This is a genomic window from Enterococcus ratti, from assembly GCF_001886195.1.
In the GTDB taxonomy this organism is placed as follows: Bacteria; Bacillota; Bacilli; order Lactobacillales; family Enterococcaceae; genus Enterococcus_B; species Enterococcus_B ratti.
In genome coordinates, this window is record NZ_JXLB01000009.1 from 57,672 (window position 1) to 115,342 (window position 57,671).

Annotated in this window: 46 protein-coding genes and 3 pseudogenes (2 of these 49 cut by a window edge); 44 read left to right on the forward strand and 5 right to left on the reverse strand. The window is 33.7% G+C overall.

The window, feature by feature from the left end:
* The 30 genes and pseudogenes from RV14_RS05755 to RV14_RS05895 all read left to right on the forward strand — a co-directional run.
* Positions 1-1,555 carry the 3' portion of an ABC-F family ATP-binding cassette domain-containing protein gene (locus RV14_RS05755; protein ID WP_071855342.1) on the forward strand. 329 nt of this gene lie to the left of the window's left edge, so 1,555 of the gene's 1,884 nt are visible here — the last part of the coding sequence; the start codon falls outside the window, past its left edge; it ends in the stop codon at positions 1,553-1,555.
* 9 nt (positions 1,556-1,564) lie between these two features.
* Complete coding sequence (locus tag RV14_RS05760; RefSeq protein WP_071855343.1) at positions 1,565-2,512, forward strand: thymidylate synthase; 948 nt, start codon at positions 1,565-1,567, stop codon at positions 2,510-2,512.
* 19 nt (positions 2,513-2,531) lie between these two features.
* Positions 2,532-3,029 carry a dihydrofolate reductase gene (locus RV14_RS05765; protein WP_071855344.1) on the forward strand — a complete coding sequence of 166 codons (498 nt, stop codon included), beginning with the start codon at positions 2,532-2,534 and terminating at the stop codon, positions 3,027-3,029.
* A 225-nt stretch (positions 3,030-3,254) separates the two neighbouring features.
* Complete coding sequence (locus RV14_RS05770; RefSeq protein WP_071855345.1) at positions 3,255-4,097, forward strand: DegV family protein; 843 nt, start codon at positions 3,255-3,257, stop codon at positions 4,095-4,097.
* Positions 4,098-4,239: 142 nt separating this feature from the next.
* Positions 4,240-5,124, forward strand: a complete 885-nt coding sequence (locus RV14_RS05775) for an SGNH/GDSL hydrolase family protein (RefSeq protein ID WP_071855346.1) — start codon at positions 4,240-4,242, stop codon at positions 5,122-5,124.
* Positions 5,125-5,126: 2 nt separating this feature from the next.
* Positions 5,127-5,858 (forward strand): YpmS family protein, encoded by a 732-nt coding sequence (locus RV14_RS05780; RefSeq protein WP_071855347.1) that lies wholly within the window; start codon positions 5,127-5,129, stop codon positions 5,856-5,858.
* 318 nt (positions 5,859-6,176) lie between these two features.
* Positions 6,177-6,398: a YozE family protein gene (locus tag RV14_RS05785; RefSeq protein WP_071855348.1), complete on the forward strand. Its 222-nt coding sequence runs from the start codon at positions 6,177-6,179 to the stop codon at positions 6,396-6,398.
* Positions 6,399-6,519: 121 nt separating this feature from the next.
* Entirely contained in the window at positions 6,520-7,071 is a 552-nt protein-coding gene (gene lepB / locus RV14_RS05790; protein WP_084650307.1) for a signal peptidase I, read from the forward strand.
* A 267-nt stretch (positions 7,072-7,338) separates the two neighbouring features.
* The gene (lplA, locus tag RV14_RS05795; protein ID WP_071855350.1) at positions 7,339-8,352 is read left to right on the forward strand and encodes a lipoate--protein ligase; all 1,014 of its coding nucleotides are present in this window, start codon (positions 7,339-7,341) and stop codon (positions 8,350-8,352) included.
* Between the two features lie 402 nt (positions 8,353-8,754).
* Positions 8,755-9,804 carry a DUF871 domain-containing protein gene (locus RV14_RS05800; RefSeq protein ID WP_071855351.1) on the forward strand — a complete coding sequence of 350 codons (1,050 nt, stop codon included), beginning with the start codon at positions 8,755-8,757 and terminating at the stop codon, positions 9,802-9,804.
* 20 nt (positions 9,805-9,824) lie between these two features.
* Positions 9,825-11,144 (forward strand): PTS sugar transporter subunit IIC, encoded by a 1,320-nt coding sequence (locus RV14_RS05805; RefSeq protein WP_071855352.1) that lies wholly within the window; start codon positions 9,825-9,827, stop codon positions 11,142-11,144.
* Between the two features lie 19 nt (positions 11,145-11,163).
* A complete protein-coding gene (locus RV14_RS05810; protein ID WP_071855353.1) occupies positions 11,164-12,105 on the forward strand; it encodes a GNAT family N-acetyltransferase in 942 nt (313 codons plus the stop codon).
* Positions 12,102-12,773, forward strand: a complete 672-nt coding sequence (locus RV14_RS05815) for a PIG-L deacetylase family protein (RefSeq protein ID WP_071855354.1) — start codon at positions 12,102-12,104, stop codon at positions 12,771-12,773. The genes RV14_RS05810 and RV14_RS05815 overlap by 4 nt, the downstream gene beginning before the upstream one ends.
* A 15-nt stretch (positions 12,774-12,788) precedes the next feature.
* Positions 12,789-13,682 (forward strand): N-acetylmuramic acid 6-phosphate etherase, encoded by an 894-nt coding sequence (gene murQ / locus RV14_RS05820; RefSeq protein WP_071855355.1) that lies wholly within the window; start codon positions 12,789-12,791, stop codon positions 13,680-13,682.
* A gap of 44 nt (positions 13,683-13,726) precedes the next feature.
* A complete protein-coding gene (locus RV14_RS05825; RefSeq protein ID WP_071855356.1) occupies positions 13,727-14,560 on the forward strand; it encodes a MurR/RpiR family transcriptional regulator in 834 nt (277 codons plus the stop codon).
* A 444-nt stretch (positions 14,561-15,004) separates the two neighbouring features.
* Positions 15,005-15,115: pseudogene (locus RV14_RS12670) on the forward strand (SPFH domain-containing protein); the annotation flags it as partial.
* A gap of 509 nt (positions 15,116-15,624) precedes the next feature.
* Entirely contained in the window at positions 15,625-17,043 is a 1,419-nt protein-coding gene (locus RV14_RS05830; RefSeq protein WP_071855357.1) for a helix-turn-helix domain-containing protein, read from the forward strand.
* Entirely contained in the window at positions 17,036-17,422 is a 387-nt protein-coding gene (locus RV14_RS05835; protein WP_071855358.1) for a hypothetical protein, read from the forward strand. Before RV14_RS05830 ends, RV14_RS05835 begins: the two co-directional genes overlap by 8 nt.
* A gap of 149 nt (positions 17,423-17,571) precedes the next feature.
* The gene (locus RV14_RS05840; RefSeq protein WP_071855359.1) at positions 17,572-17,880 is read left to right on the forward strand and encodes a hypothetical protein; all 309 of its coding nucleotides are present in this window, start codon (positions 17,572-17,574) and stop codon (positions 17,878-17,880) included.
* A gap of 47 nt (positions 17,881-17,927) precedes the next feature.
* Positions 17,928-20,645 (forward strand): SpaA isopeptide-forming pilin-related protein, encoded by a 2,718-nt coding sequence (locus RV14_RS05845; RefSeq protein WP_071855360.1) that lies wholly within the window; start codon positions 17,928-17,930, stop codon positions 20,643-20,645.
* A gap of 600 nt (positions 20,646-21,245) precedes the next feature.
* Positions 21,246-22,112, forward strand: coding sequence for a ribosome biogenesis GTPase YlqF (gene ylqF / locus RV14_RS05850; protein ID WP_071855361.1), 867 nt, complete (start codon positions 21,246-21,248; stop codon positions 22,110-22,112).
* Positions 22,105-22,872: a ribonuclease HII gene (locus RV14_RS05855; protein ID WP_071855362.1), complete on the forward strand. Its 768-nt coding sequence runs from the start codon at positions 22,105-22,107 to the stop codon at positions 22,870-22,872. The genes ylqF and RV14_RS05855 overlap by 8 nt, the downstream gene beginning before the upstream one ends.
* A 55-nt stretch (positions 22,873-22,927) precedes the next feature.
* Complete coding sequence (gene dprA / locus RV14_RS05860; RefSeq protein ID WP_071855363.1) at positions 22,928-23,785, forward strand: DNA-processing protein DprA; 858 nt, start codon at positions 22,928-22,930, stop codon at positions 23,783-23,785.
* 123 nt (positions 23,786-23,908) lie between these two features.
* A complete protein-coding gene (gene topA, locus RV14_RS05865; protein ID WP_071855364.1) occupies positions 23,909-25,987 on the forward strand; it encodes a type I DNA topoisomerase in 2,079 nt (692 codons plus the stop codon).
* 19 nt (positions 25,988-26,006) lie between these two features.
* Complete coding sequence (gene trmFO, locus RV14_RS05870; RefSeq protein WP_071855365.1) at positions 26,007-27,350, forward strand: methylenetetrahydrofolate--tRNA-(uracil(54)-C(5))-methyltransferase (FADH(2)-oxidizing) TrmFO; 1,344 nt, start codon at positions 26,007-26,009, stop codon at positions 27,348-27,350.
* 316 nt (positions 27,351-27,666) lie between these two features.
* Entirely contained in the window at positions 27,667-28,566 is a 900-nt protein-coding gene (gene xerC / locus RV14_RS05875; protein ID WP_071855366.1) for a tyrosine recombinase XerC, read from the forward strand.
* 38 nt (positions 28,567-28,604) lie between these two features.
* The gene (hslV, locus tag RV14_RS05880) at positions 28,605-29,153 is read left to right on the forward strand and encodes an ATP-dependent protease subunit HslV (RefSeq protein WP_071855367.1); all 549 of its coding nucleotides are present in this window, start codon (positions 28,605-28,607) and stop codon (positions 29,151-29,153) included.
* An 11-nt stretch (positions 29,154-29,164) separates the two neighbouring features.
* Positions 29,165-30,565 (forward strand): ATP-dependent protease ATPase subunit HslU, encoded by a 1,401-nt coding sequence (gene hslU / locus RV14_RS05885; RefSeq protein WP_071855368.1) that lies wholly within the window; start codon positions 29,165-29,167, stop codon positions 30,563-30,565.
* 15 nt (positions 30,566-30,580) lie between these two features.
* A complete protein-coding gene (gene codY / locus RV14_RS05890) occupies positions 30,581-31,372 on the forward strand; it encodes a GTP-sensing pleiotropic transcriptional regulator CodY (RefSeq protein ID WP_071855369.1) in 792 nt (263 codons plus the stop codon).
* 162 nt (positions 31,373-31,534) lie between these two features.
* Positions 31,535-32,410, forward strand: a pseudogene (locus tag RV14_RS05895) (aldose 1-epimerase family protein).
* A 139-nt stretch (positions 32,411-32,549) separates the two neighbouring features.
* On the opposite strand, the gene plsY reads toward RV14_RS05895, so the two are convergent.
* Positions 32,550-33,194: a glycerol-3-phosphate 1-O-acyltransferase PlsY gene (gene plsY / locus RV14_RS05900; protein ID WP_071855370.1), complete on the reverse strand. Its 645-nt coding sequence runs from the start codon at positions 33,192-33,194 to the stop codon at positions 32,550-32,552.
* 391 nt (positions 33,195-33,585) lie between these two features.
* Here plsY and parE point away from each other — a divergent pair, with 391 nt between their 5' ends.
* The 6 genes from parE (at position 33,586) to RV14_RS05930 (ending at position 43,618) form a co-directional block, all read left to right on the forward strand.
* A complete protein-coding gene (parE, locus tag RV14_RS05905) occupies positions 33,586-35,613 on the forward strand; it encodes a DNA topoisomerase IV subunit B (RefSeq protein ID WP_071855371.1) in 2,028 nt (675 codons plus the stop codon).
* Between the two features lie 11 nt (positions 35,614-35,624).
* Positions 35,625-38,075, forward strand: coding sequence for a DNA topoisomerase IV subunit A (gene parC, locus RV14_RS05910; RefSeq protein ID WP_071855372.1), 2,451 nt, complete (start codon positions 35,625-35,627; stop codon positions 38,073-38,075).
* A gap of 274 nt (positions 38,076-38,349) precedes the next feature.
* Positions 38,350-40,581, forward strand: coding sequence for a formate C-acetyltransferase (pflB, locus tag RV14_RS05915; RefSeq protein ID WP_071855373.1), 2,232 nt, complete (start codon positions 38,350-38,352; stop codon positions 40,579-40,581).
* Positions 40,582-40,818: 237 nt separating this feature from the next.
* Positions 40,819-41,580, forward strand: a complete 762-nt coding sequence (gene pflA / locus RV14_RS05920; RefSeq protein WP_071855374.1) for a pyruvate formate-lyase-activating protein — start codon at positions 40,819-40,821, stop codon at positions 41,578-41,580.
* Between the two features lie 86 nt (positions 41,581-41,666).
* Positions 41,667-42,593 carry a manganese-dependent inorganic pyrophosphatase gene (locus RV14_RS05925; protein ID WP_071855375.1) on the forward strand — a complete coding sequence of 309 codons (927 nt, stop codon included), beginning with the start codon at positions 41,667-41,669 and terminating at the stop codon, positions 42,591-42,593.
* A gap of 152 nt (positions 42,594-42,745) precedes the next feature.
* Positions 42,746-43,618 carry a DUF1803 domain-containing protein gene (locus RV14_RS05930; protein ID WP_071855376.1) on the forward strand — a complete coding sequence of 291 codons (873 nt, stop codon included), beginning with the start codon at positions 42,746-42,748 and terminating at the stop codon, positions 43,616-43,618.
* Between the two features lie 22 nt (positions 43,619-43,640).
* On the opposite strand, the gene RV14_RS05935 is transcribed toward RV14_RS05930, so the two are convergent.
* Together RV14_RS05935 and RV14_RS05940 are read right to left on the reverse strand one after the other, a co-directional pair.
* A complete protein-coding gene (locus RV14_RS05935; RefSeq protein WP_071855377.1) occupies positions 43,641-44,267 on the reverse strand; it encodes a hypothetical protein in 627 nt (208 codons plus the stop codon).
* Positions 44,268-44,405: 138 nt separating this feature from the next.
* Positions 44,406-44,948: a DUF2179 domain-containing protein gene (locus RV14_RS05940; protein ID WP_071855378.1), complete on the reverse strand. Its 543-nt coding sequence runs from the start codon at positions 44,946-44,948 to the stop codon at positions 44,406-44,408.
* 126 nt (positions 44,949-45,074) lie between these two features.
* Here RV14_RS05940 and RV14_RS12675 point away from each other — a divergent pair, with 126 nt between their 5' ends.
* Entirely contained in the window at positions 45,075-45,464 is a 390-nt protein-coding gene (locus RV14_RS12675; protein ID WP_071855379.1) for a hypothetical protein, read from the forward strand.
* Between the two features lie 338 nt (positions 45,465-45,802).
* Here the strand turns inward: RV14_RS12675 and RV14_RS05950 are convergent, their stop codons facing one another.
* A complete protein-coding gene (locus RV14_RS05950) occupies positions 45,803-47,344 on the reverse strand; it encodes a polysaccharide deacetylase family protein (protein WP_071855380.1) in 1,542 nt (513 codons plus the stop codon).
* 677 nt (positions 47,345-48,021) lie between these two features.
* On the opposite strand from RV14_RS05950, the gene RV14_RS05955 reads away from it, so the two are divergent.
* Together RV14_RS05955 and RV14_RS05960 are read left to right on the forward strand one after the other, a co-directional pair.
* On the forward strand, positions 48,022-48,735 hold the full coding sequence (locus RV14_RS05955) for a hypothetical protein (RefSeq protein ID WP_071855381.1): 714 nt from the start codon (positions 48,022-48,024) through the stop codon (positions 48,733-48,735).
* Positions 48,736-48,806: 71 nt separating this feature from the next.
* Positions 48,807-49,761, forward strand: a pseudogene (locus RV14_RS05960) (alcohol dehydrogenase catalytic domain-containing protein).
* A 39-nt stretch (positions 49,762-49,800) separates the two neighbouring features.
* On the opposite strand, the gene RV14_RS05965 reads toward RV14_RS05960, so the two are convergent.
* On the reverse strand, positions 49,801-50,466 hold the full coding sequence (locus RV14_RS05965; RefSeq protein WP_071855382.1) for a YitT family protein: 666 nt from the start codon (positions 50,464-50,466) through the stop codon (positions 49,801-49,803).
* A gap of 127 nt (positions 50,467-50,593) precedes the next feature.
* On the opposite strand from RV14_RS05965, the gene RV14_RS05970 reads away from it, so the two are divergent.
* The 5 genes from RV14_RS05970 to RV14_RS05990 form a co-directional block, all read left to right on the forward strand.
* Complete coding sequence (locus tag RV14_RS05970) at positions 50,594-50,881, forward strand: hypothetical protein (protein ID WP_071855383.1); 288 nt, start codon at positions 50,594-50,596, stop codon at positions 50,879-50,881.
* Between the two features lie 526 nt (positions 50,882-51,407).
* Positions 51,408-52,946, forward strand: a complete 1,539-nt coding sequence (locus RV14_RS05975; RefSeq protein WP_071855384.1) for an ABC transporter permease/substrate-binding protein — start codon at positions 51,408-51,410, stop codon at positions 52,944-52,946.
* Positions 52,943-53,917, forward strand: coding sequence for an ABC transporter ATP-binding protein (locus RV14_RS05980; RefSeq protein WP_071855385.1), 975 nt, complete (start codon positions 52,943-52,945; stop codon positions 53,915-53,917). The genes RV14_RS05975 and RV14_RS05980 overlap by 4 nt, the downstream gene beginning before the upstream one ends.
* A gap of 391 nt (positions 53,918-54,308) precedes the next feature.
* The gene (locus tag RV14_RS05985) at positions 54,309-55,796 is read left to right on the forward strand and encodes an AcpB/EbpR/MafR family transcriptional regulator (protein ID WP_071855386.1); all 1,488 of its coding nucleotides are present in this window, start codon (positions 54,309-54,311) and stop codon (positions 55,794-55,796) included.
* A gap of 394 nt (positions 55,797-56,190) precedes the next feature.
* Positions 56,191-57,671 carry the 5' portion of an AcpB/EbpR/MafR family transcriptional regulator gene (locus RV14_RS05990; protein ID WP_245785478.1) on the forward strand. It continues 7 nt past the right edge of the window, so the window shows 1,481 of its 1,488 coding nt (coding positions 1-1,481); its start codon is at positions 56,191-56,193; its stop codon lies off the right edge, out of view.

Genomic DNA, 57,671 nt, shown 5'->3' on the forward strand with positions numbered 1-57,671 from the left:
AGCTGAAAATAGCGAAGAAAAGAGCATCCAAGAGCGATATTTAAAAGCAGAAGAGCAAATGAATAAAGAGGATGCGTGGTCAACAGATACAAATGCAAAGATTGTTTTACAGAAATTAGGAATCAGTGAACTCAATCAATCCATCAGTACACTTTCAGGTGGACAAAAGAAACGGGTAAGTTTAGCAAAAGTTTTAATTGATGAACCTGATTTATTGCTATTAGATGAGCCGACAAATCATTTAGATTATGAAGCTATCGAATGGTTAGAAAACTATTTAAAACAGTACCGTGGTGCTTTATTGATGGTTACTCACGATCGTTATTTCCTAGATCGCGTGACGAATCGAATTTTTGAGCTTTCTTTTGGTAAACTTCATGAATACAAAGGAAACTATGAAGCATATCTTTTAGAAAAAGCTGAAAGAGAACGTGTAGAGATTGAACAAGAAGAAAAACGTAAACGGTTGTATAAACAAGAATTAGCTTGGATGAGAGCCGGTGTTCAAGCACGGGGTACGAAGCAGCAAGCTCGTATCAATCGATTTGAACAGCTCAAAGAAAATCTTTACCAAGTAAATCATGAAGAAGAGTTAGAATTAAATATTGCGACGAAACGTTTAGGAAAGAAAGTACTGGAAATTAAAAATGGACGTTATTTAATTGATGAACATTTATTGTTTGATCGGTTAAATTTGCTAATTCAATCAAGAGAACGTTTAGGAATAACTGGAAAAAATGGGGCTGGTAAATCAACTTTATTGAATATTCTAGCAGGACGACTTTCTTTAGATGAGGGCATTTTTACAGTTGGAGAAACGGTTCGTATTGCTTATTATACACAAGAAAATGAAGAAATGGATCCAGAAAAACGATTGATTGCTTATTTACAAGAAGCAGCAGAAGAAGCACAAACGACAGATGGTACATCCATCGGTATTGCGGAATTACTGGAAAGATTTCTATTTCCTCGGTTTATGCACGGCACATTGATTAAAAAGTTATCAGGCGGTGAAAAACGTCGGCTTTATTTATTGAAATTACTGGTTCAACAACCTAATGTTTTATTATTAGATGAACCAACAAATGATCTAGATATTGCGACGTTGACAATCTTAGAAGAATACTTTAAGAACTTTCCGGGAGCAGTAATTACGGTGTCTCATGATCGCTATTTTTTAGACAAAGTTGCAGAAAAATTACTTGTTTTTCAAGGAAATGCCAAACAAGAGTTATATTACGGTGACATGTCGAGTTATTTAATGAAGAAAAAAGAAGTGAAACAAAAAGAAGAGCATCCACCCTTTGAAAAAGAAAAGAGTATTCCTTCAATTAAAAAGAAACTCTCTTATATGGAGCAAAAAGAATGGGAAACAATTGAAGATGAAATTGCAGAATTAGAAGAAAAAATGATTGTGCTTCAAGAGAAAATGACACAGCAAGGCGATAATTTCATCCGTTTACAAGAACTACAAATGGAAGTTTCAGAGGTTGAAAAAAAATTGGAAGAGAAAATGATTCGTTGGGAATACTTAAGCGAATGGGCAGAAGATTAGGAGGAAAAAATGGAACAAGCATACCTTGATTTAGGCAGAAAATTACTAGAAGAAGGACAGGTAAAAGGCGACCGAACGGGTACAGGAACACGTAGTATTTTTGGCTATCAAATGCGTTTTAATCTCCAAAAAGGTTTCCCGCTATTAACTACAAAACGTGTTCCTTTTGGATTGATTAAAAGCGAATTGTTATGGTTTTTAAAAGGAGATACTAATATACGCTATCTATTACAAAATAACAACCACATATGGGACGAATGGGCATTTGAACGTTACATTAAAAGTGATGCGTATCAAGGTCCAGATATGACAGATTTTGGTCACAGAAGTTTAATCGACCCTGAATTTAATGTACGTTACAAAGAACAAAGTCGTTTATTTTGTGAAAAAATTTTGAAAGATGAAGTGTTTGCCGAAAAGCATGGTGACTTAGGACATATCTATGGGTATCAATGGCGCCATTGGGAAAAAAAAGATGGACGTTTTATTGACCAAATTAACGAAGTCATCACAGCAATTAAAAAAACACCAGATTCAAGACGTTTGATTGTTTCTGCATGGAACCCAGAAGATGTACCTAGTATGGCTTTGCCGCCGTGTCACACCATGTTCCAATTTTACGTTTACGATGGACGTTTGAGTTGCCAACTTTATCAACGTAGTGGCGATGTATTCCTTGGTGTACCTTTTAATATTGCAAGTTATGCTTTATTAACTCATTTAATTGCTCATGAAACAGGGTTGAAAGTTGGAGAATTTATTCATACGTTAGGTGATGCCCATTTATATTTAAACCATACAGAACAAATGAAGGAACAGCTTTCAAGAGAAGTACGTGCTTTTCCTCAATTGATTTTAAATACAGAAAAAAAATCTGTGTTTGATTTTGAAATGGATGATATAAAAGTAGAAGGTTATAATCCGCATCCTGCAATTAAAGCGCCTATTGCGGTATAGCCGTAGAAAGGATGAGTAGATGTTAGCGGCAATTTGGGCACAAGATGAAAACGGTTTGATCGGCAAAGAGGATAAACTTCCTTGGCGATTGCCGAGTGATTTGAAATTTTTTAAGCAAATGACCAAAGAAAATACTTTAGTAATGGGAAGAAAAACATTTGAGGGAATGGGAAGTCGTCCGCTACCTAATCGTCAGACGATCGTTATGACACGAGACAAAAACTACCAAGCAGATCACGTGACGGTGATGCACGATCTAGAAGAAGTACTAGAATATGAACAAAAGACTGACGGTATTTTATTTATTGCTGGTGGATCAGTGATTTACAAAGAATTCCTTCCCTTTTGTACGGTATTGTATCGGACTGTCATTCATCATTCTTTTAAAGGAGATACGTATTTTCCGGATATTGATTGGAATAAATGGTCATTAATCAATATCAGTCAAGGGAAAACGGATGAAAAAAATCCTTATGATCATCAATTTGAAACCTATCAACGAAAAGAAAGTGAATAAATTTTGTCTTGTGTGTTTTTTTGAGTTTGCGCAACATTTTAACGTATAGTTTTTTTTAGGAGCGCATCAATAATCAAAACAAATGATTTTCACAAGAACGGCGTTACTTCTAGAGGTATTTAATGAAAAAAATTTTGTTGTCTGTTATACTAAAAAAAGAAATTGTCTTTTTTTATTTACTCTAAGTAAACAAAAGGCATCTTGTTAAAGGAAGAGTGAGAAAGTATGACAAACGTAAAAATCGTAACAGATTCTTCTTGTACAATGGAAAAAACTGTGCGAGATAATCTAAATATCCAAGTGATGCCATTAGCAATAATGATTGATGGTGTTGTTTATCCTGATGATGATCAATTGGGTGGAGAAAAATTTATGGAGATGATGGCGCAAGCAAAAACGTTACCTAAAACAAGTCAACCGCCAATTGGTGAATTTATTTCGATGTATGATTCTCTTGGAGCAGATGGCAGTGAGGTCTTATCTATTCACATGACGAAAGGCTTGAGTGGAACTGTTGAAGCAGCTCGTCAAGCTAGCAACCTAACCAAAACAAAAGTGACGGTGATTGATAGTGACACAACTGATCAAGGATTATCCTTTCAAGTGATTCGTGCAGCAGAACTAGCAAAAGAAGGAAAAACTTTAGATGAAATTCTTGCAGAAATCAAAAAAATTAAAGAGAATACAAAATTGTATATAGGAATTTCCACTTTAGATAATTTAGTAAAAGGTGGGCGCATCAGTCGAACAACTGGCTTGCTTTCAAGTGTATTAAATATTCGCGCTGTCATGAACTTTACTCACGGGGAATTGATTCCAGTTACTAAAGGACGTGGAAAGAAAACATTTGATAAATGGTTTAATCAGTTAAAAAAGGAATTAAAAGAAAAAAACAATGTTCGCCAAATTGGTATTTCTCATGCAGATGCCCAAGAATTAGCGCAAGAATTTAAAGAAGGTTTGCAAGAAATATTTCCTGAAATGGCTATTCCCGTATTACACACTAACCCAGTGATCGCAACTCATACAGGAAAAAATGCATTTGCAATCATGTATTACATTGACTAATTTATTAGGATAAATCAGAGGCTGACTAGCCGTTGGTTTTATCCTTTTTTTATTCTATTCTTTTTTATTTTTTATAAACTATACATTTTTATTTAAATTTTTGATAATATATGTAACAATTGAACGCGGTGAGGTGAATCACATGAAATTAACAAGACGTTTGTTATGGCTTATTTTGTTCCCAATACTTATTGCTAGTGTTGTTTATGCTAGTTTAACACTATCTCTACCAAAAGCTAAGCCTCTATTGAAGCCCGTAGCAATTAGTCGCTTTGCAGATCAAAAGAAAAAAATTCATTATGTAGCTATTGGTGATTCGTTAACTGAAGGGATAGGAGATCAAACAAAACAAGGTGGTTTTGTTCCACTGGTCGCCGATGACTTGAAAGAACGCTATAATTTGACTGCTGTTGAGATTGAAAACTATGGAGTAAATGGAGAACGAAGCGACCAAATTTTAAAACGAATCAAGAAAAAAGAAGAAATTCAACGAAATATAAAAACAGCTGATTTAATTACCTTGACTGTCGGCGGGAATGATTTAATGAAAGTCATCCAAAATGATTTGTTAGGCATCCGTGTTGAATCTTTTAAAAAACCGTTAAAAAAATACCAAGAAAATTTAAAAAATTTGATTGAAGAGATCAGAACATTAAATGATCATGTTCCTTTGTATATTCTTGGTATCTATAACCCATTTTATTTGAATTTCCCAGAAATAACTGACATGCAGACCGTCGTAAATGATTGGAATGCTGGTACTGAAGCAGTAGTCAAACATTTTAGTCATTGCTATTTCATTCCAATCAATGAGTTGTTGTACCAAGGTTTAAATCAAGAGTCTGAATCATCAGAAGAGACAGAACAATCAAGTACTAAAGGAAGCTCTTCAAGTATAAAAAATAATGTCTTGTATGAAGGAGATCACTTTCATCCTAATAATTTAGGATACCAGTTAATGGCAAATGCAGTGCGAGATAAACTAATTGACACTCAGGAACAATGGTTGCCTAAGGAGGACAAATAAAAATGGAAAAAGTTTCAAAAAATAGTTCTATGGAAGGCAAAGAAAAATATTATTGGAAATGGGCTTTTTTGCTCCTTTTAGGTGTTGTTTTTGGATTGAGTCTTTTTTTAGGTACACGTATTTTTGCGAATCGCGAGCCGGATTTTGCAGAGATACCGCCCATTACTCAAAGGCAAGGAGAACCAGTATTAACCATCAATACGAACAAAAAAAAGGTCAATCAGATCATTAGCTTTTTCTTGTCGGAATATCAAAAAGATCAGGAGATTGAATATACGTTTTATCTCGAAAACGAAGCGATGCTAAATGGCACATTTGAAGTGTTGGGATTTCCTATTAATTTTTATCTTTATTTTGATCCTTATATGATGGAAAACGGGAATGTCCAATTAAAGGCAAAAAGTCTTTCCATTGGCACGTTAAGTTTACCGATTAAAGATGTGATGAATATGATTAAGCGTAACTATAAAATCCCTGAGTGGATTGATATAAATACAGAAGATTTAACAGTCATGCTTCGATTAGATCATTTTCGCATGCAAAACGGTATGTACATCAAAACAGACAAAATTGATTTAGTAAATGATGATATTCGCTTCAGTTTATATTTACCAAAAGATAGCGGTACCGACAAAGAGCATAAAACATCAAAAGATAAAAAGAAAAACCACATAGATTCAACGAACAAAATGAATGATCGTAGCATCAAAACAAAGGAACGACTATTTTTGTAGGTAGCTATTTTGATGCGTTGTTTTTTCAAGAAACGATCCGCTTATAGCTAGCAAGTATATCAAGTCATGCATGAGCAATAAAAGAGGTCATGTTCAAATAGTCAAGAGTATTTAGGGATAAAAAATAATTTCTTACTTAAACTTGAATTGAATTTTGTTAGCAGCTAAATGATAGGATATATATTTGAATAGCGCAAATAGAATCGCTTTGACATTATTTATACAACAAAAGAGTTGAAGATCGAAAAAGTAACCAATAAAAGGATGAATTTATAAGAGAAGAGCTGTTTTTATAAAAAAATACTGGGGGTAAAAATAATGAATCGAAGTTTTTATCATTATTTGATGACATTAAGAGGTGGCAAATCAAATGACCCAATTTCTGTTTTTGCTACAGAGGCGGGAAATGATATTCAGTTTCCAAAGCATAGTACAAGTTATGAGGAAATCTCCAATTATCTTGAACTGGCGGTAAATTATTTGCCATCAATGGATATTTTTGATCAAGTATGGGAAAGCTATATTGAAAATAACCATTAAATGAAGCAAATGTTTCATATTTATTCTTTCTAATCTAAAAAAGATCCATCTAGTCGCATTTTTTTATTTTTTTTTCTATAATAGATAATGAAAGATAAATTTAAGAGTGGAATGATGGATATTGATGAAAAAACAACGCTATTTAGACCGTTTTTGGCTTATATTTAAATATGTGCTCTGCTCAATATTTATTGCGTTTATTTTAAGAGGGTTTCTTTTTATTCCGGTTCCAGTAGAAGGAAACTCGATGGAGAATGTATTAAAACAAGGTGATATGGTGGTAATGGAAAAATTTTCTAAGATTAAACGGTTTGACGTTGTTGTTTTTCAATTAGCAGATGGAACGATTTATATCAAACGAATTATCGGTTTACCGGGAGAAACAGTAAGTTATGAAAAAGACCGGCTGAAAATTGATGGAAAAGTAGTAGAGGAGCCTTTTTTAACAAAAAATAGAAAATTAGATCATAAAAGTATCCCGTACACAACAGACTTTACTCTTGAAGAGTTGACGAATCAAATAAGATTACCTGAAGATAGCTATTTTGTTTTAGGAGACAACCGACGTGTTTCTAAAGATAGTCGTTCTTTTGGTATGATCACGGAAAAAGATATTTTAGGGAAAGCTCGCTTTGTCTACTATCCTTTTCAAGAAATAAAGTGGATCAAATAAAAAATGGCGAGGACGTTTTACTTCGTAAAAAATATGACAAAACTAAAGGACAATTTCAGTCAGTTTACTTAGTACATCTGAATGACTGATTTTTTAAGATTTGGAACAGTCTCAAGGAGCTATGTTTCAAGTCTTTTTTGTTATTTGCTTCATTTTGCCTATTCCATAAATCTAAAGAAATGTGTTGAAAAAAGGAATTGTAAGAATTTCCTTGATTTTTTTGGTTATTCAAGCGATGATAAGAAAAAAAGATAAGAAGGGTTATTTATGCGTTATCATATTATGAAAAGTCAAGACATTCGTAGAAATCTAGCGACTGAAGAATATTTAATGAAAAATTTTCCAATGGATGAGCCGCTTTTTTTGTTCTATATTCAAAAGCCTTGTGTGATTATCGGCAGAAATCAAAATGTGTATGAAGAAATAAATCTCAACTATTTAAGAAAAGAAAAAGTGACGCTTACGCGGCGAATATCAGGTGGTGGAGCAGTTTATGATGATTTAGGTAATCTTAGCTTTAGCTTTGTCACTACGAAGAACTCAGCAAAATTTGGTGAATATAAAACACTTACATTTCCCATTTTACAAGCACTAAAAAGAATGGGAGCGATAAATGCCAAGGCTGGTGGTAGAAATGATTTGTATATTAACGGAATGAAATTTTCTGGAAATGCGATGTATACAAGAAAACAACGATTATATTCACATGGTACCTTAATGTACGATGTCGATTTATCTGTTCTTGACAAAATATTAACGGTTTCAAAGGAAAAAATTGTGTCTAAAGCGACTAAATCTCTTCGTAAAAGTGTGACGAATATCAAACCATTTTTAAAACCATCTTTTCAATTTGACAAAACGGAAGAGTTTCGTGATGCGTTGCTACGAGAAATTTATCAAGTAGATAGTTTAACAAAAATAGAAGATAAAAGAGTATATTTAACAAGTAAAGAAGAAGAATGTATTGATCAATTAGTCAATAAACGATATGGAAATAATGAATGGATTTATGGAGAAACACCCCAATTTTCGATGTCACGCCGCTTGCGCCTTCCAAGAGTAGGAATTGTTGATATTCGTCTATTAACAGAAAAAGGAACAATCACAACTATTCGATTTTTTGGTGATTATTTTGGTCAAAAAGATATTAAAGAATTTGAACAAATATTAGTAAATCAAAAATTTATTTATGATGAAATAAAAAAAGTCTTACAAGAGGTAGATGTTTCTGAATATATTGATCATTTTAGCAATGAAGAGTTATTAGCGCTACTTTTTTAGTGAAAGATAAAAACGGCCGGTAATAAACAGGTAGATGAATCAAGTGACGTTTAAGATTGCCTTAGAGATTGGGAAAAAGTGTTTAAATACGCTATTTATCTGTGTTTAGAGTGTGAAGTAAAAGTATTCTTTACTTTTGTTCCACGCTTTTATTTTGTTGGTAAAAGTTAAAAAGTATTTGTTTCAATAAAGGTCAATAATTAATCATAAGAGTAAATTATTTTTTATTTAGCAGTTTGTTGTTGTGTTTTTTGTTGTATTCAGTCAGTATATAGTATTTTTTTCTATTGGTTTCTTTCGTTATTTATGGAACATTATTTCTTAATTAATTATATTTATATTTTTTATTGAAATAATATTTCTTTTGTTGTATGATAAAAACAAGGAAAGCGAGATGATGAAATGTTTGGATTTTCAGTTTTTTTAAATCAATCGTTTAATACGGATAAAAAAGAGTATATCAGGAAAATGGCTAATCGCGGATTTAAGGGCATCTTTACTTCTTTGCAAATTCCTGAAGAAAACAGTAAAACGTATAAAAAATATTTAACTTTTTTAGGGGAACAAGCACGCATTAATCATTTGGATTTAATGGTCGATGTTTCATTGAAATCATTAGAAAAAGCCGGTTTTTCGCTTGCTGATCTAAAAAGTATCAAATCACTCGGTGTAACTGGACTAAGAATAGACGAAGGGATTGAAAATCGCAAAATTGCGGAGTTATCGAAGTATATGCGGGTAGGACTTAATGCAAGTACTATCACACAACAAGATGTGAATGAACTAAAAAACTACCAAGCAAATTTTACGAAGTTGGAAGCGTGGCATAACTACTATCCGCGTCCAGAGACAGGAGTTTCACAGGAGTTTTTCCAAGAAAAAACAACTTGGTTGAAAAATCTAGGTTTGAAGACTGTGGCTTTTGTGCCCGGTGATCAAAATCTTAGACAGCCGTTATTTGAAGGACTGCCAACGTTAGAAAAACATCGGTATCAGTTACCATTAGCTAGCGCTTTAGAGCTTTTTTCAATGAGAATTGATAGCGTATACATTGGCGATGAAGGGCTAGAAACGAAGTCTTTACAGCAATTTAAAGTCTATGCAAAAAGCCACAGAATTTTATTATATGCAACAGTTTTACCACGTTATGAGCAATGGGTTTTACGTACACATGTGAACCGTAAAGATGTTGCCCGTGATGTTTTTCGTTCGGAACAAGCGCGTTTATGGAACTTGCCCACGATTGTACCTGAAAATTGTGTTGAACGAATTATTGGTTCAATTACCCTTGATAATGAACGTTATGGACGGTATATGGGAGAATTACAGATTACTAAAACAAATTTGCCAGCGAATAAAAAGGTCAATGTAGTGGGGAAAATTCGGGAAAAAGATTGTATTTTATTGAATTATTTAAATTCTGCTCAAAAAATTGAGATACAAAATAACTAAAAAAGAAATGAGGAATCAAAATGGAAAATTCTGGTGGCTTTTTGGTAAAACTTACCGATTTTATTGAAAACAGAGTCTCTCCACCATTAGTGCGCTTATCAAAAGTGAAGTATCTTGAGTCGCTACAAATGACTTTTATGACCTTAATGCCATATATGATTATTGGTGCGACAGCAACTTTATTCAATAATTTACCGGGACTTTTTATAACTGACGGCGGATTTGATTTACCAAATGTTGCAAATTTTTTGAATAAAATCATTACACCAATACAACCGATTTTGTTGCAATTAGTTTTTGTAACGATCAATATTTTAGCTTTGCTAGTTGCATTATTAAACGGATATAACTTAGGTAAAATTAATGCTCAAAAAGTATCGAGTGTCACACCGCTCGTCACAAGTATTTTATCAGGTGTTTCTTTACTATGCTTTATTGATTTTGCTAAATTAAGTAAAAATTTCGATTATCCTAGCTATATTCTCGGTTCGCCTAGTTTATTTGCTGGAATTATCATTAGCATCTTATCAGTCGAGCTTTATACATTTTTGATCAAGAAAAACTTTACAATTAAAATGCCAAACGGTGTACCTCCAATGATTTCGGCAGCTTTTACTAGTATTATCCCCGTGACCGTCGTTATCATTGTATTCTCAGTCTTTGGTCAAGGATTTGAAGGATTTGATTTCTTGACGATTTTTAATAAGTTATTTGCTTATTTAGTTGTGGGCGGCAGTAGTTGGATCACTCAATTTTTTGCTTTTTTACTTGATCGATTGCTATGGTTTGTTGGTTTGCATGGTTCCAATATCGTCAGCAGTGTGATGAATCCAATTTGGACCACTCAAGTCACTGATAACATTGCGGCTTTCAATGCTCATCAGCCAATTCCATATATGTTCACGGAACAATGGATGAACAATTATGTGCGAGTGAGCCTATTCCCAGTTGCTTTATTATGTACGATATCAAAAGTTAAACGTTTTAATGTCTTAGGAAAACTTTCCTTACCGGGAACTATATTTAATATTGCAGAGCCGATCATGTACGGATTACCTGTTGTCTTGAATCCAATTATGTTTGTACCTTGGGTTCTTGGATTTGCTGCTACGTTTCTTTTTAATGTGGTGTTATCACTTATTGGTTTGACGCCTCCTATGGTTGCTATGACTGTTTGGACCATGCCAGCACCGCTTGCGGCTTTTATCGGTTCAGGTTTTAAGTTTGGTGCATTGGCTATCAGTCTTTTAAACTTTGTTTTAATATTCTTTATTTTCTATCCATTTTTTAAAGTTCTTGAAAAACAAGAACTAGCTAATGAGCTAAAGACGAAAGAATAAACTTGGAAGGAGGAGCATCATGAATATTGTTTATCAAAATTTTTCAATAGAAAACTTAGAACAAATTATTTCTTTATGGAATCAAGAATTAATTTATGATCGAATCGCTAAAAGTCGTTTTTTAGATCAAATTTTGTATGATGAAAACTTTGCTAGTGAACTTTTTAAAGTAGCATTAGTTCAAAATAAAGTCGTTGGTTTTATTTATGCGATTAAACGTCGCGTTCCTTACTTAACACGTGGTTTGGAGCCAACTCGTGGCTGGATTTTACAAGTTGTAGTTGCGAAAAACTATCAAAGACAAGGAATTGCAACGGCGCTTGTGCATCAAATTGAAGCAACGTTTGTCACTCAAGGAGTAACTGAAGTGACACTTTGTGCTTTTAGTCCAAACTATTTTGCACCGGGAATTGACATACGTTATACGGCAGGGTTAGCCTTTTTTAAGAAATTAGGTTACATCGGCAAAGGAGAGGCGGTGAGCATGGGAGCAAATTTGACGAATCATGAAGTGGATATTGAAACAATTATTGCTGAAAAAGCAGCTCAAGGTATTCGTCTAATTCCTTATCAAGAAGTGTATTATGCTAAAGTTTTAGCATTTGCAGAAGCTGAATTTGGTGGAGGCTGGCATCGAAATGTTTTGCTAGCTATGCAAGCGCATGAAGCCCGTGATACAATTTTTTTAGCAATTGATAAAGCAGATGAAGTGATCGGTTTTTGCATGCGCAAAATTGATGGTAACGATATGCGTTTTGGACCAATGGGGGTCAGTTCAACGTTACGCTCAAAAGGTTTAGGCGGTGCGCTATTGGAAATGATGCTTGATGATTTAATCAAACGAGGAATTTTCTACACTTTTTTCTTGTGGACTCATGGTAAAACAATCAATTTTTATCATAAACACGGGTTTGAAATTTATCGCACCTATAAACTATTTAGAAAAGGAGTTAACAAATGAAAACTAGAGTAGTAAGTATTGGTGGTCATTCTTTAGATGCCGAATTAATGGGCGGCCCTTTGTTGATTCAATATGCAGAAAAAGGTGTGCATTGTACATTTATTCATGTAACTACGGGTCGTTTGGAAGACCCAAATGCAACTGAAACAGAAAAAATAGCGTATTTACAGCAATTACGAGCAGAAAATGAAGTAGTAGCTAAAGCGATGGATTGTGATTTCTATTCTTTCGGTTATAGTTCGAATACTTTACCAAGCCAAGCAGAATTCATTCAATTATTGAAGAAATATTTTCTTAAAGAAAAAGTCGATTTAGTAGTGACGCATGCACGCGGTACTTTGCATCCTCGCCACTACTACACTTATGAAACAGTGACACAAGCAGTTCGTCAATTGCGTTTAGAAGGTGTAGATATTGATTTACTTTATGGGGAAAACTGCGAAGATTTAGCGGGCTTTTGTCCAAATAAATATTTAGAGGTTTCTGATCAACAAGTGAATAAGTGGTTTGATGCGTTAAGTCATTATGCCATTTTTAATGGAAAAGTTAATTCGATGCCGTACCATTCGTATTATACAACAATGGGAAAAATACGTGCTGTGGAAGTCGACTCGCAGTATTTTGTTAAAGCATTTATGTGGGCACCGATGATTGATAATAAATTATAGACGGTGGTGTAAGCAATGGAAATGGAGAATCTGGATACCGAACAGCGCAATCAAAACAGTTTGAATATTGACCGTGTTTCCACTAAAGAGATGCTTAGAATTATTAATGAAGAAGATAAGAAGGTTGCAGAAGTTGTGGCCGATAAAATTGATTTAATCTCAAAGGCTGTTGACTTAGCTGTAAAAAGATATCGACAAGGTGGACGTTTGATCTATATCGGGGCCGGAACAAGCGGACGTTTAGGATTTCTTGATGCAGTCGAGCTGGTACCGACTTATGGTGTGTCGCCAGCTCGTACTATTGGATTGATTGCTGGTGGAAGTCAAGCACTCATCAAAGCCGTAGAAGGAGCTGAAGATAGCATAGAATTAGCAGTGAAAGATTTGCGATCGGTTGCATTAACGAAGCAAGATGTTGTGATCGGGTTAGCTGCTAGTGGTAGAACGCCTTATGTAGCTGGTGGTTTACGTTATGCTAACGATAAAGGTGCACTTACGATTGCGGTTTCTTGCAGTCAGAATAGTCAAATTAGTCAAATTGCCAAAATTGGAATTGATGTGCCGGTAGGAGCAGAAGTCGTAACCGGTTCGACTCGCATGAAAGCCGGTACGGCACAAAAAATGACTATCAATATGCTTTCAACTGGAATTATGATTCAATTAGGCTTCGTCTATCAAAATTTGATGATTAATGTGCAACCAACCAATCATAAACTTGTGGATCGTGGTATCCGAATTATTCGTGATGCAACGGGGGTTTCGCAACAAGCAGCAGCAAAAGCTATGCATCAATGTGGAAATGAAGTCAACACAGCAATTGTTATGTTGGCAAAAGGGGTATCAGTAGACACTGCACGCAATTTAATTGCAGCTAATGATGGCGCTTTAGCAAAAATCATAGACGAGTAAATTATCGGTATGATAGGATTGTTTATAGAGAAATGGGGGATAGTATGAATGTTTTAATGCAAATGCAGCAAAATCGCCAGCATTATACAACTGTAGAACAAAAAATCGTTGATTTTATTATCGACGATCCTCAAGCAATCTTAACGATGAGCGTCCATGAACTTGCTAGTAAGCTGAGCATTAGTTCGGCTACAGTTGTGCGCTTTTCAAAAATGATCGGGCTTAAAGGATTCACTGATTTAAAACAGCATATTTCGGCTGCGTTAACTAAAATAATTAGTCCGGAATCTTTGCAAGAAGTTGCTAAAAACGATTCAGTAGCCAAAATCAAGAAAAAAGTTTTAGTACGGATGAATCATATGGCAGATCAGGTTAATGCAGTATTAGAAGATGAACAGGTGGAACAGGCGACCAAGTTGATTGGGGACTCAAAACATGTACTGGTTTTTGGCCTCGGGGCATCTTCTCTTGTTGCACAAGATATTTTTCAGAAATTTAGCCGAATTGGGAAACAGTGCTTCGTGACTACCGATATTACTTTGATGGCTACTTCAATGACTGTATTTAAAGAAAAAGCTTGTTTTATTGCTATCTCTAATTCCGGAGAAACGACTGAAGTGGTTAAACTAAGCAATTTAGCAGATTCGCTTGCAATTCCTGTAATTGGGATTACAGGACAAATTCATTCATATGTAGCTTCAAAAGCGGCAATTGTTTTGACACCCACATCTGGTGAAACGATTCCTGTGCGAACGGCCGCTACAATGTCTTTAATGGCACAACTTTTTGTAGTAGATATCTTGTTTTATCATTATGTTTCGCAAAATTTTGAAGAAAGTATGTCGGGGATTAAACATACGAAAAATATCGATTTATAAGGAGAAAAGGTTGAATTTTTTGTTATTGTGGTTAGAATAAATCTCTGTTATAAAGTTTGCGTCACTGTTTTTTGATAACCCGATTACATTTAGAGTAGACCGTCACATTTTTTTAGATGTGTATATTTCTTATTCAAAAAAATCCGATTCTTTGCCTACTATATAACTATTTTCATAAAGAAAACACAGTAGTTGATTTGTTGCCAATCACTGTGTTTTAGATACATTTAATTAATGCTTGCTTTATGTTAAAGATCAGTAGGCAGTAAGAGTAGTGGCTTTTTAGTTGTCTTGTCGAAAATTACAGTTTTAATACGTTTAGCAGGGTGATTAGTGAGCTTCTTTGCTATTTTCCTTCGTTCGGTTCACAAAAAAGTAGCAATATTTCAATTAAATGAAACAAATAAAAAATAAGGTCTAGAAAATAAACGTTCATTCTCTAATTTAGCTTATTTAAGCATCGAGGTATTTAAGGAAGTAGTAACGAGCCAAACTAATGCGGTTATTCTGCCATCTAATATGACAGAATTAGGAAATATTCTTGTTGTAAAATAGCTATGGGAAAATAAAGTGAAGGAATAAAGATAGACAGGAGAATATATAAACAGTTAAATAATTAGCAGAAGATGCTAAATGGCATCTTCTTTTTTTAGTTCAATTGATTGAAAAAGTTCATTCATATCATTTTATCTTTTCATCACCGTTTTTTCCTTAATGAAGGAGCATTGTTTTTACTTTTGATGTGAGCTATAATCACTTTTGGTTGGAGAGACTTTAATTAGCGAAAAATTGCCAGAAAGTTTTTTTGGAAGAAGAGCTTGTAAATCAGTAAAAAAGTTAGAGATGAACAAGGAATTAAGTTTTCTTTTGCCATTAATATTTTTACTTCTAAACGTTGTGTTCCAAGCAAAAAGTAGTTTGCACGTTTTTATGTAGACGGTTACAAGAAGTGTCTAAAATGATTGAATTTGCTGTACCTTAGATGAGATGTTTTTTATTGGTAAGTAAATAATTATGTGTTCAAGTATTGTGTGAATGCAAAAAAGAGTAGTAGGAAGGTATTTATGAATTTAAATAGTTTTTTAGATCAAAATCAGTATCCAGTTTTCATATTAGAATGGCTAGAGTTAAAAAAATCCACTTATTGTACGATTGATTTGTTATGTGAATTTGTTGGAATTTCTAGATTTAGGTGTTTAAAGTATATTGAGGAGCTTAACGAGCTGCTTTATCCAGTGGATAAAGATGCAAAAATAAAAGTAGAGCCGTCTGGTGAAATCTATAGTCGTCATTTAAATTTTTTAACAGTTAAGAAAATACGTGCACACTACTTAGTCAAATCAGAAGTCTTTCAGTTATTAAACACCTCGCTAAACTTGGAATTATCTTTAAATGAATTTTCTGAAAAGCGTTTTTTAAGTAGAACACAAGCATATGACAAACGTAAAAAATTATCACGTTTACTTAGTGAGTATAAACTCAAGTACAAAAAAGGCAAAGTGATAGGAAATGAACTATTCATTAGAAATTTTGTTTATTCCTTGTATCTTAATTATTTTTACGGTCTTTACAATCCTTTTTCAAAAGAAATTACTCATGAAGCGACGAATCTCTTAAATTCAATGATGAGTTACTTAGAGTTGAGCCTGACGTTTACGCAAAAAAATAAATTAATGATCTTTATAAGTATCGTATTAACTCGAACAAAGCATAACCATTTTTGTTCTTTAAAAGAATTTGACTATCAGTTACAGGTTAAAAAGAAGGCGTTTGAAGTTTACCAGAATTTTTTTGTTGCAGATGATCGTTCAAAACAACTGGAATGGCAATATTTTTTAACATATTTAGTATCAGAAAGAATCATAGTAAATCCTTTTAAGGTTGAGCATTCTAACATGAAAGAAAAAACTACCTGTTTTTTAACAAATTTTATCGCTTTAGATGACCACAACTATCTTCATTATTTCACGGAACTTACTAAAGAATTGAAACGCTTAAATATCAAATATCGAATATTTCCTCTTACGACTGATTTTTTTACGATTTATAGACATACAGAGTTTTTAGAAGAAAACTATCCATCGCTTGTGAAGCCGGTTGAAGACTTAATTGATTTATGGACGGATGTTTCTGCGCCTTATTTAGATAAGAATCGGGTATTTGATGACGTATTTTTTTCTGTTTTAGAAATTATTCCTTTAGATAAAATTGATGATAAAGTCTATGTATGTGTTGACTTTACACAAGGAATTGCTTATTCCAATTTTATCATCAATCAAATTGAAGGATTTAAAAATCAAAATATTGTTGTACAGAGAAAGCTTGAATTTAATACCGACATTTTTATTTCTGATTATGCTTCTCCTAAGTTATCAATGGATCAGATTATTTGGAAAACGCCACCTAATGCGGATGATTGGGAAGATTTTGGAAATCATGTTATTGCAGTAAAACAAAGAAAAAGAGGGCAAGTACATGTATAAACTAGGATTAATAGCTGTTTTACTATCGTTTTTGAATTACCAAATAAATATAGCATTTTTTTCTAAAAATGAGAGCAGTAAAGAAGAAGCAGAGCAAAAACAGGAGATTGATGTATCAAATTCGGTTAAAAATGAGGTGGTGATTGGCGAGAAATCCATTGTTTTGCAAAAAACTAATCATCGAAAAGACCGTCAAGCTCGCCAAAATAAGCAAAGAGGAAATGATAAAGACTCTTTACAGCTAATCCAGCAGAAATTAATGAAATTAGAAAAAGAAGTGTTTGTAAAAAAAACAGGAGCATCCACGACCATCTTTGGACAACAATTAAAAAGTTTGTCTGGAACACTACTTTACGGTACGAGAAAAGAAAAATTTTAATTTTTTTAATTTTGCCATAAAAAAAAGAACTTTTTCCAATAATTTATCCAAAACATCCTATTAAAAAAGTGTATTTTTTAATAGAAAGACGTTGTTATTTCTATTACCACTTAGAAATATCAAACGAAATGATTGAAAGGGTGGATGAGATGAAAAAAAAGCTGCAAGTAGCCTTTTATATTCTGGCTACATTCATAATGGTAGTAAATCAATTAGGAATTACTTCTGTTGTGACTGCTAAAACGATTGATTCTTCTGATGATGGAGAGACGGTCGTCTATCATGATTATGCGGAGTATGAAAAGGCATTGAATGAATATAATAAGGAGTATGCGCAATATGAGAAAGATTTAAATGAATATAATCAAAAGAAACAACAACATGATGAGGTTCAAGAAGTAGCTGATCGCATAGAAAAAGAAAATGCACAAAAAAAGCGGATTATGAAGCAGCTTTAGCTCAATATCAAAAGGACTTAGACGAATATAATAAAAAAAAGAGTGAAGTGGATGAACATAGTCAAAAAGGACAATATATCGGACCAGAATATTGGCAGGCTATGACAAATATGGAAGTATATTTATTAAATTTTGGCGCGATCACTCAAATGATGGATACTGGATTATCTTTATCAGGAGATGACCTAGTTTCTACAATTAGGACAAAGGTAGTAGCCGATCCTTTTTTAGGAAATACTGAAAATCAAGCTAAAATTCAAGAATATATCGATCAATACAATAAGTTTAGTGATTTTATCACAAGTATTTATGGAAATTCTCCCGGAAAATTGACCTTTGATGCTGTAAAAGGTGGAGCGATGAATTCTAATAGTGGCTTTTTTAATGAATATAGAGGAGTAGATTTTTTTCATACTTTTTCTTCCAATACTGGGCAGACAAAAGATAATATTCCAAGTACTTTAGATCATCCGACAGAGCAAAATATCAAAGATGCCTTGTCGCAACTTTTTATGAAAACAAATGGGGCACCATTTGATAGTGCAACAATGAGTATGGATCTGAATACCTTTATGGTAGATCAAGGTATGGTTGATAAATGGAAACAAGCGTTGGATGAAGCAAAGAAACAATCTTTCAGTCTATTTGCACAATCACTAGATAAAATTAATGCTGCGTATGACGTATACAATCAATCAGAGTATACGACGGCAGATTATGAAAATTTAAAAAAAGGTATCAATGAAGCTGGAAGTATGCAATCCCAAGCGTTTGGATTAATTGGCGGAACGGGTGTAGAATTAGAAGACAAAGATAACACAGCACCTTTTTATAATGATTTAAAATCCATGTCTGCCAGTGATTTAGCTAATAAATATGGGTATTTATTATTGTTATGCAATATGGCCAGCAAAACGGTATATGGTTTTTTCCATTTACAAAATCCGCAAGCAAATGAAACAATTATAGCGGGGACGGCCTCTTCTTGGGCTAACAATCATCCTTCATTTAGTCCATCAAATGGAAATTATACGCCAACTCTTACAGAACCAGAAAAACCAACGCCGCCTATGTATGAAGTTGTGCCTGTAGTTCCAGAAGAACCAGTGAAGCCTGTTCCACCAGTGAAGCCTGTGTATGAGCCATTAAACGAGATAACGTTACTAAAAGTAGACAAAGAAGACGAGCAGCCGTTAGCCAATGCCGTCTTTCAGTTAGCCAATAAAGTCACTGGAGAAAAACTTGACACCTTTACAACTGCTTCAGATGGTCAGCTGACAATTAAAAATATTGCACCTGGCCATTATACATTAACGGAAATACAAGCACCTGATGGCTATATTTTAGATAGTACACCACTTGATTTTGTGATTACAGGTGCAGAAAATGAAACGGTACGTTTGGAAAAAAAGAACATTCCTATAACAGGGAGTGTTGAACTAACCAAATTAGACGGAAAAACAAATCAAGTGTTACAAGGTGCAGTATTTGAACTGAGAGATCAAAATGGGAAAACAATTAAAAATGAAGTAGCAACGGATGAAACCGGGCGAATTTTTTTGGACGACTTGGTACCGGGAACTTATCAATTTGTTGAAGTACAAGCGCCAACAGGTTATAAACTAGATCAGACGCCTTTAAATTTTTCAATTAAAAAAGGCCAAAAAGAAACAGTTCGGCTCACCATGACCAATCAATTACTACCGGGCGAAGTTATCCTTACTAAAAGGGATCAAACAACTGGTCAAACACTCCAAGATGCAGTGTTTGAATTAAAAAATAAAACTGGCAAAATAGTGAAAAAAGATTTGGTAACTGATGATTCTGGAAAGTTATCAATTGATAATTTAGCACCGGGAGATTATCAATTCATTGAAACACAAGCACCAACTGGATATAAATTAGATCCTACGCCTATCACGTTTACGATTGAAAAAAATCAAAAAGAAGCAGTACAAGTAAGGGCAACCAATGAAATGATTACCGGTGGCGTAATTTTAGAAAAAATCGATGATCAAACAGGGAAAAAATTGAATGGTGCGGAATTTGAACTCCAAACAAATTATGGAAAGCAACTAATGACGCACTTGGTTACAGATGATTCAGGGCGGTTAGCAATTGAAAATTTAAAATCAGGCACCTACCAATTGATTGAAACAAAAGCACCAGACGGCTATCAATTAGACAAAAAGCCTTTGCGCTTTTCAGTGCAAAAAAATCAAAAGGCAGCTCAAAAGTTAACGAAAATGAATAAACAAGCAAAACATGTTGTTCGTTTAGAAAAGAAAGACGGACAGACAAAACAATTTTTACAAGGTGCTGCATTCCAGTTATTGGATCAAGCTGGAAAGATAGTCAAAAAACACTTAGAGATGACTAAAAATGGCACGTTAGAAGTTGACGGATTAGCAAACGGTTCCTATAAATTAATCGAAATAAAGGCACCTTCTGGCTATCAATTAGAAGATAAACCTGTCTTGTTTACGTTAAATCGTGAGTCCTCTCTTTTAACAATTGACATCTACAATTATCAAAATGATAGGACGAATTTTCATGATGGAATTACTGCTTCTCGTACGGATTCTTCTGTAGATCATGTTAAGAAAAAAAGGCAACATCACGGAAATGGACCAGCCACTTATTTCCCTAAAACAGGCGAAAAACAGTCGAATGTTTTGACGGTTTGGGGGGTGATTTTCATTTGTTTGTCTTTCTTCTTATTATTCTTACGTCAGCTATTTTATAAAAAAGTGGATAGATATTAAAAAGATTTAAACGAAAGATGAGAAACTATTTAGGTTATTTTCCTGTTAGTTTTTAAATAAAAAATACGAGCTAACAGTCTATTCTAAATAAAGAATGTTATGAACTAATTAATTGGTTGGAATAAATCTGGCAGTAAGCTGGACTTATTCTAATCAATTTTTTGTGGATTTTTAATTAGTAATAACAGCTAGACTAATCTTTTTTTATTTTGGAGCAGATAAGCAGTGGCTATTTTCTATGACAGAAGTAAATTATTCTTTCTCTCATGTCAAATTCGGTGGATTGATGATATAATTTTTTAACGTGAGTAATTTTTACCTGTTTATAAGATACAGCACATTTTTTTGAAGAATTGTTTAAATCACGTTATATTTAGCACATGATCAATTAAACAATTAGTGAAAAAGAGAAAAATTTTTTGGAAAATATGATTTTTCTTTTAGAATCTGCAAAAAAGAATAATGACGTAGCGGTGTTTTCCCTTGAATTGTTTCGTGATAAAATGGCTCTTGGTTATAGATGCACAAGTAGTGAAAGGCTATCAATAATAATTATGCCCAAATACGACAATTAAAGATAGGATAGAAAGGAGTTTATATATGAGTGTTACTATACAATGGTTCCCCGGACACATGGCAAAAGCACGTCGCGAGGTTTCTGAGAAAATGAAGTATGTAGACATCATATTTGAATTAGTAGATGCTCGTTTACCGTTATCTTCTCGGAACCCAATGCTTGATCAAATCATCCAGCAAAAGCCACGTTTGATTTTATTAAATAAGGCAGATTTAGCAGACGATCAGCAGACGAAACAATGGCAAGCTTATTTTCGTAAACAAGGGTACGAGGCATTAGCAATTACTGCTCAAGAAAATAAAGGAATGAAAAAGTTGTTACCAGCTGCAAAAGAGGTACTAAAAGAAAAACGTGCCCGTGATGCAGCACGCGGTATTAAGCCTCGTGCGATAAGAGCGATGGTTTTAGGTATTCCTAATGTAGGAAAATCAACTTTGTTGAATCGTTTAGCTGGCAAAAAAATGGCTCAAACAGGAAATAAACCGGGAGTAACAAAAGGCCAACAATGGCTACGTTTAGGCAGTGAATTGGAATTGTTAGACACGCCGGGAATCTTGTGGCCTAAATTTGAAGATGAAGAGATTGGAAAAAAATTAGCACTAACAGGTGCCATTAAAGATCAACTTGTTCATTTGGATGATCTGGCTATTTATGGATTAGATTTTTTTGCCCGCTACTATCCCGGAAGAATTGCTGGACGCTATCATTTAATTCAAGAAGTAGAACAAAAACCCGTACCTGAATTGTTGCTGGCTATTACTGCTAAGCGAGGCTACAAAGAAGACTATGAACGTGGCAGTGAAGTGGTGGTCTTTGATATCCGTCAAGGAAAACTAGGGCAGTATACGTTAGATCGCTGCGAAGAAATGGGGCAGGAAAAAGATGAATGAATCGATCCAGTGCATCAAAGAACGTTTAAAAGCACTCAATTCGTTGGACGATCCATTGATTGATGTTTTAAGACGAGACGAGCGAAAGGGAGTGCAGCAAGCACTTCTTGCTTTTAAAAAACGTTTAAAAAAAGAAGCACTTATTCAAGAAAAATATTTGGCAATGTCACAGTTTGAACAGCTTGCTTATAAGCAAGGTTATGAATGGATTGCAGGAATTGATGAAGTAGGACGCGGACCCTTAGCCGGACCTGTGGTGGCAGCAGCAGTTATATTACCTAGAAACGAACAAATCCTTGGATTAAATGATTCAAAACAGTTATCAGAAAAAAAACGTGAATTACTTTATGATCAAATACAGCAAAAAGCAGTGGCTATTGGGATCGGTATTATTAATGAAGCAAAAATTGATGAAGTAAATATCTATGAAGCAAGCAAATTAGCGATGATTCAAGCAGTAGAAAAATTGGCAGTAACGCCTAGCTATTTATTAATTGATGCAATGACTCTTAACTTGTCGATCCCACAAACAAAACTTATCAAAGGAGATGCACGTTCCATCTCAATTGCAGCAGCAAGTATTATTGCAAAAGTCTATCGTGATAACTTAATGAAAAAATATGATCAATTGTATCCGGGATATGGATTTGGACATAATGCAGGTTATGGCACCAAAGAACATCTAAAAGGATTAGCGCAGCAAGGAATTACCCCCATTCATCGTAAAACTTTTGCTCCTGTAAAAAATTATTTGGTTTAAAATACCGCCTCTTGCGTATTTTGTTTGAAAGCAGTTCAGAGAGGCGGTTTCAATAATGAACAAGTTAGAAAGATTTTTACTTAAATTAGCTTATGCAAAAGGGATTAGCAGTCAAGGGAAATGGACTGTCGTACAAACTTTATTAAACATGCAAAGGGAAGAATTACTTTGCAGTGAAATCGTTGAAATTGCAAAAAATTATCGTTATCAAAAACTTTTTCAAGAAAGCTGGTGTCAACTCCATAAAAAGGGTTCTGAACTAGAAACAGCGCAGTCATTTCTTACTTGTGTTGATTCGCGCTACCCTCCGCAGCTTTTACATCTTGCTTATCCGCCAATCCTTTTATTTTATACAGGAGATCTTTCACTGCTTAAGAAAAAAATGATTAGTGTAGTAGGCGGAAGAAAAACTTCTGTTTTAGCGAAAAAAGTGGTTCATCATCTATTATTTCCTATCATAGAAGCTGGCTACGTCATTGTTAGTGGTTGTGCCAAAGGAATCGATACATACGCACATCAAGCAACGATCAATTATTCTGGCAAAACCATTGCAGTGATCGGTACAGGTATAAAACAAGTTTATCCTAAAGAAAATCAGCTTCTTCAAGAAGAAATTGGAAAAAAACATCTTTTGCTTAGTGAATATCCACCAGATCAAGGACCTCGGCGAACCCAATTTCCTATGCGAAATCGAATCATTGCCGCCTTATCACAAGGAACTTGTGTAATTGAAGCAAAGAAGAAAAGCGGTTCTTTGATAACGGCACAACAAGCTTTAGAAATTGGCAGAACTGTTTTTTCAGTGCCGGGAAATATTTTAACACAACATTCAATCGGTTCTCACCAACTAATTCAAGATGGGGCAGTTTGTGTAATTTCTGGTCAAGATTTATTAGCAGAATTGAAAGAATAACACACCACTTCTCACTTTCTTTCCTTGACAAACGTTTTCTGAATGGATATGATAAGCTACGATTTGTATAAGTCTGCTTAATAGATAGTAGAAACATGTCAATGGAAAGGAGCCCATTCAGTAATGGCATATAAATATCTAGTGATCGTTGAATCGCCTGCAAAGGCCAAAACCATTGAAAAATATCTTGGACGTAATTATAAAGTGATGGCTAGTGTCGGTCACATACGTGATTTACCTAAAAGTAAAATGGGAATTGATGTAGAAAACAATTATGAGCCCCATTATATTTCAATACGTGGAAAAGGCGATGTGATAAAAAGTTTAAAATCAGCAGCTAAAAAAGCGCAAAAAGTTTATCTTGCAAGTGACCCGGATAGAGAAGGGGAAGCAATTGCTTGGCATTTAGCTTATTTGCTAAGATTAGATTTAACAGAAAAAAATCGCGTCGTCTTTAATGAAATCACAAAAGAAGCGGTTAAAGCTGCATTTAAGGAACCGCGAAAGATCGATATTGATTTAGTGGATGCTCAGCAAGCACGACGAGCTTTAGATCGCTTGGTAGGTTACTCCATTAGTCCGATTTTATGGCGTAAAGTTAAAAAAGGCTTGAGTGCAGGAAGAGTCCAATCCGTTGCCTTAAAAATTATCATTAATCGTGAAAAAGAAATTCGTGAATTTATTCCAGAAGAATATTGGAGTATTGATGGAAACTTCAAGAAAGCACGGAAAAAATTTAAAGCAAATTTTTGGGGAATCGATGGCAAAAAGAAAAAATTACCGGATGCACAATCCGTGAAAGAAATTATTGAGCGAATCGACAGACAAGATTTTACAGTTCAAAAAGTTGAAAAGAAAGAGCGAAAAAGAAATCCAGCCAATCCATTTACAACAAGTAGTCTCCAACAAGAAGCAGCTAGAAAGCTAAACTTTAGAACCCGCAAAACAATGATGGTCGCACAACAATTGTATGAAGGAATTTATCTGGGGAAACAAGGAACGGTTGGCTTGATCACTTACATGCGTACAGATTCTACGCGTATTGCTGATACAGCAAAAGCAGAAGCTGCTGATTTCATTGACGAAACTTATGGGAAAGAGTTCTCTAGCCATGCTCGTCATAAAATTAAAAATGCACAGGGTGCTCAGGATGCTCACGAGGCGGTACGACCTACAAGCGTTTTACGAACCCCAGAAGCGATTAAACAATATTTAGATAAAGATCAATTAAAATTATATACTTTAATTTGGTCGAGGTTTGTAGCTAGTCAAATGACTCCAGCTATTTTAGACACCATGAAAGTCACTTTAGAACAAAACGGCGTTATTTTTATTGCTAACGGTTCGAAAGTAAAATTTAAAGGCTTTATGCAAGTATACGTAGAAGGCAGAGATGATGGTAAAGAGGACAAAGAAAATATCTTACCTGAGCTTATAGAAGGTGATGTTGTTCAATCTGTAAAGATCGAACCAAAACAACATTTTACTCAACCATCTGCGCGATTTAGTGAGGCGACTTTGATTCGCACATTGGAAGAAAATGGTGTAGGAAGACCATCTACTTATGCACCAACGCTTGATACGATTCAACGACGTTACTACGTTAAATTGACGCAAAAACGTTTTGAGCCGACTGAACTCGGTGAAATTGTCAATTCATTAATCTGTGAATTTTTCCCTCAAATTGTAGACATCCATTTTACTGCGGAAATGGAAGGAGATCTAGATAAAATCGAAGAAGGAAAAGAAGCATGGATACAAGTGGTAGATCGTTTTTACAAACCATTTGAAAAAGAATTATCCAATGCAGAAGAAAAAATCGAAAAAATTCAAATTAAAGATGAACCAGCAGGATTTGATTGCGACATTTGTGGACATCCAATGGTTATAAAATTAGGAAAGTATGGTAAATTTTACGCTTGCAGTAATTTTCCTGATTGTAGAAATACAAAACCGATTGTAAAAGAGATTGGGGTGACTTGTCCACTTTGTCATGAAGGGCAAGTTATTGAACGTAAATCTAAGAAAAATCGCCTGTTTTACGGTTGTTCGCGTTTTCCAGAATGTGAATTTACTTCATGGGATAAGCCAGTCGGCAGAAACTGTCCAAAATGTGGGCAATATTTAGTTGAGAAAAAAGTAAAAGGTGGAAAACAAGTCATTTGTATCAATGGAGATTATGAAGAAGATATCCAAAAATAAAGGGAGAAGAGGACTTTAATTGAAAACTGTTAATGTTATAGGTGCAGGGTTGGCTGGAAGCGAAGCTGCATGGCAAATCGCTCAATCCGGTGTTCCTGTTCATTTATATGAAATGCGCCCAGTAAAATCAACAGAGGCGCATCATACAAGCCATTTTGCCGAGTTAGTTTGTTCAAATTCTTTAAGAGGGAATAGTTTAGCCAACGCCGTCGGGTTGTTAAAAGAAGAAATGCGCCGTTTGCATTCGGTAGTAATCACTTCGGCAGATGAAACAGCTGTTCCGGCTGGCGGTGCTTTAGCGGTCGATCGTGATTCTTTTTCTAAGACGATTACTCGGAAAGTAAAAGAACATCCACTAGTGACAGTTGTACATGAAGAAATAACAGATATCCCGCAAGGAATCACTGTTATTGCAACAGGACCTTTAACTTCTCAGCAATTAGCCGAAAATATCAAAGAATTTAATGGTTCGGATGGTTTTTACTTTTACGATGCAGCAGCCCCCATTGTCGATAAAGCAACGATTAATATGGAAAAAGTTTACTTAAAATCACGCTACGATAAAGGAGAGGCCGCTTATTTAAATTGTCCAATGACAGAAGAAGAATTTAAAACATTTTATGAAGCACTGATTACTGCAGAGGTCGCAGAGCTTAAATCTTTTGAAAAAGAAAAATATTTTGAAGGATGTATGCCAATCGAAGTGATGGCTCGGCGTGGTTTTAAAACCATGTTGTTTGGGCCGATGAAACCAGTGGGCTTAGAAGATCCAAAAACGGGCAAGCGACCTTACGCGGTAATTCAGCTTCGACAAGATAATGCGGCCGCTTCGCTATATAATATCGTTGGTTTCCAAACCCATTTAAAATGGGGGGAACAAAAACGTGTTTTTCGCATGATTCCAGGTTTGAAAAATGCTGAGTTTGTTCGCTATGGCGTCATGCACCGCAATAGCTTTATGAATTCACCAGAATTGTTAAAACCTACGTATCAGTCAATCAAACGTGCCGACTTGTTTTTTGCAGGACAAATGACAGGTGTCGAAGGATACGTTGAAAGCGCAGCAAGTGGTCTATTAGCAGGAATTAATGCCGCTCGCCTAGCGAAAGAAATGGAACCCATTGAATTTCCAAGAGAAACAGCGATTGGTAGTATGGCGTATTATATTACACACGCAAAAGGCAAATATTTTCAACCAATGAATGCGAATTATGGTCTATTTCCTGAATTACCTGAACAACTTCGTGATAAAAAAATGCGCTATGAAGCCATTGCACAAAGAGCACTGGCAGCAAATGAACAAGTCAAAAAAGAATTAGCAAGCGAAGAATTAAACAATGAAAAAGAAGTTTTTCATCAATAAAGCAACGAGTGTTCTATTGATAAGATAAAGCGACTGTATGGACAGAAAACGCGCTTATTTAGGTGCAATAAGATGATCAAAATAACTAAAATGTAGCAACTTATCAATAATTGATTGATAGTTGTTGCATTTTTTTATTATTCGTGGTAATAATCGTCTAAAATAAATGATGGTGGATACCGACGAAAGATTTTATGAAAGTAATTGTTCTAATTGTGAACAAACTTAGAAATATTGGTTAAATTCTGACAATTTATTTGTTTTTTTTATATGGCTGTGCTAAATTTATCACTGGGACAAAAAGGAAGGTGCTAAAATGTCAGAATTAACATGGGAAGAAAAATTTTTACGGTATTTAATTGTGGAACGTGGTTATTCTGAAAAAACTCGAAAAGCCTATGAAGAAGACATCACTAATTTCAAAAAATTTTTGGTAAATTCTGGGGAGGATGATTTTTTTAAAATCACTCATTTAGATGTTCGTGTGTATTTAAGTGAACTCACACAGAAGAGATATAGCAGAAACTCAATCAGCCGTAAGATTGCCAGCCTGCGTTCATTTTATCAATACCTTTTAAAAGAAGAAGTGGTAAAAGAAAACCCGTTTTCCTATGTTCATCTTAAAAAGAAAAATTTAAAGCTGCCGCGTTTTTTTTATGAAAATGAAATGCAAGCTTTATTTGACAGCGTGTCAAGTGAAAAGCCGTTGAACTTAAGAGATCGCGCTTTATTAGAAGTCCTTTATGGTTCAGGTATTCGTTTGAGTGAGTGCAGTAATTTGAAACAATCAGAAATTGATTTTGATTCAGAAGTGATACTGATTCATGGAAAAGGAAACAAAGAACGTTATGTACCAATGGGATCATTTGCTCAAGACGCATTGTACGAATATTTTGAAAAAGGGAGAAAGGTGCTTATGGATAAGTACCATAAAAATCATGAGTTTGTTTTTATCAATCATCATGGCGAACCAATCACGCCAATGGGGATCGAATATGTATTGAATCAATTGATGAAAAAAAGTAGCTTAGATCAATCAATTCATCCGCACATGCTTCGTCACACTTTTGCTACGCATTTATTAAATAATGGAGCGGATATGCGGACTGTTCAAGAGTTGTTAGGGCATGCAAATTTGTCTACTACACAAATTTATGCTCATGTGACAAAAGAAAGCTTACAAAAAAATTATCGTTCTTTTCATCCAAGAGCATGATAAGAAAATGAACAAATGTTAACAAGGAGGAAATAATTATGATAGAATCACCATTTCATTCAACTACCATCTGTGCAGTTGAAAAAGACGGAAAATTTGCAATGGCAGGAGACGGACAAGTAACAATGGGAGAATCTGTTGTAATGAAAGGTAGTGCTAGAAAAGTTCGTCGCATCTATAATGATGAAGTAATCGTGGGCTTTGCTGGAAGTGTAGCCGATGCTTTTACGTTAGAAGAAAAATTTGAAGGCAAATTAAATGAATACAACGGTAATTTACAAAGAGCAGCAGTCGAATTAGCACAAGAATGGCGAACACAACAATCTATGCAAAAATTAGAAGCGATGTTAATTGTGATGAACAAAAAAGAAATGTTATTAGTTTCAGGAACAGGAGAAGTAATTGCACCAGATGATGGGATTTTAGCAATTGGTTCAGGTGGTAATTTTGCTTTAGCTGCTGCTCGAGCAATGAAAAATTATACGCAAAACGAGATGAGTGCCAAAGAGATTGCAGAAAATGCCTTAAATATTGCCGCAGATATTTGCATCTTTACAAATCATAATATTATTGTAGAAGAATTATAGAGGTGAAAAGAATGGTTGAATTAAAACAAACACCAAGACAAATTGTAAGTGAACTAGATCAATACATTGTTGGTCAGCAAGCAGCAAAACGATCAGTAGCTGTTGCATTGCGTAATCGCTATCGCCGATTGCAATTAGATGAAAAAATGCAACAAGATATTACACCTAAAAACATGTTGATGATCGGACCAACAGGCGTGGGTAAAACAGAAATTGCCCGCCGATTGGCGAAAATTGTTCATGCGCCATTCGTTAAAGTAGAAGCAACTAAATTTACTGAAGTCGGTTACGTAGGTCGAGATGTGGAATCAATGGTACGTGACTTAGTTGAAAATGCGATTCAAATTGTTGAAAAAGAGCAATATAGTCGAGTTTATGCAAACGCCAAGAAAAATGCAGAAAAACGGCTAGTCAAAGTTTTAGTACCAGGAATTAAAAAAGAACAAAAGCAAACAGGAAATCAATTCGAGCAAATGATGAATTTGTTCAATGCTGCACAAAAAAATACAAATGAACCTCAAGAAGAAGTAACAGAAGAAATTCGTGTGAATCGTAAAACGATCCTTGAACAATTGCAAAAAGGTCTGCTTGATCATCGACAAGTCACAATTGAAGTGGAAGAACAAAAGAAACCTGTATCGATGATGAATAATGGCTTAGAACAAATGGGCATTGATTTAAATGAAACATTAGGTGCATTAACACCAAAGAAAAAAATTGAGCGTACGGTAACTGTGAAGGAAGCATTAGAGCTATTGATTAAAGAAGAATCTGCCAAACTTGTAAAAGATGCAGATATTCATAGTGAAGCCATAAAATTAGCGGAATCAAGTGGAATCATTTTTATTGATGAAATGGATAAAATTACTTCTAAATCGCAACAATCCGGTGAAGTATCAAGAGAAGGCGTTCAAAGAGATATTTTGCCTATTGTGGAAGGTTCACAAGTAAATACCAGATATGGCGTTATTCAAACGGATCATATCTTGTTTATTGCTTCAGGAGCTTTTCATTTGTCTAAACCGAGTGATTTAATTCCAGAATTGCAAGGTCGTTTTCCGATTCGGGTTGAATTAGACGATCTTACTGCAGAAGATTTTATTAAAATATTAACAGAACCAAATAACGCATTGATTAAACAATACGTAGCTTTAATTGGAACAGAAAATGTTTCCGTGACGTTCACCAAAGAAGCAATTGAGAAAATTGCTCAAATTGCCTATGATGTAAATCGTGATACGGATAATATAGGTGCGAGACGATTGCATACAATACTTGAAAAACTATTGGAAGATTTATTATTTGAAGCATCTGACATGCAAATGGGTGAGATCACCATTACACAAGCGTATGTTGAGGAAAAATTAGGATCTATCGTGGAAAATGAGGATTTAAGTCGTTTTATTTTATAAAATCGGAGGAAGAAAATGACGGATTTATTGACAAAAACCCGCAATATAAATAAATTATTGCAGCAAAAAAATACGTTTGATATGCGTGCAGATTTACCTTACGATAAAATGGCTGTTACTCTAGGTGCAGTTTTAGATAGTAATGTTTATATCATCAGTAATGAAGGTGTATTACTAGGCTATGATGAACGACATGATGTCAATAACGAACGAATAAAAATGATGTTTGTTGAAAAACAATTTCCTGATGTTTATACAGATACAGTGGATCAATTAAATAAAACAGAAGCAAATATTCCTATTAGCAGCGAAATGACTGCTTTTCCTTTTGAAGCAAGAGAAAAGTATCCTTTTGGGTTAACCACAGTTGTACCTATTTTTGGTGCGGGAGAACGTTTAGGAACGATTATTTTATCAAGAATCGAACAGGTGTTTACAGATGACGATTTAGTATTAGCTGAATATGGAGCAACCGTTGTTGGCATGCAGATTCTTTATCAAAAATCTCGTAGTATTGAAGCGGATGTAAGAAGTGCTACTGCTGTACAAATGGCTATCAGTACGTTATCGTACAGCGAATTAAAGGCGGTTCAAGCGATCTTTCAAGCGCTAGAAGGAGATGAGGGACGATTAACAGCCTCAAATATCGCTGATAAAATAGGAATTACCCGCTCTGTGATCGTCAATGCGCTGCGCAAATTAGAATCGGCTGGAATTATTGAATCACGTTCTCTTGGAATGAAAGGAACTTATTTAAAAGTCCTGAATGCTAAATTTAAAGAAGAGCTGACAAAACACAGTTATTAATTAAGTGATTGTTTAGGAAAAATTTTTTTGCTTGTCGAGGTAGTTGAAAAAATACTCATTTTTCTTGTAAGCCAGTTTTTCTACGTGAAAAAAATTTAGATGATTTTTAGGACCTGAGTCATTTTTTCTCAGGTTTTAAGATTCAACGATGGAGGAATTATCATGACCGTAATCATTCAAAATGACCAATTGATTGCTGAAATTGCTGAACATGGTGCCGAATTAATCAGTTTAAAGTCAAAGGAAACGGCATTTGAATATATTTGGCAAGCAGATCCAACTTATTGGGGAAGACATGCGCCAGTACTTTTTCCTTTTGTTGGTCGCTTAAAGAATGATCAGTACACCTATCAAGGCAAAACTTATGATATGCGACAGCATGGTTTTGCAAGAGACATGGATTTTGAAGTGATCGAATAGAAAAAGGAACTAGCTGGCTTTGTACTTAAAAGTACGTCAGAAACCAAAAGAAACTATCCTTTTGATTTTGAATTAGTCGTTTCTTATGAACTAGGCGGCGACGGAATTACTGTCCGTTATCAAGTAATCAATACTGGAGAAGAAGAAATGTTCTTTTCCATCGGCGGACATCCAGCATTTAATGTTCCTCTGGAAGAAGGATTAAAGTTTGATGATTTCTATTTGGCATTTTCTCCAAGAAAATCAAGACTGCGTTTGCCTTTAAAAGGTCCTTATATTGATATGGAACAAAAAACGCTTGGCCAAACTAATACAAATCTAGCGTTGATGCGTCAACTGTTTAAGCAAGATGCATTAGTTTTTGAAACTAAAGGATTAAATGCTTTTGCGATTCGCAGTGAAAAATCAAATCGTAGTGTGACTTTGAGCTATAAAAACATGCCTTATGTAGGTATTTGGTCACCGTATCCAAAGGAAGCACCTTTTGTGTGTATTGAACCTTGGTGTGGTATAGCAGATACAATAGACAGTACAGGAAATTTAATGGAAAAAGTCGGAATCATCCAGTTAGGCGCCCATGAAATCTTTAAGACCAAATATTCAATTACTGTAAAATAAAAAAGAAAATGCGTTGTAATAAAATTCATACGACCGGCACTATTTCACGGTCAAAAGCAGTAAAAGGCATACCGTTTTGCTAGAACTCAAAAGAAACAAAAAACAGTTGACTGCTTTTTTACAGTCAGCTGTTTTTATCTCAACGCTGTTTTTTTCCCTTGCTGCTATTTAAACCAAAAGGTATTCGGCTTTCCGTATGGTTTTTGATTCGTTTAATATTGTCTTTGTGTCGATAAAAGATAAACGATGAAACCAAAAAGGCAATGAGCGTCAACAACCAATTTTGATCAGGCAAAATACTAGGAGCAATATAAGGAAGAATGATCGTAGATAATGTAATCAATGCAGCACTGACCATACTTGCTAGACTGACCATACTTGTACAAAATAAAGCAACAACAAAAATAATACAGGAATAAATAAAAAATAGTGGATTGAATCCCAATAGCATACCTGCACTTGTTGCGACAGCTTTTCCTCCTTTAAAGCCCGCAAAAATAGGAAAAGTGTGACCTAAAATTGCACATACACCAAACCAAAGAGGATTACTGGCTGGCACATGGAAAATGAGCGGTAGACAAGTTGCTAAGGTTCCTTTTAAGATATCCATAAATAAGACGATTGTGCCGGCTATTTTTCCCAATACTCTAAAGGTATTAGTCGTGCCAGTGTTGCCACTACCATGTTGACGGATATCTTTTTTGAAAAATAATTTACCGATCCAAACGCCTGACGGAATCGAGCCTAAAAGGTAGGCTGTTATAAATAATAAAATCAATTTCATTGTACTACCTCTTTCAAGTTCAAAACTAATTTTCATTTTAGCATGAATAAAGAATGGGAACAAATGGAAAAATCATTGACTTGATGAAAGCAAATAGACTAGCACGTTTATACAAAAACTAGTACGAGGAACGTATCTGTGTGTTTGGACAAAGTAAAAATAATTGCTGAACGTCTAAAGCTATAACTTAGAACAAATAAGCTAAATCATTGAATAAAAAATGAAACATAATAGAAGATATGTTAAGTAAAAAGATAAATAGAAAAGGCGTAGCTAAAAAAGTCTCGTGACTTTTTTAATTATTTCTTAACCTCTTTTTTTTCATGTGTATTTCTAGTATGATTATCGTGGTGCGGTTTTTACCGTAAGTATTATTGAAGGAGCGTTTGCCTTGGCAAAAAAAGTAAAGAACGAATATAATGATGCATCTATCCAGGTGCTTGAAGGATTAGAGGCAGTTAGAAAACGACCGGGAATGTATATTGGGTCAACTGATAGCCGGGGCTTACATCATTTAGTCTATGAAATTGTCGATAATGCGGTCGATGAAGCTTTATCCGGCTATGGAAATGAAATTAGTGTAACGATCCATGAAGACGACAGTATCACTGTGGCAGATAGTGGACGCGGAATGCCTGTCGGTATGCATGCTTCCGGTATTCCAACAGTTGAGGTTATTTTTACTGTATTACATGCCGGTGGAAAGTTCGGTCAAGGAGGGTACAAAACGTCTGGTGGCCTTCATGGAGTAGGCGCAAGCGTCGTGAATGCCTTATCAAAATGGTTGATTGTCACCATCGTGCGTGATGGCGTTGAATACCAGCAAAAATTTAGTAACGGGGGAAAACCAGACGGTACATTGAAAAAAGTCGGGAAAACTAAGAGAAAGAATGGAACAACCGTACATTTTTTACCTGATGCAACTATTTTTTCTACCACTAAATTTTCTTATGAAATTTTATCAGAACGCTTAAGAGAATCAGCTTTTCTTTTAAGAGGAGTAAAAATCACGCTCGCTGATTTGCGCACAGAAGAGCCAAGTAAGGAAGTTTTCCATTATGAAGAAGGAATTAAAGAATTCGTTTCCTATTTAAATGAAGAAAAAGATACCTTGACTCCTGTTGTTTATTTTTCTGGTGAAAAAGATGGAATTGAAGTTGAAGTTGCCTATCAATACAATGACGGATATTCAGAAAATCTGTTGTCGTTTGTAAACAATGTTCGAACAAAAGACGGCGGGACGCATGAAATCGGTATGAAGACTGCTATGACGAAGGCCTACAATGAGTATGCGAGGAAAGTAGGATTATTAAAAGACCGAGATAAAAATCTCGAAGGCAGTGACTTTAGAGAAGGACTAGCAGCCGTTCTTTCCATTCGAGTTCCTGAACATTTACTTCAATTTGAAGGGCAAACAAAGGAAAAACTCGGAACACCTGTGGCACGTACTGTAGTAGATAACGTCATTGGAGAACAAATGGGTTTTTACTTGCAAGAAAACAGCGAGATGAGTCAAATGCTTGTGCGAAAAGCGATAAAAGCTCGCGAAGCCCGAGAAGCAGCTCGAAAAGCTCGGGAAGAAAGTCGAAATGGCAAAAAACGAAAAAAAGGCGAGTCCTTGCTTTCAGGAAAATTGACGCCAGCCCAATCACGGAATCCGAGAAAAAATGAATTGTATTTAGTGGAAGGAGATTCTGCTGGTGGTTCTGCTAAACAAGGAAGAGATCGTAAATTTCAAGCCATCTTGCCCCTTAGAGGAAAAGTAATTAATACAGAAAAAGCAAAAATGCAAGACATCTTGAAAAATGAAGAAATCAATACGATGATATATACGATCGGTTCTGGAGTAGGACCGGAATTTTCCATTGAAGACTGTAATTATGACAAAATTATTATCATGACCGATGCAGATACGGATGGAGCGCATATCCAAGTCTTGCTACTTACTTTTTTTTATCGTTACATGAAGCCTTTAATTGAAGCTGGGAAAGTTTATATTGCGTTACCGCCTCTATACAAAGTTTCTAAAGGACAAGGAAAAAAGCAAATCATTGAGTACGCTTGGACGGATGATGAGCTAGCAGCTGCTGTCAAAAAAATCGGTAAAGGTTACATGCTTCAGCGATACAAAGGTCTTGGGGAAATGAATGCAGAACAATTGTGGGAAACGACTATGGATCCTGCATCTCGGACATTAATTCGCGTAAGAATCGATGATGCTGCTCAAGCAGAACGTCGAGTGACGACGTTAATGGGAGATAAAGTTGAACCAAGACGTAAGTGGATCGAAAATCACGTACAATTTACATTAGAAGAAGATGGCAGCATTCTCGATAAAAAAGAAGACGCCAAAAATAGTTCTTCCAATTCAAATGAATTATTTGACGAAGAAAAACAAGCGGAAATAGTAAGAAAATAGGAGGTCACCTGATGGAAGATCGTCAAGAAGTACAAGAGCTAACCCTAGAAGAAGTAATGGGTGACCGCTTCGGACGTTACTCAAAATATATTATTCAAGAAAGAGCTTTGCCAGACATCCGTGATGGCTTAAAACCCGTACAAAGACGAATTCTTTTTGCCATGAATAAAGACGGCAATACTTTTGATAAAGGGTTTCGTAAATCAGCAAAATCTGTAGGAAATATCATGGGAAATTATCATCCGCACGGTGATAGCAGTATCTATGAAGCCATGGTTCGAATGAGCCAAGACTGGAAATTAAGAGAAGTTCTGATAGAAATGCACGGCAACAATGGAAGTATGGATGGTGATCCTCCAGCTGCCATGCGTTACACCGAAGCACGCTTATCAAAATTAAGTGGCGAAATGCTGGCAGATATTGAAAAAAATACAGTGGATCTCGTTTGGAATTTTGATGATACAGAAAAAGAACCGACTGTTTTACCTGCAAGATATCCTAATCTTTTGGTAAATGGTTCAACAGGAATTTCAGCTGGCTACGCAACTGAAATTCCTACACATAACTTAGCCGAAGTGATTGACGGCACGATTTATTTCATTGATCATCCACAAGCAAGTTTAGAGAAACTAATGGCGTATATTCCGGGACCAGATTTTCCGACTGGCGGAATCTTGCAAGGAAAAAATGAGATTAAAAAAGCTTATGAAACCGGACGCGGAAAAGTAATCTTACGATCAAAAACAAAAATTGAAGCCATTAAAGGAAATAAACAGCAAATTGTAATTTCTGAAATTCCTTATGAAGTGAATAAAGCGACGCTAGTCAAAAAAATGGATGAAATTCGGTTGAACAAAAAAATAGATGGCATTGCCGAAGTTCGAGACGAAAGTGATCGTACGGGATTGCAAATTGTCATTGAGCTAAAAAAAGATGTAAATGCTCAAGGAATCTTAAACTATCTATTTAAAAATACGGAACTTCAGATTAATTACAATTTTAATATGGTCGCCATTGATCATATGACGCCGCATCAAGTTGGACTAAAAGAAATTTTAAGCAGTTATATTAATCATCGAAAGCAAGTGATTACAAAACGAAGTCAGTTTGACTTAGAAAAAGCTCAAAAGCGTCAGCACATCGTTGAAGGATTAATGAAGGCTTTGTCGATTTTAGATGAAGTCATCGCTACGATTCGAGAAAGCAAAGATAAAAAGAATGCTAAGCAAAACTTGGTAGAGGTTTTTCAATTTACAGAAGAACAAGCCGAAGCAATCGTTTCATTACAGTTGTATCGTTTGACAAATACCGACATTACGGAATTACGTCAAGAATCCGAACAGCTTATTGCTCAAATTACTGAATTGAATAAAATTCTATCAAACGAAAAAGAGCTGTTTACAGTGATGAAAAAAGAACTTCGAGAAGTTAAGAAAAAATATGCAAATGCTCGGTTAACAACGATCGAAGATGAAATCGAAGAAATTAAAATTGACACGAAAGTACTAGTCGCACAAGAAGATGTGATAGTCAGTGTAACGAGAGAAGGATATGTAAAACGTACGAGCCTACGTTCTTATAGCGCATCAAAATTGGAAGAAACCGGCATGCGAGAAGGAGATTATCTTTTATATTCTGATGAATTGAATACGTTGGATCATCTGTTGCTCATTACGAATAAAGCAAACGTTATTTATCGTCCAGTTCACGAATTACCTGACTTGAAATGGAAAGAAGCAGGTGAACATCTTTCACAAACCATTTTGAATCTTTCTGTTGATGAATCTATTTTAGCTGTTTTTCCTTACAAGCAAATTGAAGCTGAGAAAACACTAGTTTTTATCAGTAAAAATGGCTGGATTAAACAAACACGAATGACTGAATTTGAACCGTGGCGTACGTACAAGAGTCGCCCGCTTAGCGGAATGAAATTAAAAAGTGACGAAGATGAACTAGTAGCTGTTTACCTTGAAGAAAGTCAAACGGATTTAGATGTCTTTTTAGTCACTTATCAAGGAATGGGTTTACGCTATCCACTGAAAGAAGTTCCTGTAGTAGGAGCCAAAGCAGCAGGTGTTCGTTCCATTAATCTCAAAGAAGAAGATACGGTTGTAAATGGACTATTAGTGCTTGCTCCAGGCGATACGCCAATTGTAATTGTTACACAGCGTGGCGCCGTCAAACGAATGCTAGCACAAGAAATCAATCAAACTTCTCGTGCCAATCGTGGAGTAACAGTTTTACGAGAATTAAAGAAAAACCCGCATCGTATCATTTATATGTCGGAAGGAAATGCCAAAGAACGAACAATTATTAATCAAAAAGGTCAAGAGTTAATTATTAACCCCACCGACTATCCAATTGGTGATCGTACATCGAATGGCTCATTTGTGATAGACGAAAAAAAAGGAGGAGAAGTTATCCGTGTGATTGATTCTCCAAAAGTAATGAGTGAAGAGTAACTGTTATAATGTTTTTTTGTAAAAACCTTTTCTGTACTAACACAGAAAAGGTTTTATTTTTTATTTATTAAAAAAGTCTAAATGTGCTAAAGTAAAAATACGAAAGTGTTCACAATATATAAATATTGGTAAATCAATAGTTAGATAAAACTATAAAAAAAAATCCTATTTTTTGTTAAACAAAAAACAAGAAAACCCTTGCAAAGTTATGATACTGTGTTATACTAATCACGTAAAAACTGTTACATAAAACAGAAAATGGGAGGATCATATAATGGAACAATGGAAGGGCTTTAAAGGAAGCAAATGGAAAGAAGGTGTAGACACTAGAGATTTTATTCAAAATAACTACACTGAATATCGTGGAGACGATAGCTTTTTAGAAAAACCAACAGAAGCAACAGAAAAATTATGGGAAGAATTACAAAAACTAAATGATATCCAATTTGAGCGCAACGGTGTCTATGATATGGATACAGAAATTGTTTCAACTATTACTTCGCATGATGCGGGGTATTTAGATAAAGATTTAGAAAAAATTGTTGGTTTGCAAACGGATAAACCGTTGAAACAAGCGTTTATGCCTTTTGGCGGTATCAACATGGCAAATAATGCGTTAACAAGCAATGGCTATACACCTAACGATGAATTAACACATATCTTTACTGAATGGAGAAAAACGCATAATCAAGGAGTATTTGATGCGTATACTGCTGAAATGCGTGCAGCCCGTAAAAACAAGATTATTACTGGACTTCCAGATGCTTATGGTCGTGGTCGTATCATTGGCGATTATCGTCGCGTAGCATTATATGGAATTGATTACTTGATGGCACAAAAGAAAAAAGACCACGATATGACAGGTTACCATACGATGAGCGATGAAGTGATCCGTCTACGCGAAGAAATTACAGAACAATATCGTGCGTTAGCTCAGATGAAAGAAATGGCTGCAAAATATGGCTATGATATTTCTAAACCAGCTGCAAATGCAAAAGAAGCTGTTCAATGGTTGTATTTCGGTTACCTAGCAGCAATCAAATCACAAAACGGCGCAGCAATGTCTATTGGACGTATTTCTGCTTTCTTAGATATTTACATTCAACGTGATTTAGACAATGGTGTAATTACAGAAAAAGAAGCTCAAGAACTAATCGATCATTTAGTGATGAAGTTACGCATGGTAAAATTTGCTCGCACACCGGAATATAATCAATTATTCTCTGGATTTCCGATTTGGGCGACGCTTTCGATTGCTGGTATGGGGTTAGATGGTCGTTCGTTAGTAACAAAAAATGATTTCCGTCTACTGCATACATTGACAAACATGGGGCCTTCACCAGAACCCAACTTAACTGTTTTGTACTCTGAACATTTACCAGAAGGATTTAGAACTTATGCAAGTAAAATTGCGATTGAAAGTTCTTCGATCCAGTTTGAAAATGATAATTTGCTTCGCGAACAATGGGGTTCAGATGACTGCGCAATTGCTTGTTGTGTTTCTGGAACCGTTATTGGGAAAGACATGCAGTTCTTTGGTGCACGTGCCAACTTAGCAAAAGCATTATTGTATGCGATTAATGGTGGCGTAGATGAAGTAACTGGGGCACAAGTGGGACCGGAATACCGACCAATTACTTCTGATGTTTTAGATTTTGATGAGGTAAAACATAAATATATGAATGTGATGGATTGGTTAGCTGAATTATACGTCAATACGTTAAATATTATCCATTATATGCATGACAAATACTCGTATGAAGCGTCGCAACTTGCTTTGATGGATTCTAATTTGAAGCGTACGTTTGCTACAGGGATTGCAGGTATTTCACATGCGGCTGACAGTTTAGCAGCAATCAAATATGCACAAGTAAAACCAATTCGTAATGAAAAAGGAGTAACTGTAGATTTTGAAGTAACTGGCGACTTCCCTAAATATGGAAATGATGATGATCGAGCGGACGAACTAGCAGAATGGATATTAGAATATTTTATGACTCAAATCAAGCGTCATAAAACATATCGTAATTCAACACCTACCACTTCATTGTTGACTATTACATCAAACGTTGTTTATGGTAAAAACACTGGAAATACTCCTGATGGGCGCGAAGCTGGTAAACCTCTTGCTCCCGGAGCAAATCCAAGTTATAACGCTGAACAAAATGGCTTGCTAGCAAGTTTGAATTCGACTGCTAAAATTAATTATGCTTATGCTCGTGACGGTATTTCTAATACCCAAACAATTAATCCTTCAGGACTTGGAAAAGATGAAGATACTCGAATTAGCAATTTGCGCAATGTATTAGATGGTTACTTCTCTAAAGGAGCTTATCATTTAAATGTTAACGTATTTAGCAATGACTTGTTACGTGATGCTATGGAAAATCCAATGAAATACCCTAATTTAACGATTCGTGTTTCAGGATATGCAGTGAAATTCCGTGACTTGACGAGAGAACAGCAATTAGATGTATTGATGCGAACTTCTCACAATAGAATGTAATAAAAAATAGCAAAAAGATTAATCTGTATCAAGAGTGTGGATTACTGCGTACAAAAAATTAGATTCTGTGTTTAAGAAGGATAAATGTACAAATTTTCGTAAGCTCTTTTAATTAAATACTTTTTGCCCAGTTCGAGGGCAGGACAGTACGTGTCCTTGCTCTCGTTTTTTCATTAGTAGTAAATAAATTGGGTATATTTTGAAATAAACTGAAATCAAGGAAAAGAAGTGATTCTTATGGAAGAAAAAACAATTGGTTACGTTCATTCGATCGAAACATTCGGTTCTGTTGATGGTCCGGGTATTCGATTTGTTATTTTTATGCAAGGGTGTCGCATGCGTTGCGAATTTTGTCATAATCCTGATACATGGAATATAGGCGGTGGCAAAGAATATACGGCAGATGAACTGCTAGATCAAGCAGAACGTTATCGTTCTTATTGGGGATCAGAAGGTGGCATCACGGTGAGTGGTGGAGAACCTTTATTGCAAATTGATTTTTTAATTGAATTATTCAAAAAAGCTCAAGAACGTGGAATACACACTACTTTAGATACATGTGGTAAACCATTTACGCGTGATGAACCATTCTTTTCTCGCTTTCAAGAATTGATGAAATATACCGAATTGTTACTTTTTGATATTAAACACATTGACAATGAAGAACATAAGAAGTTGACACATTGGGGAAACGAAAATATTTTAGAAATGGCTCAGTATCTTTCTACAATTGATAAAGCAGTATGGATCAGGCATGTCTTAGTACCTAAACGCAGTGACTATGATGAGTATTTAATTCGCTTGGATAAATTTATTAAGACTTTGTCTAATGTAGCAAAAGTAGAAATTTTGCCTTATCATACAATGGGAAAATACAAATGGAAAACACTTGGATTAGACTACCCGTTAGAAGGAATTGAACCACCAACAAAAGAAAGAGTCGAAAATGCTAAACGGCTGCTTCATACAGAAAATTATAAGGGATATCTTAAGATGTAGTAAAAAACGGAAAAAGAAGATAAGTATTGCTTCTTTTCCGTTTTTTGCTATTATTAAATAGGAGAAATCACAAAGGAGCGAGATACATGTCAAAAATTTTAGTTTTTGGTCACCAAAATCCAGATACTGATGCTATTGGAGCGGCAATCGCCTTTTCCTATTTGCAAAATCAATTAGGAAAAGAAACAGAAGCTGTGGCTTTAGGTACTCCTAACGAGGAAACACAATATGCGCTAAATTTCTTTAAACTTGCTACACCTCGTGTAGTCCGTTCGATCAAAGAAGAAGGGGCACAAGTTATGCTGGTGGACCACAATGAATTTCAACAAAGTATATCGGATATCGCAGAAGCTGAAATTTTAGCAGTTGTCGATCATCATCGCATTGCGAATTTTGAAACAGCAAATCCACTTTACTATCGTGCAGAACCGGTTGGCTGCACGAGCACAATCATCTTGAAATTATATAAAGAAAAGCAAATAGAAATTCCTAAAGAAATAGCTGGGATCATGCTATCTGCTATTTTATCAGATACGTTGTTATTGAAATCTCCAACTTGTACATCAGAAGATGAAGCAGCAGCCAAAGAGCTTGCAGCGATTGCTTGTGTTGATTTGACAAGTTATGGATTAGAAATGTTAAAAGCGGGAACGAATCTTAGTGATAAAACAGCGGCTGTGTTACTTGACCTTGATGCAAAAAGTTTTCCAATGGGCAGTTCAAATGTACGAATTGCACAAGTCAATACAGTCGACCTTAATGAAGTGATGATGCGTCAAAAGGAATTAGAAGAAGCAATGACTAATGAAATGTCTAAAAATGGGTATGACTTGTTTATTCTGATCGTGACAAACATTTTAGATAGTGATTCTGAGCTTTTAGTAGCTGGTCGAGAATTGGAAAAAGTAGAAGAAGCTTTCAAAGTCCAATTAATGAACAACCGTGCATTATTAAAAGGGGTCGTTTCACGTAAAAAACAAGTAGTGCCACAATTAACAGCAGTCTTTAATTAAGCTTTTAAGAAAGAACAGGAATGTCAGCCAAGCGTAAAATAAATATTGGGCTGGATTCCTTCATGCAAAAGAGGTAAGGTAAAGTCAACTAGACGTTTATCCTACCTCTTTCATTTACAGTAAATAAAAATATTGAAATGAGAAGGAAAAAAATGAACTATTTTTATTCAAAAAATAAACAAAAGTCAATCGAAAAATTAGTTAAACACTCGTTTTTCTCATTATTCATTGCTTATATGCAGCAACACCAAAACGAGGACGTTATCTTAAGAGACTTAAAAAAAGCGTTTTCTAATCAAAAGATCGAGTCTTTTATAGAAGACCTTATTACAGAAAAATTATTAATTCGCAACAATCGACGGTATAGTTTAAATTTTTCGATATTTGATGAAGGTGAATTTCAAGAAGAAATTAAGAAAAATGTAGCGCTTATTTTGCAATGGTTACTTCCTATGAAACAAGAAGAAAGACAATACGTTATGGGAGAAGAAATTTGGCGTGCATGTTTTGAAGAAGAAGCAGATTATTTCTATGGAACAACTGTAGATTTTACTTCAATAAATAAACAAGTATCTGGTAATAAGACCTATCAATTTGTCTCTTTAAACAGTCAAACAACTTTGCCTTTTTCTCTTGCCAATTATTTTTACTTACAAAAAAAACAATTTCCACTGCCACCCAAATTTTTAAATTTAGCTCATCTAATTGGAGATGTTAATGAAATGTATTATTTCGATCAAGTAGAAGTAATAATTGAGCACATTCAAGCTAAAAAATATAAAAAACGACGTCCAAGCATCTTTTTTGATTCTTTAATCCTTACCAATACAATTAAAAGCATTGCTCCTGAAGAAGGCTATCAATTAGCAATCCCATTAATTGATGCACCAAAAAAAACAAAGGATTTTCCAAAAATAAAATTAAACCGAACAGCTGCAGAAAATGCATACATAAAAAGAAGTGTGTATGAGCAATTATTTAAAGAACTTTCACTGTCAGATGTTTCTTATATACGTAAAATATAAAATAAAAAACAGTTCAAGACATTTAAATAATTCTGTCTTGAACTGTTTTTTTTATCTTCCACATCATATATCCGAGATATAAAATAAACAGCAGTTCTAATACATTACTTGTTATTTGAATGTAGGCGGGATCAAAAGATGGCGCTAATGCAAGGATAAGAAAAGAAAAAACACTATAGCCAAAACAAAAAAATGGAACGACTGATGTAAAAAATGATAGGCGTAATTTTTTGAATAGCAAAGAAAAAATAAAATAGGTGAAAATAGATAAAATGACAACTAAGCCATTTAGAATAAAAAAGAATAGCGAGTTTTGATTAAATGAATAAAATAGAGCAGTGAATAAAGACAATGATTTTAGTATGATCAAAATAATGGTAGCTTCATTCATCATTGTAGGTAATTGATCCATCATCACGACTCTAAAAGATAATGAAAAAATAAAGCCGAAAAATAATGAAAGTGTTAATAAAAATTGACTTTCATCCCACTTATTTAGGCTTGAATGATCCCATAGCAACCAGCCGAAGGAATTACATGGTGTATTAGAGACTCGAAAATAAGAATAGCAAAAAAATAAAAAGAGTGTCAATAAAGCAAAAATAGTTCCGACGAGTAAAAATATCATGGTTTTTTGTTTTGTTTCCATAGGTTCTCCTGATCAAAATAATAGTAATAATGATATATGATAACAAATTAATGAGTAAAAGTCGATATTTTTTAATAAAAATAATAATAAATAGATATTTTTTAATATAAATTTCATTTTTTAGATTTGTATAAAAAATTATGTGGACTGACGTTTCCGTACTTTTTTTGTCCAAAAACCTCCAGAAATATATTTTGGTTCGTAAGAGATGATGAAAGCGTGTGGCTCTATTTTCTTGATTAAATGGTAAAGTTCTCTTTCATTTTTACGAGGAGAGAGTATTTCTAAAATCACTCGTTCTCCTTCTAATCCTTGAGCGGCACTTTGAGTCACACCGTAACCATGTTGTCTCAAAATATTGGGAAGATTTTGATCTACTGGACTATTTGCTGGCAAAATACTTGTGACCATAATATAACCAAGGGCTAATTTGTCTTCGATGACTATTCCTACGCTAATTCCTGTAGCATAACCTAATGCGTAAACAAATAAGTTTAAAGGATTATCTAAACGATCTAGCACTAGCGATAAACCAACGATATAAATGATGATTTCTACCATACTAACTAATGGCGCAATTAGGCGGTATCCTTTCATCGTTAACATAAATCTGAGGGTATTTAAGGTGATATAGGCAAAATTAATAAGAAAAATCGTACCTAACATTTGAATATTAATCATATAATATACTCCTTTTCTATTACTTCCATTTAATGATATCAGAAAAAATTAAAATATAAGTCTTCTTTTGTTTTAAAAAATGATAAAAAGATTATAATTAGATTATAAAGAAAGTTGGTGAGACATATGAAAACAACAAACTACACGATAGGAATTACTCATATTCTAAGTATTGTCATTTGCAGCTATTTAGATTTATATTCTATTCAACAGCCTATTGTAGCCAATTCTATTATCTTTTCAATTTCGTTGACAGATAGCTTAATTTTAAGTATTCTTCTATTTTCTATTATATTTATAGGGAATATTTTTGGAAGCATTGCAAGCTTTTTGAATTTCTCTATTTCCCCGTTACTCTCGCTAAGCTTAGGATTGGTGGGAATTTGTGGGCTCCTTTTATTTTCAAAAGCAATCAATGCGTTTTGGATTTTTTTTGGCGTAATCAGTTTATTTCAAATAATCATTAGCACATGGGAATTATTCCGTTCACTTATTTTGATGAAGATAAATGAATAGCTAATCAAAGAGTTTAATTAATTGTTATTAGAAGTAGTATTAAATGTATGAAGGGAAAATTTTCTATAGCTATTAATGGTTACAATTTACGATAAAGAACTTGTATATTGGTAAACAATTTTATGTATAAACTATGAACAATAAATCGTAGTAAAACAACGAGTAAAATAAACAGTTGCTTGGATTTTTTTGCTTAGTTTTTAAAATGGTTTGAAAAATAGGTGAATTTAATGAGGGTGTTAAAGAAATAGAAAAGTTTTGCCATTTAAAAAAGATACTGTTTATAAATTTTAGTTGATTTTTAAATGGCAAAAATTAAAAAGTTTTTGGACAGTCTTTTAATCTACGATTCTTTTGTCATTCATACCAAAATATTGATACAATGGTTTTTGTTTTCCTGACAAGAGCTGATTGATCGTCACAAATTCATATCCTTTATTTTTTAATATAGTGATCAATCTCGGTACAGCTATTACAGATTCCCGATGGATATCGTGAAGTAAAATGATTGCACCATTATAGATAGGTTGGTTGAGAATATTTTTAATTGTTGCATCAGAATTTCTTAGTTTCCAATCTTGTGAATCAATAGCCCATTGAACAATTGGCATGCCAATTGTTTCTGCACTACTTTTATCAATTGCACCATAAGGAGGACGGATATTCTGAGGTAATACTCCCGTTGCTTTGAAAATTGCTTTGTTTGTTTTATTTATCTCATTTTGTAAGCTGTCTTTAGGCAGCGTATTCAATTGTGGATGAGAATAGGAGTGACTTGCAATTTCATGTCCTTCTTCATGTACTTGTTTTGCAACGTGAGGATTTTGTTCGACCATCTGTCCTAACATAAAGAAGGTAGCTTTGACATTCTCTTTTTTTAATATATTTAATAAATCAAGTGTTGAGCTATTATTAGGGCCATCATCAAAGGTAAGAGCAACATATTTTTTATTTTTATTTAATGTAGGAAATGCATCTTTTATACTTTCAGAAGAAACAAGTTCTGTATTGATGAATGGAGCAATATCTTTGTATTTTAAAGTGACTTTCGTCGTTCCAGTTTTATTTTTTTTTAAGTTGATTGTTAGTTCAGTAGGAGTGTAAGTCATCTTATTGTCGTAAGAAATTCGATCCATAGTTAAAACAGCATCAATGATTTTTTCTGGTTCTTTTGTATTATTGAGTATTGTTTGTTGAATCACTTGTTGAATGCCTAAAAGACCTTCTTCATCTGGAATCAAATCTCTAGTTGTAATTTCTTTGCCAGTTTTTTTAGAAACATAAATAGATTTCTCTGAAATGCTATCTGATTTATGAAAATGTTCTTTATTACGATCCCAGACGAAACTAATTGCTTCAATTTGATAATTTTCAGCTTTCGAAGAAATTGTCGTTATTTTTATTTTTGCAATTGTAAGAACCTCTTTTTTGTTATGTTTACTATGTTGCTTTTGTGCTAGTTTTTTTAGTGTTTGGTTCACATTTTTAAAAGGAATATTATTTTCGTTACTTGGAGAGTAAATTAGACATTTATTTTTTCCGTCACTTACGGTGTCTATTTTTACAGAAATGCCATTTTGCTCTTGTTCCTTTTGTATTGAGGCAATCAGTTCCTTTGTAGCGACTTCATATTTTGCGTGGGCTTTTGCTTCTTGTTGTTTTAATGTGTAGATAATATAACCACCTGTAGCAATGATTATTAGAGTAAGTGCAATAAGTAATGAGAAGATGTACTTTCTATAAGCTAAATTTCTCTTTGTCATTTTTGCTTTTGTGCGTTCTTTTGATACTGTATCATTTAGTTGATCCGATTTTTTATAAGTATTAAGGGTTTGTTTATGACGTTGACTACGACGTACATAGGTTTTTTTATCAGGCATATAGTTTTTCCTCCAACTGTTATTACAAAGTAGATGAAATGTCTCTTATAAGGAGTTTTCTTAGAAGATTTAAAGAAAAATGTAAAAATTTTTTATCCAACTTTTTCTTTCAAGGAAATGATATCATCCAATCTCTATATTTCTTATTGATTGCGTTATTATTCGATTCGTAAAGCTTAATTTTTTTAAATATTTTATTTAAAAAAATCCGAGATTTGAAATGACTAAACTTACATTACTAAAGTTTCTGTTGAATGTTCAGATGAGATGATCTGTTGCTGTGATAGAAAGAAGATATTTTGGATTGGTATACTAAAAAAAGTGTCAGTGATTTTTAATATAATGATAAAAGAGCTAGAAATAAACGATAGTGAAAGAATTTTATAAGGTTATAATAAATAAAATATTTTTTCATTTCTATAGTAGGTTGAAGATAGAGTTTATTGTGTAGTAAGTTTTTAATCAACGTAGTCCTTTTCAATATAAAAAATTTTATCAAAAATATAAATTATTGGGAGGTGTCAGTTTTATCTATAATAATGAATTTGTAGTATTTATGTAAAACGGGACTTTTTTAATGAACAGCAAAGAAGTGAAAGTTGATAGTGGTTACTATGGTAAACGAGCAAAGTGTGCTATGATTGAGAAAAGTTTCATTGATGAGAAGGATGATTTAAATGAAAGAAATTAGACGAAAACATTTTCGTTTTCCGGCTTATGACGACAAAAGTGGGGTAAAGCTAAAAAAAAATCAAAGACGAATTTTATTTGAGGGGCATGATGATTTAATGAATGAAATGAACAAACAGCCCTTATTTGAGCAAATGCAGGAATTTCATTTTGGCGAGTGTTCTGTGAAAGAACAACGAAAGCGTCAAAATCTTCGAAATACAAAAAAAACATCTGTTCAAAAAGAAATTTTAGTGCAACATAAAGAGAATTTACCTAATTATTATAAGGATAGAAAAACGACTCCTACATCTATTAAAATAAGCAAATCGTCATCAAAATATAATAGTCAAGAGAAATCTTTGGATAGTCTAGTATATAGAAAAAATTGTAGAAATACTATTCGTAATCGTTCTTATTTTGTTCCTAAGTATGTACCAGCTTCTATAATTCCAGAACCAAAAATACAAAATATTTCAGATGATGAATTAATTCATTCCATGAAAAAGACAAAAGATTCTTATTTGTTATTTGACGATGATTCAATACCTTATCAAGAGAAAAAAATTGAAAAAACTTCTGTAAAATTAGGAAATAAATCCGAAAAAAAATCACCTAATCAAAGAAAAAAAGAAAAAAATCACGGTGTTTTAGAGAGATCATTACAAGGTCTGATTGAAGAACAAGAGAATTCTTTGGGAGAAAATAGTTATTTTAAATAAGAAACAGCCTGAATTTTTCTTTCATCAGTTAGACTCAAAAAAGGAAGCAGGAAAAATAATTGAGTAAACAGATGAAACGAATTGGTTTTTATGAAGGGCTACTATTGCAAATAAGCGCATTTTTTTAGAAGAAACTACAGAAAATCCTCTACCTAAAAATAAAGATTTATTAGTAAAAATTTCCGCAATATTAGTGAATCCTATAGATATAATGTTAAGAAAAAAGTTGTAAAGAAGAATACGCTAATAGTCTTAGGATTTGATGCTGTAGGAAACGTGGCAGCAAAAGGTTCCGAGGTTAAAAACTTTGAAATAGGTGATCGTGTTTATTATGCAGGAACTACAAAGCGTTCAGGAAGCAATCAAGCATTTCAATTAGTTGATGAACGAATTGCAGCAAAAGTTCTCATTCATTTATCAGATGAAGCTTGTGCAGCCTTGCCTTTAACTGCGCTCACTACTTATGAACTTTTATTTGAAAAATGTCAATTTATACCAAACGAATTGGGTAACATTAAAAAAATACTTGTGATCAATGGAGCCTGCACCCCTAGCTCTATTTTAATCCATCTTGTAAAATGGAGTGGCTTAGAAGTTGTTTCGACTGCAAGTCCAAGAAATTTTGACTGGTTAAAACAAAATGGAGTAGACTATCCCATTGATCATCATCAAAAGCTAAAGCCACAACTAGAAAAAGCGGGAATAGAAATAGTCAATACTGTCGCTGTTTTACATGATATTCGTCCCTATCTAACACAGCTTATAGAAATTATTCAATCATTGGGAGAAAATGGTATGATTATCGAGGGAGAAGAGCCCATCAACATCTCAAAATTTAAAAATCTGTCTGCTGTGATAAAATTGCTTGAAGAAAATAAGCTTCATAACATATTAGGAAAGGTATACAAAGAAGGAATAACCGTTGAAACGTGAAAACAGACAACTCAAGAAGTAGAATCAGAAAGAGTATGTGGAAAAGTTGTTATTTCTGGTGGTTTTACTTCTTTTTGTAAAAAAAAATACTGACTGAAATGTATGAAGTCGCTTTTCAGTCAGTAAGCAGGGCTATTCAAGTTGCTTGGTAGAATCAAAAAATTTAACTGTTTTTTTCCCTCTTGTAGAAGAAAAGAAGTGAAATTTGTTGGTCATTTCTAAGTATTTTACTTTATTTAAGGTATAAGCTAAAATTGAACAACTAATTAAGGTATAGATAAAATGTGTGAGATCCAAGTACAATAAAGAAATAATTAAAATAGCGAGGGTAATTAGAAACAAACTCTTTCCAATTTTGATATGAAAGTACTTTTCAAATACTTGATAAAGGATATCTGTGCCACCAGTACTACCTTCAAAGCGAAAAACGAGACCGCAGCCAATACCAGATAAGATCCCTGTCATTACACTATTAATTAGTAGGTTTTGCACAGCAAAATGAATATGCATTTCTTCCCATAAATGTAAAAAGAAAATTAAAGCAAATGTTCCAATAATGGTGCGAAGAAATGCCTGTTTTCCAAAAATAAATAAAGAAACAATTAGTAAAGGCAGATTAAAAAGAAGGGAGGTCATGGATGGCGCAAAACCAAATAAGTGATTAAGCAAAAGTGCAATTCCTGTCACGCCGCCATCTGCTAATTTAGCAGGAACATTTATTCCAGTGACCGCCAGCGCATAAATTGCAGCACCCAAGACTATTCCAACTAAATTATTCAATATGTTTAGTTTTTTCATTTTGATCCTCTTTTCTTTTGAAAATTTTCAGTAACTTCTTTATTATACTGATTGAGGAATAATCTTCAATAGGAGAGCAAAAATATTTTTCCTAAAAATTGAATGCTTAAAAAACAAAGGAGGCTACATGCGAGCAGCAGATTTATTAACTCTTATGATTAATTCACCGACTAAAGTAGAATATAAAAGAATTTGTTTAAGCAACCATGAAAAGGTACAACCGTTGACAAGTATTTATTTAAATGAAAAAAATCAGTGTGTATTTGTTTTTGAACAAAAGGAACCGCCTATGTCGATAAAAAAATTATTACTTTTTTTAATGAAAAATCGTGAAAAAGACCTTTTTTATCAAAAAGAGCAACAAATTCATCCTTTATATGGACTGAAAGAAACTGGGGATCAATGGTTTATTTAAATTTAATAAACAAAAAGTTTCATTTAATTTTAGAAAAAATTAAAAAATAAGTGCAAAATTTGACAGTTATGAGTCTAAAACCATCATTTATTATTTTTTTTTCAAATGCATCTAACTTACAGTATAATAACTAATGAGCAAGCCAGTAAAAAACATCTCCCCCACGAGATTTCTACTTTACTGGCTGTTTTTTATTAAGCATAAGTGACACATCTTTTGATTGAATTCAGAAGATGTGTATTTTTTTATAAATTCTAGATTTAAAAAAGGGTAAGAAAATATACGTTGAGTCAACATTTTCTTAAAAAGTTTAGGAAATTTAATACGTATGTAAATAATTTTGAGAGGTATTAGTATTTAAAGAATAAATGTTTTTTCTATCATTTAAAAATTCTTTTGAACTTTATGTACGCTGTGACTTTATAAATTGAAAGAACGTCAGTATTTTAATAACTTAAGACAACTTAGTTGGGAATTATTTAAACTATGTTTATACTTAAATCTTAAATATAGAAAGGAAGGTCTTATGAATAATTTTGTTCAAACACTTAGTGAAAGAAAAGAAGAACTACTATCAGCTGCTTTTCAACATCTCTTTCTTTCTCTTCTTGCCTTATTAATGGCTATCATTCTGGCAGTCCCCTTAGCTATCTGGGCGGCAAATCATAAGAAGATGGCAGAAGTTTTACTCCAAATAACGGGTGTCTTTCAAACGATCCCCTCTTTAGCATTATTAGGTCTGTTGATTCCCTTTATCGGAATTGGAACGATGCCAGCACTTCTTGCTTTAATTATTTATGCACTTTTACCGATTTTTCAAAATACGTATATCGGTCTTAGTGAAATTGATCCATCAATTGAAGAAGCAGCAGAGGCGTTTGGCATGTCGAGAATGCGACGTTTAATTAAAGTTGAATTGCCTATTGCGCTGCCTGTGATCATTTCAGGAATTCGTACAGCACTCGTATTGATTATTGGAACTGCTACATTAGCAGCTTTGATTGGTGCTGGAGGGTTAGGGACATTTATCTTATTGGGGATTGATCGAAATACTCCAGTTTTGACTTTCATTGGCGCCATTAGTTCAGCTTTATTAGCCATTGTTTTTAGCAGCTTGATCCGTCTTCTTCAACAATTGAAACCTAGATATACGGTGATTACATTGTTCGTTCTTCTTTTTGGAATCGGAGGAACTTCTTTGTATCAAAGTAGTTTCTTTAAAGAAGAAAAGATTACAATAGCTGGTAAACTTGGTTCTGAACCGGAAATCTTAATTCAAATGTATAAAGAGTTAATTGAAAATGATACCAACAATAAAGTGAAATTAAAACCAAATTTTGGTAAAACTAGTTTTCTTTTTAGTGCATTAAAGAATCAACAAATTGATCTTTATCCTGAGTTCACGGGAACCGTATTAGAAAGTTTAGTAAAGGTACCTGATTCTTTAAAAGACAAGAAATTGAGTAAGAAAGAAACATATAAGCAAGCCAATTTATTATTAAATGAGCAATATAATATGAACTTTTTACCTCCAATGGCTTATCAAAATACCTATACTTTGGCAGTAAAAAAAACTTTTGCAAAAGAACATGATCTGAAAACAATTTCTGATTTAGCCAAGGTGCAAGAGCAAATTAAAGCCGGCTTTACGTTGGAATTTATCGACCGAGAAGATGGCTATAAAGGGATACAAAAACGATATCACCTCCAATTTTCAAGTGTTAAAAGTATGGAACCGAGTTTACGTTATCAAGCAATTAATCATGAAGAAGTGATGATTGTGGATGCGTATTCAACTGATAGTGAGCTAAGGCAATATGAGCTTGTTACTTTAAAAGATGATCGTGAATTATTCCCCGACTATCAAGGAGCACCTTTAATGACAACTAATTTTGCCAAAAAACATCCAGAAGTCGTGAAATCTTTGGCTAAGCTTTCAGGGAAAATCACAGAAAAACAAATGATTGAAATGAACTATTTAGTGAACGTAAAAAAACAATCACCTGCAAAAGTTGCACATACCTTTTTGATAAAAGAAGGGCTATTGAAGGAGGAAAGTAAATGAGCAGTTTCATTGAATTTAAGCGAGTTCAAAAAAAATATGGGGAAAAATATGCAATTAAAGAACTAAATTTGTCAATTACAAAAGGAGAAATTTTTGTATTGGTAGGTCCTTCTGGAAGCGGGAAAACGACCTCGCTAAAAATGATTAATGGTCTTTTTCAGCCAAGTGCTGGAGAAGTGTTATTTAAAGGGAAATCATTGACAGAATACAATCTGCAAAAAATGAGATGGAATATGGGATACGTGCTGCAACAAATTGCTCTTTTTCCAAACATGACGGTCAAACAAAATATTGAAGTGATTCCAGAAATGCTCGGTTGGGAAAGAAAAAAACGTGAGCACGCAGCAGATCAATTGCTTGAAAAAGTAGGACTCGATCCAGCAAGCTATCGTAATAGAATGCCTCAAGAATTATCAGGAGGAGAGCAGCAAAGAGTCGGAATTGTCCGAGCCTTAGTGGCTAATCCAGAAGTCATTTTGATGGATGAACCTTTCAGCGCATTAGATCCATTATCTCGGACTTCTTTACAAGAACTTGTATTATCTTTGCATCAAGAATTAGGAATGACAATTGTATTTGTAACCCATCATATGAATGAAGCCATTAAATTAGGAGATAAAATTGCTGTAATGAAAGAGGGGAAACTTGTTCAGTGTGATCGTCCTGAACAATTATTGGCCCATCCTAAAAATGAATTTGTCCATAGTTTTTTTGATGACACAAGACAAGCATATCAAGAAACAGTTAAAGAAATCATAATGGCTAATTGTTATTCAAAAGTACAGCAACGATCAAATCAGCCAAATGTTCATTTAAATACGCCTTTACAAGAAGTGTATGAAATATTAATCAAACATGCAGCAGTTAATGTGCAAGAAAACGAAAAAGTCATGGGGAAAATTACTAGAGAAGATATATTTATATTTTTAACAAGAAGCAAAATGAAGAAGAAAAATATAAAAAATAAATGAAACATGGTGAATCGCTAGATGGGTATTTTAGTAGTTAGGCAAAAAAGTAAACTCTTTACGTCCAATGAAAACGATTCGCAAAATTTTATTTTGAAATTCATGATTTATTTGGTAACAATTTTTCTTTATTCATTTTTTGAAAAATAAAATCGGTAAAAAAGAAGAACGCTTAAATTTGAGTCTTGTAAAGAAAGTCTCAAATTTAAGCATTTTTTGATCCAAATCTCTAGTAATTGTTGACAAACGCTATATAATTAAAAATAATCTATAAATTTTTTAATATATTTATACGTATATTTTAATAAGAAGGTAGACATACGTATTTTAGTGTTTTAAAATTAATAGTATAAGAAAAAACTAGGTTTAAAAAATGGATAATTAGGAGGGAGAAATGAAACGATTACTCAATAAACAAAGTGCGAGACAACTGTCTTTACTAGAATTATTATGGGAAAATGAATGGCTTACGGTTTCAGAAATCGTCAAAGAAATTGGCGGTGGGGAAAAAACGATTCGTACAGATATCAAACAGTTAAATGAAATAATCGAACCCTTAAAAATAGAAACGTCATATAAATACGGAGTGTATTTAAATAAAGATTTAGGAATTTCTAAAGCATATCTTTATTCACTTTTTTTGCAAAAAAGTGTTGAATGTCAGATGCTTGAAACTATCTTTATAGATTCTGAAATTTCCAAAGGTGAGTTATGTGATCAATTATTTATTTCTGAAACACAATTAAATCGCCTACATAAAAAATTGAATATTTTTTTAAAAAAATACGATATAAGAATCACAAATAATTTGAAAATTATTGGCAATGAACGAAACATCCGAAAATTTTTTTCTAGCTTGATTTATGAAAAATACCTTACACCTGATTTTTTCTTTAAAAAAGAAGAATTTAAATTGATCGATACGGTGCTTAATAAATTTTATACGCAAAATAAAAGTCAATTAATTACAGAGGATCACTATCATTTTTTATTAAATAAATTGCGTATGAGAATATGGGTAGCAGCCTATCGGTGTAAAGCTGGCGCTTTTTTTCAACAAGAAAAAAGCTACTTTTGCTACTCGATGATTACAGAAGACGAAAATCTAAAAAAGCAGTGGCAATCTATTTTTGGCATAACTTTGTCGGATAAAATTTTATATAATTTATTTGAGTATTTTCATGCACCGATTGATTTAAGCAAAAAATGGTTTCAAATGGGAGTTAGCCAAGCTACTTTAAAAATTAGGCTTGAAAAAATGATTTCAACTATTCGTAAAGAACTAACAATTGACTGTTGGAATCAAGCTATTTTGATCCAAGCCATTTTGTGGAATAGTTTTCGTGCAATAGGACCTACTTTTATTTTAAACAATGTGGAAGAAGATTTTGTATTAGAATTAATGAAAGAAAGGCAAGACATTGTGTTAAGTATAAAAGAAAAATTGGCGGTAGTTTATGAAGGGATATCTCTTCATTCTTCTGATAAAAATAATATTTTTTATCAGTCCATTTATACATTAGTCTCACAATGGCCTGACTTACGAGCAGAAATACGTAAACCAATGGTTAAGATAAAAGCAGCTCTGCTTTTAGATGTATCATCCGGCCATTTAAAAATGTTAAAAGAAGAAATTGAGTATCATTTTAGAAATATATATGAAGTAGATATTTTACCACCTCTAAAGCAAACTTCTTTTAACCAATTGGTTTTTTACGACTGTGTGTTGACAAATGGGTTTAATAGCGATGAATTGGGAGATGTTGAAATAATTGGCGTACCTAATTATTTTGGTGAAGAGTTTATCAAAAAGTTACATCATTTTTTGATAAATAAAAAAGAAGAATTAAAATTATTTCGAAAAAATGTTTTGATCCAATAGCCAATAAAAAACATAAAAGAAAGTAAAAATAATAATATAAATAGTTGAAATTTTCCTAACAGATGGGGAGAAATAAACATAAACATAGTAGCGATATTTTTTTGAATTCAGAGTAATTTTTTCGTCAGCATTCCTTTTAAATAGTGTATTTTTTTGTTATTTTTCAATAAATATGTAGATAAGAGCTTTGATAGCAAATGTTATCTTAGCTCTTTTATTTTTTGCTTTACGTCTGTATCGGTATAAATAAAATAGTTATATGATAACAAATGAACAGATGAATCCAAAAATGGTGATTGGTATTTTACCAAGCGCTAGGTATATTAAGGTTATTTTTATAGAGAGTAGTGTGTTAAAAATAAAGGAAGCTCATATATTTATTACAAGAGGAGAGATGGAAGCTAAAATGAGAGAAATATTAGATGGACGTTTAAAACGTCAATTAAATATTTTAGAAATCCTTTGGGAAACAGAATGGATTACGACAGCTGAACTTGCAGAAAAAATTGATAGTTCAGAAAAAACCATTCGCAATGATCTTTCTCAAATCAATGAAATAATTGCACCGCTATCTATTGAAACTTCTTTTAGAGCCGGTATTATTTTAAAGAAAGATTTAACTACTCCTAAGTCATTTATCTATTCAAAAATACTTGAGAATAGTTTAGAATACACATTGCTTGAAACAATCTTCTTAAGAAAAGCTAGTTCAAAAGAAGAGCTTAGTGATATCCTTTATATTTCAGAAACCCAAGTATCTAGAGTGATTAATCGAATCAATCAGGAGATACGTTTTTTTGATTTTCAAATTACAAATCATATTGAAATTATAGGAAATGAAGGGAATATCAGAGATTTTTTTGCAATTTATTTTTCTGAAAAGTATCATTTACCTGAAAAACTAATTCAACAAGAAGAAATCAATTTAATTTCAGATATTATTGAAATGTTTATAAAAGAAAATACTGTTTGGGCAGTGGCTAATAACGATCATCATTTATTCTTAGGCAATATAAAGTTTCAACTATTCGTTTGCTTAGTACGTTTAAAACAAGGATACAAAATTGAAACGAATGAAATACCGTTTTGTTTTTCTCATTTAGTAAATGAAAAAAACATGGTAGAAAAAATACATACGATCTTTGATATGGAAGAAATGGAAGAAGAAAATTTAAAACAGCTGTTTTATGAATTTTACCAACCGATAAATCCAACTTCTCGATTTCATTCTGAAGGAATTGATATTGACTCGGTTTTTATAAAAAAACAAATTGGTCAGGTAATTACACTTTTAGAAGATCAGTTTGGTTTACTGTGTGACAATCGTGATAAATTAATTCATGATATTTATTGGACAACAATGAGTAGTATACGACCGACGTATATTTTATATGATAAAAAAACTGAATTTTTTGAAAACACTTTACGTTTGAGTCCTGACTTAGTGACTGCATTAAGGGATGAGTTTTTTGATATTTATTTTTCTCTTGGGAATCCATTTTTCTCTTATCTAGATGAAATGATTCATCAATCTATTTTTAAATTATTGACATCTTGGTCAGAGTTATGGATTCAAGTAAGAAAAAATAAGGCAAGTATTAAAGTTGCTCTTTTATTAGACAGCTCCTATGACCATATGCGTATGCTCAAAGAAGAAATTCAATTTTATTTTAGACAAAATATAAAAATCGAAATTATTAGTCCGTTTACTCGTATTCAAAAAGTGTATTTGCAAAAATTTGATTGTCTTTTAACAAATGTTTATTTTCCAGATTATTTTGGGATTCCAACGATTGGTATATCTAGTTATCTTGATGAGGATGTGATTGATAAATTAGTGGATTATTATCATCTAAAAATAAATGCAGAGATTGA

What these genes read in the sequence shown, in the direction of transcription:
- RV14_RS05760 (WP_071855343.1), top strand. Translation starts at nt 1,565, where the DNA reads ATGGAACAAGCATACCTTGATTTAGGCAGAAAATTACTAGAAGAAGGA.
- RV14_RS05765 (WP_071855344.1), top strand. Translation starts at nt 2,532, where the DNA reads ATGTTAGCGGCAATTTGGGCACAAGATGAAAACGGTTTGATCGGCAAA.
- RV14_RS05770 (WP_071855345.1), top strand. Translation starts at nt 3,255, where the DNA reads ATGACAAACGTAAAAATCGTAACAGATTCTTCTTGTACAATGGAAAAA.
- RV14_RS05775 (WP_071855346.1), top strand. Translation starts at nt 4,240, where the DNA reads ATGAAATTAACAAGACGTTTGTTATGGCTTATTTTGTTCCCAATACTT.
- RV14_RS05780 (WP_071855347.1), top strand. Translation starts at nt 5,127, where the DNA reads ATGGAAAAAGTTTCAAAAAATAGTTCTATGGAAGGCAAAGAAAAATAT.
- RV14_RS05785 (WP_071855348.1), top strand. Translation starts at nt 6,177, where the DNA reads ATGAATCGAAGTTTTTATCATTATTTGATGACATTAAGAGGTGGCAAA.
- lplA (WP_071855350.1), top strand. Translation starts at nt 7,339, where the DNA reads ATGCGTTATCATATTATGAAAAGTCAAGACATTCGTAGAAATCTAGCG.
- RV14_RS05800 (WP_071855351.1), top strand. Translation starts at nt 8,755, where the DNA reads ATGTTTGGATTTTCAGTTTTTTTAAATCAATCGTTTAATACGGATAAA.
- RV14_RS05805 (WP_071855352.1), top strand. Translation starts at nt 9,825, where the DNA reads ATGGAAAATTCTGGTGGCTTTTTGGTAAAACTTACCGATTTTATTGAA.
- RV14_RS05810 (WP_071855353.1), top strand. Translation starts at nt 11,164, where the DNA reads ATGAATATTGTTTATCAAAATTTTTCAATAGAAAACTTAGAACAAATT.
- RV14_RS05815 (WP_071855354.1), top strand. Translation starts at nt 12,102, where the DNA reads ATGAAAACTAGAGTAGTAAGTATTGGTGGTCATTCTTTAGATGCCGAA.
- murQ (WP_071855355.1), top strand. Translation starts at nt 12,789, where the DNA reads ATGGAAATGGAGAATCTGGATACCGAACAGCGCAATCAAAACAGTTTG.
- RV14_RS05825 (WP_071855356.1), top strand. Translation starts at nt 13,727, where the DNA reads ATGAATGTTTTAATGCAAATGCAGCAAAATCGCCAGCATTATACAACT.
- RV14_RS05830 (WP_071855357.1), top strand. Translation starts at nt 15,625, where the DNA reads ATGAATTTAAATAGTTTTTTAGATCAAAATCAGTATCCAGTTTTCATA.
- RV14_RS05835 (WP_071855358.1), top strand. Translation starts at nt 17,036, where the DNA reads ATGTATAAACTAGGATTAATAGCTGTTTTACTATCGTTTTTGAATTAC.
- RV14_RS05840 (WP_071855359.1), top strand. Translation starts at nt 17,572, where the DNA reads ATGAAAAAAAAGCTGCAAGTAGCCTTTTATATTCTGGCTACATTCATA.
- ylqF (WP_071855361.1), top strand. Translation starts at nt 21,246, where the DNA reads ATGAGTGTTACTATACAATGGTTCCCCGGACACATGGCAAAAGCACGT.
- RV14_RS05855 (WP_071855362.1), top strand. Translation starts at nt 22,105, where the DNA reads ATGAATGAATCGATCCAGTGCATCAAAGAACGTTTAAAAGCACTCAAT.
- dprA (WP_071855363.1), top strand. Translation starts at nt 22,928, where the DNA reads ATGAACAAGTTAGAAAGATTTTTACTTAAATTAGCTTATGCAAAAGGG.
- topA (WP_071855364.1), top strand. Translation starts at nt 23,909, where the DNA reads ATGGCATATAAATATCTAGTGATCGTTGAATCGCCTGCAAAGGCCAAA.
- xerC (WP_071855366.1), top strand. Translation starts at nt 27,667, where the DNA reads ATGTCAGAATTAACATGGGAAGAAAAATTTTTACGGTATTTAATTGTG.
- hslV (WP_071855367.1), top strand. Translation starts at nt 28,605, where the DNA reads ATGATAGAATCACCATTTCATTCAACTACCATCTGTGCAGTTGAAAAA.
- hslU (WP_071855368.1), top strand. Translation starts at nt 29,165, where the DNA reads ATGGTTGAATTAAAACAAACACCAAGACAAATTGTAAGTGAACTAGAT.
- codY (WP_071855369.1), top strand. Translation starts at nt 30,581, where the DNA reads ATGACGGATTTATTGACAAAAACCCGCAATATAAATAAATTATTGCAG.
- plsY (WP_071855370.1), bottom strand. Translation starts at nt 33,194, where the DNA reads ATGAAATTGATTTTATTATTTATAACAGCCTACCTTTTAGGCTCGATT.
- parC (WP_071855372.1), top strand. Translation starts at nt 35,625, where the DNA reads ATGGAAGATCGTCAAGAAGTACAAGAGCTAACCCTAGAAGAAGTAATG.
- pflB (WP_071855373.1), top strand. Translation starts at nt 38,350, where the DNA reads ATGGAACAATGGAAGGGCTTTAAAGGAAGCAAATGGAAAGAAGGTGTA.
- pflA (WP_071855374.1), top strand. Translation starts at nt 40,819, where the DNA reads ATGGAAGAAAAAACAATTGGTTACGTTCATTCGATCGAAACATTCGGT.
- RV14_RS05925 (WP_071855375.1), top strand. Translation starts at nt 41,667, where the DNA reads ATGTCAAAAATTTTAGTTTTTGGTCACCAAAATCCAGATACTGATGCT.
- RV14_RS05930 (WP_071855376.1), top strand. Translation starts at nt 42,746, where the DNA reads ATGAACTATTTTTATTCAAAAAATAAACAAAAGTCAATCGAAAAATTA.
- RV14_RS05935 (WP_071855377.1), bottom strand. Translation starts at nt 44,267, where the DNA reads ATGGAAACAAAACAAAAAACCATGATATTTTTACTCGTCGGAACTATT.
- RV14_RS05940 (WP_071855378.1), bottom strand. Translation starts at nt 44,948, where the DNA reads ATGATTAATATTCAAATGTTAGGTACGATTTTTCTTATTAATTTTGCC.
- RV14_RS12675 (WP_071855379.1), top strand. Translation starts at nt 45,075, where the DNA reads ATGAAAACAACAAACTACACGATAGGAATTACTCATATTCTAAGTATT.
- RV14_RS05950 (WP_071855380.1), bottom strand. Translation starts at nt 47,344, where the DNA reads ATGCCTGATAAAAAAACCTATGTACGTCGTAGTCAACGTCATAAACAA.
- RV14_RS05955 (WP_071855381.1), top strand. Translation starts at nt 48,022, where the DNA reads ATGAAAGAAATTAGACGAAAACATTTTCGTTTTCCGGCTTATGACGAC.
- RV14_RS05965 (WP_071855382.1), bottom strand. Translation starts at nt 50,466, where the DNA reads ATGAAAAAACTAAACATATTGAATAATTTAGTTGGAATAGTCTTGGGT.
- RV14_RS05970 (WP_071855383.1), top strand. Translation starts at nt 50,594, where the DNA reads ATGCGAGCAGCAGATTTATTAACTCTTATGATTAATTCACCGACTAAA.
- RV14_RS05975 (WP_071855384.1), top strand. Translation starts at nt 51,408, where the DNA reads ATGAATAATTTTGTTCAAACACTTAGTGAAAGAAAAGAAGAACTACTA.
- RV14_RS05980 (WP_071855385.1), top strand. Translation starts at nt 52,943, where the DNA reads ATGAGCAGTTTCATTGAATTTAAGCGAGTTCAAAAAAAATATGGGGAA.
- RV14_RS05985 (WP_071855386.1), top strand. Translation starts at nt 54,309, where the DNA reads ATGAAACGATTACTCAATAAACAAAGTGCGAGACAACTGTCTTTACTA.